The organism is Helicobacter muridarum (genome assembly GCF_000765805.2).
Lineage (GTDB): Bacteria > Campylobacterota > Campylobacteria > Campylobacterales > Helicobacteraceae > Helicobacter_A > Helicobacter_A muridarum.
Genome location: NZ_JRPD02000012.1, coordinates 1 through 57,615 on the forward strand (window position 1 = coordinate 1; position 57,615 = coordinate 57,615).

Below are 57,615 nucleotides of genomic sequence, written 5' to 3' on the forward strand. Positions count from 1 at the left end.
GTAGAGATTTTAGATAAGCTTGATTCACTTATTAATGACTTAAATCAAGGAATACCAGCAGAGATAAGCTTAAGACGCAAACAATATGAATATTATAGAGAAAAGCTACTAAGCTTTAAAGAAGCAAAATAAATAAAGATTCTTAATAATAAAGATATTCCCATTGTTATGTTGAAAGGGTATAGCAACTAAAACATTTCCTTTTTACTATGTAAAAACCTCTTGCAATCCTCAAGGATTTTACCCTTGACTACAAATATGACAAATTTGATTCTAATAATAAAGATATTTTAATCATTTCACTCCTTCAATATAACAAAGTAGATATTTAAGCTTTTGCTATGCAAAAGCATTAATCATAACAAGATAAATAAAGAATACCCATTAAACTAAATCATAACAAGGTAGATACTTTGTAGATGCTTTATATTATTTGAATACTAAGTATGACAAGAAAAAAGATTTAGAACAACAAATAAAAATAGAGGCTTAAATCATGACAAATAAGATACTAAGCAAGAATAAGTAAGATAGATATAACAATACAATTTATCATATCTTAGTTGTATTACTCATTTTATCATTATGAAGTATCTACTCCTATTATCACTCTAAACCTAGCCTAAAGCTAGATGAAGAATCTCTATTAATGAGATGCTTTTAGAGATGTTTCGCATTTTACGAATGCTTAATATGATAAGTTGAGAGGAGATATTTGTCCTTGCGGGAATCTGGTAGCTCAAAGCCTTAGCATAGCTTCGCTAAACGAATTGTTTTTGAAGCTTAATCAAAGTTTATAGTCTTGATTGCTGCTGACTTAATAAATCAAGCAAAAAATCCTTATAATAGGCTAAATCTTCCATTGAAGCGGCTTCGAAGCGCGTAACAATTACAGGACTAGTATTACTTGCCCTTATAAGACCCCAACCATTTGGAAATATAACTCGCACGCCATCAATGGTAATAATGTCCTTTATAAGCGGAATTTTCAAGTTATCTTGAGATTGATTTGATTTTAAGGATTGTAGGCATTCTTGTATATTCGAAATGATAAGGAACTTTTTGTCTTCAGTTGTGTTTATTTTCTCTTCGTCAGTGCTATAGCTTCGTGGTAAGGAAAATATCATATCCTCTAATGGCTTAATTGCATACTCACAGCTAGTTTCCTGATCTGCATTATAAATTAGCTCTAAGATTCTAAAACTTGCATAAATTGCATCATCATAACCAAAATATCTATCATTAAAGAATATATGTCCGCTCATCTCACATGCTAATGTGGCATTTAATTCTTTTAACTTAACTTTGAGATTGCTATGACCTGTTTTATACATTACCGCCTTGCCTATTTTATTGATGTAATCATACATAACTTGAGAGCATTTTACTTCACCTATAATAATAGGATTTGGGATTGTTTTAGATATGTCATTGGCAAACAATATTGCCAATTCATCACCCTTAAAAACATGCCTTTGAGAAACTAGCCCCACTCTATCAGCATCTCCATCATAAGCTATACCTATGTGCAAGTTATTCTGCTTCAATGTCTCCTTTATATCAGCTAGATTATTATCTTCACTTGGATCTGGATGATGATTTGGAAATGTCCCATCTGGCTTAAAATATAAATTAATAGAATCTATATTCAGATTCTGCAATATTCCCTCAAGAGCTAGACTTGCTACACCATTACCACAATCAAATACAACTCGTTCTTTCCAGTTCTTTAAACAAGAAAACTCATCGCTAATAAAGCGAATATAATTTTGCAATATATCAAATCTCTCAATAACTTTAGCCTGCTTGATTGGAAAGCTTACATCATTGAGTATTTTAGAAATATCTTGAATATCCTTGCCATAAAAAGGAGCTTGATTGATAGTAATCTTAAAACCATTATATTCAGGGGGATTATGTGAACCTGTAATCATCACAGAGCTTTTAATATCTGTAGTAAATGTGCAAAAATATGCAACAGGTGTAGGAATCATGCCAAGATTATAAACTTGCACATCAGCACTAGCAAAACCAGATGAAAGCCAATCAAATAATGTTGTGCTATGCGTTCTTGCATCATAACCAATAGCTACATTACTATCATATTTCTTTATAATATTGCCTAATATATAGCCTATCTTACAAACTATATCTTGGACTAAATCCTGATTAAAAATACCACGAATATCATATTCTCTAAATATTGACATTGTTATCACCTTGATAGTTTATAACCTATAGCTACATAATGGAAGACCATTGTAACATATTAATTTATAAATGATTCTAGTATTAGCCCTAAGAGCAAGGATTCTTATATTTTAAGAGATTTTTCTCAACGATACCATCAATACCAATTACTACATGTTGTAAATCTTGACAAAAATCCGAAACTATTGGTCTCCAAAAACCACAATTTTGTATATCTTTATAAGATTCTACAAGTGCTAGAATCTTAATATCTAATAAATAATGATTGACAAGACTTTGGGCAAATGGCAATAAGGAGAAATTTCTTTTGTCAATTAGACAAAAACTAGCACCCAATTGAGAAAATAAAAGTATGATGAGGTTAAGCGGTAGATATGACATTTGATTTGTGGGTAAATTCTGAACACTAGGATAGTTTTTATGAGTATAATGAGGATATTTTGAAGTGCTATTAAACTCATTAATAGCAAAATTTGCCTCCCTTCCTAGGAGCACAGCATACTCAATTTCTTGCTTTTTCAATTCTAAACCAAGCAAAAAATAAGATTCCAATTTCTCACAATTATCAATACAAATCAAAGCATAAGAATCAGCCATGATACTTTTAGAATCTTCATAATGAGTAATTTCAACAAAATATTTACATATACCTAAATTGCTAAATATCAACATAACCTTACCTTTATGATTTTATAATTAAGACATGATATATCATTTTGATTCTAGTATGGTTTCAACAATATAAACAATATAAATGCTAATCAACAATATTCATATTTTACAAAAAAAGCAAAAGTATTTGCTGTAAAAAGTCAACTAATAATAAAAATTATAAAATAAAGAATATACAATAATAGTTTTTTATCTTATAATTCTGCTTCTATATACAAAACGCTTAATTTATTTTATGGAGTTAGATTATGCAGCAAACATTACAATGCTATACATTGTTATTTTGTTTTAGTAGTATGGTTACTTATGGAAATATGATTCACTCTAATCAAGAAGATATAAATAACAAATATGCAGAAATAGATTCTGCTCTACAGAAGCAAACTATGACAAGCAACAAAGATGAAATACAAACAAGCTATAAAATAGAAAAAATAGTTACTACTGCTAAAGGCACAGAGCAATTAGCAAAAGATGCACCAGCATCTATTACTACAATCACGCAAAAAGATATAGAAAGTAAACCACATAAAGACTTAGCAGAGATTGTAGCAGGAATACCAGGCGTTGATATTGGGCAAAGTATGGGAAGAGGAGGTAATGTTGATATTTCTATTCGCGGTATGCCAAGCAACTATACTCTTATACTCATAGATGGTAAAAGACAAAGTGTTGGTGGCTCTATTAATACATTTAATAATGGATATAGTCAAGCTGATAATAACTTTTTCCCACCACTTAATGCCATTGAGCGCATAGAAGTAATACGTGGTCCATTAAGCACCCTTTATGGAAGCGATGCTATTGGTGGTGTTATAAATATCATTACTAAGAAAAGAATTGATAAATTCGCAATTAATGTAAATTTAGAAACAGTGCAAAATGAACATAGGTATTTTGGTTCAAATTACATAGCCAACATATTCACAACAATTCCAATTATTAAAAATACATTAGGTTTGCAGCTTAGAGGAAGATATTTTTATCACGAGCCTTCTTCTATAACTTTTAGCGGACCAATTCTAACAGAGACTGGTGACAACAAAAATAATATGACTGGGAATAATGGAGGTAAATTTACTTTAGGGCAAATTGTTAAAGGTGAGCCTGATGGCGGAATAGGGAATCCGACAGAAAATGATAATTTTGATTTAGGTGCAAGGCTTTTATGGAATCCAGATTCTAATAATAATCTTTATTTTGATGCTCAATTTGCAAGACAAGGGTTTGATAATAGTATGGAGCAATGGGGTCCTCATACAAGCGTAGCAAGAAAATATATTCTAATGCGCAATAACTTATTGCTTGCGCATAATGGAAACTACAATGGTTGGAATATACAAAACTCCTTGCAAATCAATCAAAGCTTCAATAATAGCAGATTTAATTCACTAGCAAAACCTCCAACAAATAGAGATATTTTAGGAAGAGACTTTATTGCTGAATCTAAAATATTTACTGATCTACCCTTTGATAATAGCTTAAGTGTTGGTGTTACATATTGGTATTCATTTATGCAAGACCTAATAGGCAATCCTAGCACCTTTGCGCAGCACAATATAGCAATATTTGCTGAAGATGAATGGGAAATATTTGATGACTTTCGTCTTACCTTGGCTATTAGAGAAGATTACTATTCTAGATTTGGATTCAATACTTCTCCAAAAGTTTATTTAGTATGGAATATTTTGCAAGATTGGCTTACAATTAAGGGAGGTATTACTTCAGGTTATAAAGCACCTTATTTAAATGAACTAGTAGATGGTCCAATAGGATTAGGTAATCAAGGAAACAGGGTAACAGTGGGTAATCCAAACCTTAAACCAGAAATAAGCCTTAGTGCTGAAGCAAGCATATTAAGTGATAATGATTATCTTGAAATAGGTGGGACATACTTTTATACACAATTTTATAACAAGATTGCCAACATGAACTTCAGAGCAACCGATCCAGAGTGCCAAAAAGCTTATGGACAACTTTGTGCTTTGCGTAGCAATATTGACAGAGCATTCATTCAAGGTATAGAATTTTTTGCTGGAATGAAACCTATCTTAGGAATATCATTTGATATAAGTTACACTTATATTTATAGTAAGCAGTTAACTGGTGCAATGAAAGGCTATCCTCTTGAAAATACTCTTTCACATCTTTTTTACTCAAAATTAAGTTGGGATTATAAAAATTTGAACTTATATTTAAGAGCAGAAGCACAAGGCAAAAGATTTCGAGGGTTAAATCCAAATAGATTTCCTATTCGTAACCAAATTCTAGGAAATTATTATAAACCGTTTTTTCTAGTGCATATAGGAGGTAGTTATAAAATATCTAGAAATTTTAAGGTTAATTTTGCAATTTATAATCTTTTTGATGTAAATTTTATTGATTTTGTCCATACAGATTTTTATTCTAAAGCTTCCTCAAAAAGCATGCAACCTTTTTTCTTCAATAGATATAATGTTATTCAAGAAGGTAGGAGATATGCAATAAGCCTAAGTATGGATTTTTAATTTAGAATATATAAATACCAATGTAGTATTTATTATAGTTGTTAAAGATTCCAGAATCAAAAATAAAATATTATGGTTTTATAATGAAACTCAACCAATACCAAGAGCAAAATATTGTAACACATACTATCCCAACTACACTAAGTAAGAATCCAAACTTAACCATATCCCAAGCCTTAATACCACCCTGTGCGAATACTATCGCATTTGGAGGTGTGCTAATTGGAATCATAAAGGAGAAGCTAGCGCAAATTGTTACTGTAAGCATAATTAATATCCTTTCTACATCACTCAAGAATCCAGATGTAGCAACATTAATAATAGGCAATAAGATAGCAATCAAAGCAGTTGTGGAAAGGAATCCAGTAGCAATAATCGCCCCTATACATGATAACAATATAATAACCACAAAACTTAAATTTGAAAAATTAGACAAAAAAGACTCAAATGCAAGACCTAATTCAGCTTGAGAAAAAGCCATTGCAATGCAGAATCCAGCACCAAACAAGAAGATAATCTCATAAGGTATAGATTTTGAATCTTCCCAATCCAAAAAACCTACCTTAGGCAAAAACATCATCAAACCAAATGTAAGTAGTATTATATTTTCATTCCAACCTAAACCATCATAAATAGGTCTAATAGGAGAATTTATAAGCAAAATAATAAGCAGTAAAATAATGAATCCAAGCAATCTTTTATGCTCTGATGTAATTGATATAGATTCAAATGCGGATAAATTTAATTCCCTCTGCTTAGTATTAAAGGATAGAATCTTAATCATTGCATAAAGCATAAGCAAAGTCAAAGGAGACATCATAAATATCCAAGTAGTAAAACTAACACCTTGCAATCCTTGAGATTCTAAAAAACCTAAGTAAATGAGATTTGGAGGACTACCAATTGGCGTTGTAATGCCGCTAATGCTAGCACCAAAGGCTACTGCCAATAAAAAGCGAGTTTGCAGAAATTTATCTTGAGTTATAGACATGGCAACAGGCAATAATAAAAGTGCCACTGTAGAATTGGAAAGAGCTGTGCCAAGCACAACTGCAGCAACACCCAATGCAGATATTACTCCTTGAGGTGTCTTAGGGAATTTCGATAAGAAAACCTTAGCAATTAGTCTATGTAATCCAATCTTTTCTGTCGCTGTAGCAATCATAAATCCACCTAAAAATAGGAATATGATAGGATTGCCATAATTTGAAGTTGTGCTCTTAGTATCGAGTATGCCAAAACTAGGAAATAGGATTATAGGCAACAGAGATACAACTCCCATAGGCAATGCCTTATTTGTCCACAGCACAACAAGCAAAGCTATAATTCCAATAAGCGATGATATTTTAAAAGAAGCCTCTAAATAGTAAAAAGCAAACAAATACACAATAATACCAACAATAATAGCCAAAGCTAATCCAAAAAATATTTTGTTCCATTTAATACTATTTTGTTTGGAAGTAGCAATGCTAGCTTGATCATTAGTGTCGTTAAAAGAGTCTTGTTTAGATACTATGGTCTCATTTTGTTGCATGAAAATCTCCAAGTAGCTTTAGTTTTGCAAGATTTAGGATTATACTAAAAAAATACAATAATTATTAGAAATAATCTATAACACTTGGCATTGGAGGTCTTAAGCTTATTGTTTATAAATCTTATTTTAGCTTATTTTTAGATAACACTTACGGAAGCATAGAGTCTAATTGTAAAATATGCTTATTAAGTGCTGTTACAAGTGATAAATCATAATATTTTAGGTTGCTACACATTTCTAAATGGAATATTTGGAATCATTTTTTCGTTTGCTTTGTAACCATTTACCAAAGCGGGCTATATAACTCCAAAATAACGGTATAAAAAATATCGCAATAAGTGTTGCAGCAAGCATTCCACCAATAACACCAGTTCCAATAGCATGCCTACTTGCACTACCAGCACCAGTACTTAAAGCTAATGGAAGCACTCCCATACTAAATGCAAGAGAAGTCATAACAATTGGTCTAAATCGAAGTTTTGCGGCTCCAATAGCCGATTCTGCAATGCCTTTGCCCTCTTTCTCATGTAATTGTTGAGCAAACTCAACAATTAATATAGCATTCTTAGCTGATAATGCAATAAGCATAACAAGCCCGATTTGGAAATATATATCATTATCTAAGCCCCTTATCGTAGTAGCAAGTAACGAGCCAAATACTGCAAATGGGACAGCTGTTAAAACAGATATAGGCATAAGCCATTTTTCATATTGTGCACACAGAATTAAAAACACAAATATCAGTCCAAATAAAAATGCAATAGTTCCTGTCCCGCTTGCATTCTTTTCTTGATAACTAGAACCTGAATAAGCTATAGTATATCCATCTGGAAGAACATCTCTTGCGACTTCCTCAATAGCACTCAAGGCATCGCCGCTAGAGTAACCCTCTCTTGGGTTGCCCATAATCTTTGCGCCTATAAAAAGGTTGAATCTATCAATAATATCTGCACCTGTTACACGCTCAAAATCTACCAATGTGCTAACTGGAATTAAATCTCCACTTTTAGATTTTACAAAGATTCTACTTAAATCATCTGGTGTTTTTCGAAACTCATCTTGTGCTTGAATATTGACTTGATAAGTCTTACCATACAAATTAAAGTCGTTTACATAATACTGCCCAAAAGTGCTTTGCAATGTAGTAAATACATCATTCACACTTACATTCATAGCCTTAGCTTTTTCTCTATCCAATGTAACAAAATACTGTGGGATATTGGGATCAAAAAGACTCCTAACACCTACTAATTCCTTTCTCTCGTTTGCCTTTGCTACAACAAGATTTGCATACTTTTCAAGCTCATCTAATGTTCCATTATTTCTATCCTGAATATATATTTCAAAACCGCCCGCAATGGATAATCCAGATATTGCTGGAGGATTAGTTACTAAGACATTTGCATCTAAATTTTTATTTAGCATTCCCATGAAACGTTTTGCAATGCTAAACGAACTTTCATTTCTCTCTCCCCAATTTTTTAGAGTGGTAAATATCACTGCACCACTTGATCTAGCAGCACCTGCTAACATATCAAAACCTGCAATCAAAAAAGCAAAATCAATATTTGAATCATTTTCTAATATATCAAGTGCCTTTTTACCCTCTACAATAGTCCTTGGTAGAGATGATGCTGGTGGCAGCTGAATAAATGAAAGCATTGAGCCTTTATCTTCACTTGGGACTAGACTTGTTGGTAATCTACTAAATAATCCCAAGCAAGTAACAATAATAGCAATAAAACAAAGTACAAGCACTAAGCCATATCTCAAAGCCTTAACAACTTGCTGCCCAAACTTAATTGTTAGCCAATCAAAAAAGTCATTAAATCTTTTTACAATGTAAAATGGCTTTGGTCTTGTATCTTTTAGAATCGATACACAAAGAGCTGGAGTTAAGGTAAGTGCAACAAATCCAGAAATAATGACTGATATAACAATAGTAATGGCAAATTGTTTATAAATTGCCCCGCTAAATCCGCCAATAAATGCTACAGGGATAAATACCGCACATAGAACAAGCACTATGGCTATAACTGGTCCTTGTATCTCATCCATTGCTTTTATGGTGGCTTCTTTTACACTTAACTTTTCACTATGTATAATACGCTCTACATTTTCTATAACGATAATAGCATCGTCAACAACAATACCAATGGCTAGAATAAGACCAAATAAAGTAAGCAAGTTAATTGAGAATCCAAGCACATACATACCCGCAAATGCGCCAATTATCGATACTGGAATAGCGATAACTGGGATTATTGTTGCACGGAGATTTTGCAAGAAGAAATACATAATAACAACCACTAGAACAATAGCTTCTATAAATGTTTTTATGACTTCTCTAATGGAAATTTTTACATAGTCTGTTGTATTATATACATTTTTATAATATATGCCAGTAGGAAATGATTTAGATAGTTCTTGCATTTTTCTCTCTACGTTATCTGCCACATTTAGCGCGTTTGCGCCGGGCTGTAATGATATTCCAAATGCAGAAGCACTTTTACCACTTAAGAGAGGGCTAACGCTATAATCCTTTGCCCCTAGCTCAATTCTAGCCACATCTCTAAGTCTAAGGGCAGAGCCATCATTATTTGAACGGATAATAATATTGCCAAATTCATCTGCATTTATGAATCTTCCCTGCGTTGTTACAGAATATGTAAAAGTTACATCATCTCGCATAGGCTGTGCACCAAATGAGCCTACAGCAAATTGAGAATTCTGCTCTGAAATTACACTCGCAACCTCTGATGGGGTTAGATTATTTTGAGAAAGCTTATCTATATCTAGCCAAATCCTCATAGAATAATCCCTAGAGCCAAATGATATTATATCTCCAACTCCTGGAACCCGTTTTAATTCATTAATCACATTTAATATTCCATAATTTGCAACATAGGTAGCATCATAAGCTGGATTATCTGAATACATAGCATATACGGCTAGCATTGTAGATGATCTTTTGCGCGTGGTAACTCCAACCCTTTGAACATCAGCTGGCAGTTGAGTTAGAGAGGCTTGAACTCTGTTACTAACATTTACAAGAGCCATATCAGCATTTACATCATTGCCAAAAAATACACTAATACTAAGAACACCGCTTGAAGATGAAGAAGATTTCATATACAGCATTCCTTCTACGCCATTAATACTATCCTCTATAATGCTAGCCACAGTATTAGCTACGACTTCAGCATTCGCACCACTATAAGATGCTTGCACTGTTATCTCATTTGGCACCACTTGAGGATACTCTTCAACAGGTAGGATAAAGATACTAATAATACCCACTAAAGTGATAATTACAGATAAAACTATCGAGAATACAGGTCGCTCAATGAAAAATCGAGAAATCATAATATCCCTTCAATTAAATTAATATTAGGACTGATTAGTAGTAGAAATGAAGATATGGCAGAGAGGAAGGGATTCGAACCCTCGAAAGCTTGCACTTTACACGCGTTCCAGGCGTGCTCCTTCAACCACTCGGACACCTCTCTAAAGGCTTAGGATTTTAGCATAAGATTCTAAAAATATCATATAATCACACCTAATTTTCTAAAGCAAATATTATGAAGTAATAGATGAAACATAACAATTTAAGTCAATTTAATGAACATAAACTCATAGAATGCAAAGATTTCTCTTTTAGTTTATATAACACATACTATAAGCAAAGCTATCATTCAAAAAGCCTAGGAGCATACAAAGAAACATTATACAAACATATAATCCCAGCTATAATATTTCAAGAGTGCCTAAAATCAAACACACTGCACGATTTTAATATTAAGCTTATAGAATCAATAAACAAACTAGCAGAACAAGAAAACAATAAAAATAGCACATTATTAAATACCAATGAAGACTTCTTAAACAAAAATATGCTAAGCAGTAAATCAAAAAATAGATCATTGCGCATTCTTGATATTTGCTTTGGACTAGGATTTAACGCATTTATATCATTACAAAGCTTTCCATATTGTGAAATATATTCTCCAGAAAAAGATAATTTCTTAGAAGAGCTAAAGAGCTTTCCTTATCCAAAGCAGATCTGTTTAAACACAAAGCAGATTCTAGAGCAATTGCAAACAAATAGAGTATATACATATATAAACATAAATAATGATCAGAAATTATATTTCTTACATGGTGATGCGCTTGGCTTTTTACACAAATTTCCAAACAATTTCTTTGATATTGTCTTTCAAGATGCATTTTCGCAAGCACAAAATGGAGAGTTATGGAGCAAGGAATACTTTGAGCAGCTTTTTAATATAACGTCTAATAAATCTATCATTACAACTTATGCCAAGGCTAGAAATATCCTAGAATCTGCAAACAATAGCGGATTTAGCGTAATTAAGCATAAATTAGGAAGCGTCTTTTATAAAGGCTAAATCAAATAACTAATATATATTTATAGCTATACACTAAATATATATGACTTAATTCATATAAAATTTTTATAAAATTAGCACTTCATTAGTAATATTGCTAAATATATGATATATTTTCATTTATATTTTGAACAAGGAGAATAAATGAATATATTTGAAAAGCTAACAAACCAAATGAGAGATGTTATAAATAATGCTGCGCAATTTAGCGTTCATCATAAGAATCCAGAAGTCAAGCCAATTCATACCTTGCTTGCTATGATTGCTGATTCTAACTTTATCCTACACCAAGCCCTGCAAAGAAACAATGAAAACATCAATGCAATGATTGATAAGCTGACAAAAGAAATCAAAAATCTTCCCACAGCTAGCAATGTAAATTCCCAAAATATACAAATATCATCAGAGTTAAATAATGCCCTAGAGCAAGCACTAGCACTTGCTACTAGTAGTGGAGATAGCTTTGTTGGTGTAGATAGCTTTGTGCGTGCAAATATAGATTCACATTTTAAGGAATACCTAAGAGGAATTGACAAATTAGAATTACTTAACACATTAAAAGATATGCGAAATGGCACTAAAATAGATAGTCAAAGCAGCGATGACTCATTACAAGCACTTGAAAAATATGGCATAAATCTTACAAAACTAGCAGCTCAAAATAAAATCTCACCAGTTATTGGAAGAAACGAAGAGATTGAGCGCATGATGCAAATTCTTATACGCAAGACCAAAAACAACCCAATACTACTAGGTGAGCCCGGTGTCGGGAAAACTGCAGTAGTAGAGGGATTAGCATTACATATTGTAAAAAGAGATGTCCCGATATCTTTACAGAGTAAGCAAGTAATCGCGCTTGATATGACTGCAATAATGGCAGGTGCTAAGTATAGAGGAGAATTTGAAGAAAGGATAAAATCCATAATAGATGAAGCGAAAAAAAATGAAGACATTATACTATTCATAGACGAGATTCACACTATTGTAGGAGCAGGCGCAAATGAAGGTGGTATGGACGCAGCCAATATATTAAAGCCGGCATTAGCAAGAGGGGAGTTACGCACCATAGGGGCAACTACGCTTAAAGAATATCGTAAATATTTTGAAAAAGATGCTGCACTTGCTAGAAGATTCCAGCCAATTAATATTAATGAGCCTACACAAAACGAAGCATTGCAAATTATGCGCGGAATCAAAGAAAGCCTAGAATCTCATCATAATGTAAGCATAACAGATGGGGCACTAGTAGAAAGCGTAAAGCTATCTAGTCGCTATATAACAAATCGTTATTTGCCTGATAAAGCAATAGATTTAATCGATGAGGCTGCAGCAGAAATCAAAATGCAAATAGAATCTGAACCAAAAGCTATATCAAAAGTAAAGCGTGAAATAGAAACTCTTGAGGTAGAAAAAGTAGCATTAAACTTGGATAAAACAGAAAATAATACAGAAAGATTACGAGAAATAGAAAATGAGCTTGCTAGCTCAAAAGAAAAGTTAGCAAGTTTGCAAGCTAAATTTGATAATGAAAAACATATAGTTGATGAAATGTCTAAGATAAAAAATGACATAGAATCTTTGCGCACACAAAGCGAATTGGCACTTAGGAATGGCAATTATTCAAGGGTTGGGGAGATCGAGCATGGAGAGATTCCAAAGCTGCAAAACATTCTTAAGGATAAAGAATTAAAATGGAATGAATTACAAAAAGATGATTCATTGCTAAAGTATGCAGTAACAAAAGAAAGCATAGCCGAAGTCGTATCAAAATGGACACAAATACCAGTTGGCAAAATGCTGCAATCTGAAAAGCAAAGGATTTTACATATTGAAGATGAGCTTAAAAAAAATGTAATAGGACAAGATGAAGCAATAGAAGCTATATCTCGTGCAATAAAGCGTAATAAAGCAGGGCTTAGCGATTCAAATCGTCCCATTGCTAGCTTTTTATTCCTTGGATTAAGCGGTGTAGGAAAAACACAGAGTGCTAAAGCCTTAGCAAAATTCTTATTTGATAGCGATAAGGAACTTATTAGACTTGATATGAGCGAGTATATGCAAGAACATGAAGCATCAAAGCTAATAGGAGCACCTCCTGGATATATTGGGCATGAAGATGGTGGTATACTAACAGAAGCAGTCCGAAAGAAACCCTATAGTGTTGTGCTATTTGATGAGGTAGAAAAAGCCCATCCAAAGGTTTTTAACACTCTCTTACAAGTCCTTGATGATGGTAGATTAACTGATAACAAGGGTATTGTAGTTGATTTTAAAAATACTGTAATCATTCTTACAAGTAATATTGGTAGCGAACTATTATATGATAATAGGGAATCTACAAATACTAATGATATAAAGGAATCCATTGACAAGGAATTAAAGAAATTCTTTCGTCCAGAATTTCTTAATCGATTAGATGATAGGATTATCTTCAATCCACTAAGCCAACAGAATATAAGGAGCATTATTGATATTTTGATAAATAATGTCCAAGAAAGGCTCAAAGATAAAGCCATTATATTGAAGCTCACAGATTCTATGAAAGACTATATTGCTAAAAGCGGTTTTGATTCTATGTATGGAGCAAGACCACTTAAAAGAGCTATACAAAGATATATTGAGGACAAATTGTCCTCAATGATTCTTAATGATTCATTACCAGAGAAAAGCATAATTACCTTTTCTATAAATGATGGAATCCCAAACATAAGCGTTACAAGGAATGAAACAGAAAATAGCAACTCTTAAGAAATAACTACAAGCTGAAACATATCATTATATTATTCATTATATTATAGATATTTTCGGCAGAATTAAAATCCTTAATACAAATACCAAAACTTAAGTAAAACAAATTAATAGCAAAGATTCTTTAGTAAAACGAAGTTTCTTTAGTAATAATAAATATTGCATTAGAAACACTTCTACTTTATATGACAAGTTATATGACTTATATAACAAGCATTAGGTTAAGAAACTCTAATGCAACAATAATAAATTGATTTTAAAATCAAGAACTGGAAATAAGATCAATTTCATTTCTCTACTATTATTCAAATAAGTAGATTAAATGCCCATAACCCTCTTCTTCCATATTTTCCTTAGGGATAAATCGCAATGACGCGCTATTGATACAATATCTCATGCCACCTTTATCCTTTGGTCCATCATTAAATAAATGCCCTAAGTGTGCATTGCCTACTTCACTTCTAACTTCTGTGCGCACCATACCATAACTCTTATCTAAATGCTCTTTAATATTTGTCCCTGCAATAGGTTTTGTAAAGCTAGGCCAACCTGAACCAGAATCAAACTTATCGCGCGATGAAAATAGAGGTTCTCCTGTTGTAATATCAACATAGATTCCATCTGCGTAATTGTTCCAATAAGCATTTCTAAAGGCTGGCTCGGTGGCATTTTTTTGTGTTACATTATATTGCATATCTGTTAGCCTATCACGCAGCTCATTATCACTTAATAACTTATAGCTTTTAGGTGTCGAACTAGCTTTCAAAATAGCATTTGATTTATTAGCACCTAATATTTTGGAGACGCTATTATCAACCGCATTGCTTGCTAATTCAAATTTATCCTCGCCAATATGACAATAGCCATTTGGATTCTTATCAAGATATTTTTGGTGATATTCTTCTGCCTTGTAATAGTTAGTAAGAGGAAGTAACTCAATAGCAATACTCCTACCTTTATATTCCTTTGATAGATTTAGCAATGAATCTCTAGCAATTTGTTCATCTTGAGCTTTGGTAAAGTAAATACCTGTGCGATATTGGGTTCCTCTATCATTACCTTGTTTATTAACAGAAGTAGGGTCTATGATCTTATAATACATGCTAAGCAAAAAAGGCAAACTAACTACATTTGGGTCATATACAATATGAACTGTTTCAGCATGGTTAGTATTACGATATACTACATCTTGATAGCTTGGATTTTGTGTTTTGCCGTTAGCATAACCTACATCTGTGCTAACAACCCCATTAATCTTAGCAAAGTATTTCTCCACACCCCAAAAGCAACCACCTGCAAGATAAATCTCCTCATATCCATTCATATTTTTCTCCAAGTCCTTTGTATTATTTGGCAATCCTATTAATTTTGATTTCGCATCTTGATTAAAATTTTGAGAATCCGAACCCATAATAGAATCCTTATTGCTAACAGCATACAACAAAGCCGCTAATCCAAGAGCTGTAACAACCATAATTACAATACGGTTCATAATTATCCTTTAAACTTACTTATGCTTATGCCTAAGATTACAAAGTCTATTGTATTTTTGCTAATTGACAACAATAATATAAACCATTTGTAGCCAAAATACAAACTATCGTTACAAACCTACGATTGCAAGCTATCCAACAAATAAAAATAGTGAATTTAGCAGTATAAAACATTGAGCTTATCAATTAAAGATTAAAAAGTAAAATATGACAACCCCAAATGCTTAAGCTACATTACGCCTTGCGCTTCCTTTTGCTTTGCTAGTTTCTCAACCTCATAAACAAATACATCTACAATATCCTCTTCTTTTAGCTTAGCTAGCACTTTACCATCTTTAATAATATGCCCTATTTTATTACCAAAGGCAATGGCAATATCAGCATGTTTTGCTTCACCTAGTGCATTTACAGCGCAACCCATTACGCTTACTTGCAATGGGGTTTTAATATGCGTTAGTCTTTGTTCTACTTGCTTTATAGCACTTACTAAATCTGCCTCTATCCTACCACATGTAGGACATGAGACAATAGTAATGCCCTCCTTTTGCCTACCACAATAACGCAAAATACTTTTTGCTAGCTTAATCTCTTCTTCTAACTCCCCTGTGATTGAGCAACGCATAGTATCACCAATACCTTGCATAAGTAGATTCCCTAATGCAATAGAGCTCTTAATCATAGAATGATATATTGTCCCAGCCTCTGTAACACCTAAGTGAAATGGATATGGCACTAGAGGGCGTAATAACTCATAGGCTTCTATTGTGCGCGGAGCATCGCTTGCTTTAAGAGAAATTTTGATATTAGTAAATCCAAAATCCTCTAAAAGCTTGATGTTATACAAAGCAGATTCTATCATGCCCTTAGGAGTTGCACCATATTTTTGCTCAAACTCCTTTTCGAGACTTCCACCATTTACACCAATACGAATGGGAATACCGCGCTCATTGCAAGCATGCGCCACTTCTTTTATCTTCTGCTTTGAGCCGATATTTCCCGGATTGATACGAATACAATCAACATATTCTGACGCAATAAGAGCTAATTTATATTTAAAATGAATATCTGCAACAAGCGGCAAAGAAGTCATTTGTTTTAATGTTTTTAAAGCTAGAGCATCCTCTTTGTTTAGGACTGCTAATCGAACAATATCAGCTCCTGCTAGCTGAAGTCTATCTAGCTGTGCTTTTGTCTCTATGATATTGTGGGTTTTGCTAAATGTCATACTCTGCACACTAATTGGAGCGTCTCCACCAACTGCTACATTCCCAACAAATATTTTTTTAGTTGGATGACGTGGTTTGATTTTTTTTGATTCCATGATTACCTCATAATTTAATTACCAAAGATTTGAAATCTTAGCACAATGCACAAGTTAACTCTAGGCTTAGACAAGCAATATACATCAAAAATTGTATTATTTTTGATAAAATTAGCCCTTATTTTATAAGGAGATATTATTATGAAGATTCTAGTAATACAAGGACCAAATTTAAATATGCTTGGACACAGAGACCCGCGTTTATATGGAACAATGACTCTAGAGCAAATTCACAGCAACATGAAAAGTTTTGCGCAATCTCAAAAAGCTCCAAATGGTGAAAGCATAGATATTGAGTTCTTTCAAACGAACTTTGAGGGAGAAATTATAGATAAATTGCAAGAGTGCATAGGAAGTGATTTTGATGGTATTATTATGAACCCGGGTGGATTATCGCATAACTCCATATCAATAGCAGATGCTATAGTGGCATCTGGGCTACCTGTTGTTGAAGCACATCTAAGTAATATACACGCAAGAGAAATAGAGAGACGCACTAGCGTTACAGGTGCTGTTAGTGTTGGCATGATAGCTGGATTTGGACCACTTAGCTATCATTTATCACTAATTGCCATAATTAATATAGCTGCTGAAATAAAGGAGCTCAAAAAAAATAATCCACAACAAAATGCCTAATTTATAATATAGAATTGTTTTGCCAAATAAATAAGATTCCATATTTTTGAATTGTGGAATCTAAAATATATCTATATCCTCACAATAAAATCAATATACCATCTAATTATAATCTAATATACAAATAATACCACATTTCAAGTCTGATTTGATGAGAATCTATCGTATATAAATAACAATCAAGATAAATGTAATAACTACATTAATATAAAATACATGGCGAACAACAAAGGCTAGCTATATACATGCTAACAGCGTGACTAGTTAATATATATGGCAATTGCAAACAGTATTGCGTCCTTTCTTGCAATATATCTATCTCTCCTTGTGTAAAGCCTCCCTCTGGCCCAATTATTATTCCATCTCTTGCCTGTTTGGCAAGACTTTTAGATGAAATTGATTCTAAAGTTTGTATCTCATGTTTATTGCATTGGTTTGAACTAGTGTGTATAAAGCTAATAGGAGCAAAATCAACAAAGCTTGCTTGCTTATATGATATTAAAACATCTTCTAGATTTTGATATACAGAAATATCCATAGGCTTTATGCGATTGCATTGCATACAAGAGTATTGCAAAATTTTAATAGCCTTTTGCATATTAATAATTCTATTTCTTTGTGAGAAACCAGCATAAAAAAGCACAAGAGATGAAACATTAAAGGCATTAAGGGTTGGCAATATATCATAAATATCTCTTAAATCAATAATGGCTAAAATAAGGCTTAATCCTAGCTTAGAATTTGTATATGTAGAGCATACTTCAGGCGATATAGTATCAATTAACATAAAAGATTCTTGTTTGCTGCGTTTATGGCTTGGCACATGCTGATATACATATAATATATTATCTTGTAAATTTCGCATATGTAAGATCGAACCACTATTAAACCTGCGAACAACAAAGATATAATGGGTATCTTCTGCGCTTAGAGTTATATTAAGATTCTTAGCATCTTTATGATAGAAAAATTGCATTTTTTACCATTTCATAATTATAGGGCTAATTTATACCACGCTATGCAAGCAATATGCAGCATCAAGAATGTAATATATATAATCTTGCATTGTTTAACATATTTCTGCATGCCTTGTCTGCTTGTCTTAGATTTCCTAAGTGTTCTAATACGATATATCTCTCCTGATATAAATATTATAAACAACATAATCATGCTAGCAATCTTAATATCAGACTCAAAGCCCCTCATTGCTAGCAAGAAGATTCCACTAGATAATGCCACACTTAACAATAATAATGTAATTGGCATGATTAAAAAAACTTTATGATTAAGTTGCAAGAAAGTTTTAGATAAAAATAAAACATATAAATAGGCAATATAGGGCAACAATAACAAGCAGGCAAATATTTCATGTATAAAGATTCCTTGCAAATATCCTTGTGTCCCAGAAATGACTATATCATCAATATCCATATTCACCTCAACTAACAGAATCTAAAAACAATCAAAGACAAAAGATTTGATTACTTTCGCATTCAAGTCGCACGCGCCCAGCATTACAAATCTTAGAAAACATCTCTTCCCCTACACCAATAGCAGATGGCAATAAAAGCTCTGAAGCTCGTATAGCCATATGAGAATTTGCCCCTCCATAGCAAGTAATTAACCCAGCGATATTTTTAGTAAATAAATAATCAAAACCCGGATCAGCAGATGGAATACAAACAATCTTGCCTTCAAGCGAAATATCATCATCACTAGATTCTACAATACTAACAATATCAGACATAACAGTTTTGTTAGTGATAAAATTAGGAATAGTGCTTGTTACATAGAAACCAAAAATATCTTTACCATGCAAAATCAAAGGCGGCAGTTTCAATGCCGTAGTTAGCTCGAATTCTTGCTTATGAGATTCTATCTCGCTTAAAAATCTCTCCTTTGGGCTATCTTTATATAACGAAGAATATAAGGACAAAATGCTCTTAATATCCAAATGCGACATATCGTTAGCACTTATACCAAGGTTATCTCCTAATTCTTTAATAAGACTTAGCACTTTTGAGAGAAGTTTAGAAAATTCAAATTTCACAGCTTCCCTACCCTCAATCACAATCTTAAAGAATCTAAATAAGCCCTCTGCATTAATATTAAGCCCGTTTTCACGAAGTATCCTATCTAACTCTTGTATTCTATCTTTAGATAGGCTAAATTGAGATTCAAATGGCGAAGCTAAATCTTTATTAGTAGATATTGAAGTTATATTATTGTTTTCAAAAGTGGTGTTCAATTTGATATTACCAAAATATCCCTCAAAATTTTCATCATAACGTGGAGACAATATATTATAGCTACCAGCTCGCAGATGTCCATATTTTTGTAAGAATAATTCTAATCCCATTTGATTGATATGTTGTATATCATAGGATAGCTCCTTGCTAATAGTCTTTAGAGAGGCTAAGAAATCTTGCTTTTCTTTATGGCTAAGAAAGTTTATCTCAACTAGAGAATTTAATATTTGCATAGCAACAAATGCAGCCCTTGCTACTCCAGCAAAAGGCAGAGTTCCAAACCTTTTACAATCCTCAATAAGCCAATAAATCTTATCATATAGAGGTAGATTTGAATTTATGATTCTCTCATATCTACTATTAAGCTCTTTTACTCGTGATAAATCCTTAACATAATAGCCATTATTAGGAACAATGATATTATTTGTAAGATCTAATAAACAAAACTCAATACGTTTTATTTCATTTTCATTAAAACCATGACAGAGGAGTTTGTTGAGCTTTGAAGAGATATTTAAATCATAGCAAGAAAGCACAATATCAAACTCAACTTTATCATGTAGCTGTGGCTTTTTGGCAAGCGAATCCAAATAATAATTTGCTAGTTTATTGGCAATTATAGAATCTAGATTCTTAGGTATAAAGGAATTAAAGGATACTCTAACATCGATATATGGAATGCCCAAGAATGAGTGCATAAGCGGATATGATCTAAGGTTACGATAGCCATAATTATCACGTTGATATGCCCAAATGCAATCTGTAACAAGCTCCTTGTAAAGGCTAAGGGCTAATCTTTTAGGCTTCAAGCCAATGATTTCTGCTGGATTCCAATCAGGCATAACGCCAAACATAGCTCTATCACCAAATATATGCGGATGTTTATCACTCATTGCATCAATTCGCTTTGATAGCCTCTCTAATGCTCTTAGCTTGATGTTGTCAAATAGATTTGGCTTATTATCCATGACAAGCGATCTAACCTGCAAACAATACAGCTTAAAATCACTCATACTAGATTCAATATTGGACATAGAATCTAGGCTATATTTTTGAGCATGTGTGCAATATGTGTCTTTAAAATTTTGCAATGAAGGTTGCATACTAGTAGAGCTATGCAAGTCTTTTGCGTTAGCTACAAAGGCAAACTCAACATCTAATGCCCTGCAATCAAATATTATTTCTAGCTCTCTCATCATAGAAATTACGCGTTGAAGCAATAATGGTGGATTTGGCGCAAGAGAGCTCTCTTTAGAATCCCTATAATAATAAAATGTTTGTATATTGCTAGAATTACCGCTTGTAACAGCTTCATTAGAACCACTACAATCATAGCTAATACAAAAATATGGCGCACCATTATCCTTATCAATACTAAAGGCAACCCCACACATCGCAATATTTTCTAGCATTGGTTGAATAAGAATCTCATCATCAACACTTGGCATGGAATGCCCAACTTCATATAAAGCCTCTTTAAGCTTATCTATTCTGTCTAAGCTAATATTGGGGATACTAAGAAATGCGCCTGCATTTGATTCCTTAGTGCTATCTTCACAGATAGAAGATGAACGAATAATAAGCTTTTTAGCCTCTAAATTTAATATTCGCTCATAAACCACCTCAAAATTAGAATCCAGCTCTCTTAAATTTGTAATACATAAAGGTAAAATTTTGGCTTGTTGTAATATCCCTGTAAGGTTTTTTAGATTCATAGCTTTGGTGCTAAATGTAAGCATTTGCATTCCTTATTCTAATCAAATGGATAATAAATTTATATTAGGCTATTGTTATGTCATTTATTATTTGTGAGTATGTCTTGGAATTGCTTATAATATTTCCATGAGCTAACAATATCTGGTCTTAGCTTGCAAACATCTTGAAACTCATAATCAAAAATTTCTTTTAACTTGATAGACAAATCCATATTTTCTTTAAGATATTCCAAAACTTGTTCCTCATTTACTAGATGACTTGATTCTATCTTTACTCTCTCATCTAATGCAAGTAAAAATTCCCTCATATACTCTTTGCAGGCATTTTGCAAACTTGCATTGCCCTGTAATATTGCATAATCTCCATAAGATATATATATATATATATATCAGATTGTGCAATGTCGCATAGTATTTCTTGTGTAATATCTTTAAGCAAATCTTTAGAATCTTTCATATCATTAAATATAGATTTTTTATTGTTAAGATTAGAATCTTTGCTTATTATTAATCTAATTCCACCTTCACCAGCCTCATCTATAATATGATCTCGCTTATATACTTGATAATACAAAATACTACATTCAGGGCTAAGCCTCCTACCAATATGTTTTGGATGTGCATATAGAGTAAGCGGAAGCATTTTTGAGCTAGAATCCCATATTGTGCTTTCAAAAAATGGCTTATCCTTTAGCTGTGGCTTAGGAAGGGATAATTTTTCACTTAAATCATTCATAGTATGCCAAACTCTATCTTTAGTAATTTCACTCATGTCCATATAAATAATTTCACTTGCATTTGGAAGTTTCTCTACAAGAGAAAAGCATAGAAAAATGTCATTGATAGTAAAAAAATGTTTAATAGATTCAGGGCTTGGGAATTTGCGTTGAGTTTCTATCTTATCTCCATGATATGAAACTCTATTTAAAATCTTGCTTGGATCATGCATTAGAGTAAATTCATTGCTTCTATGCTCCCACCAATCAACGCCATGATTCACATAGCCCTTTATGCGAGAAATTGGATCCCTTAATAAGATGATTACAGGCACTCTAGCATTAGTTAATGAGAAAAATTTACTTAACTCTTTATCAGTATAACAACCATGCCCCGGATTACCATATATAATTAGCTTGCTATGTGTCTTTTGTGCGGCGTTATAATATTGTGCTCCATAGTAATTTGATATATTTTTATGATATTGAGGTGACCATGGATTAGGAGTTAAAATATCTGCGCTTCGCTCTAGGAACAAGCTCAATGCCTGCCCGCCTGAAACTCCATTATAAAGTAGAATTCCATTATAATTGTTGGGTATCTTTTTATTGCAAATCCAAAGGATTTTATAATATTGCATCATAATCTTCCAACTTCGCTTAATATAAGCATACTTAAGCGATTTAAATATCCCCTTTTCTCTTAAGATTTTTATTGCTTTAGAGTTTTTTATACCCATATATACCTCATTGCTTTATCGCATTTGCTTAAATATCAATCAAAATACATCAAGACTTTGCAATCAACATTATAGCAAAAGTTGGCTATAATATTTGGTTAGGACAAATAAGGGGCTTAGATGTTTAGGGTTGTGCATATTGTTACAAGCGACAATGGCGGGGCTGGAAGGGCTTGTGTAAGGCTACATTCTGCACTGCTTAAAGCTGGCTTAGAATCATTTATCATTACCAAAAACAAATCAAGCAACTTAAATAACATACAAGAACTAAAGCAATCTAAATTCAATAAATCATTAACCAAATCTATACGCAATATATCATTATTGCCATTTAGATCATCTATCAAGAAAGCAAGTGATTATTTTTCTCCAAATATCAATATCCCATTTTTAAGCGATAACAATAAATCCTTGTTGCAACAAATAGATTCTATATCACCAGATATTATTCATTTGCATTGGATTGAGGGGGGATTTGTAAATATCCATAGCCTAGCCTCTATTACAAAGCCAATAATATGGAGTTTGCACGATGAGAATGCCTATACAGGTGGTTGCCATTATGTAGCTAATGGTTGCAATGAAAATATGTTTAAATGCAAACTATGCCCGCTATTACCAAAGCCTAGCAGAGTTAGCTATCTGACATTTATAAATAAGCAAGAAACCTATAAAAAAATAAACATAACAATCAATGGATTATCTAGTTGGATTGCCACAAGGGCTAAAGAATCTCTACTTTTACAAGACAAGTCAATAATAAACTTACCAAATCCAATTGACACAAATTTATATAAACCACTTAATAAAGCTTTTGCAAGAAAGGCTCTATGTATAGATAGCAATAAGATTCTATTAGCATTTGGTGCTATTGGCGGATCATCAATAAAACGTAAAGGATTTGCCCAATTAAAGGCTGCTTTAGAAATGCTAAATGATAAGAATAAATATGAGCTAGTTGTCTTTGGCGGACAAAGTCAAGATATAGATGGGATAAATGTGATAAACCTAGATGTATTGCATGATGATGCTACATTAGTGCTACTTTATAATGCTTGTGATATATTCATTCAGCCATCTCTAGCAGAGAATCTTAGCAATGCCATTATGGAATCTCTCTCTTGTGGCACGCCCGTTATAGCGTTTAATATCGGCGGAAATATGGATATGATCAATCATAAGATAAATGGCTATCTAGCAAAACCACTAGATGCAAAAGATTTAAGCAATGGCATAGAATGGTTTGCTAATCTTAATTTAGAACAAAAAGAAGATATATCAAATAATGCTAGAAATTCTATCTTAAGTAAATTTGACTATAAAGTAGTAGCCCCTATGTATATAGCCGTATATAAAGAAATGCTGGGGGGGGGGGGGGTAATCCCTCTATTATCCTTTAGTTTTACTAGTTTTAATGCTACTTACTCGCTATATTTAATATTAATTTTTAACTATCTATCCTTAAATAATCTGCTTCATATAATATCTCAATATATAAACAAAATAAATATACTGCATTCATATCAGCTAAATTTAGTGGATTCTTATGATTAGCATAAAAAGAATCCTAAAAATAATAGGCAAAGCTTTAAAAAACGCATTATTTATACTTTGTGTTAGACATGCTCCAAAGCAAATAAAAAAAGATTCAATAATTATTATAAAAACAGATTCTATTGGTGATTATTTACTTTTTCGCAACTTCATACCCGAAATTCGCCTAGCATATCCTAAATATTCAATTACCTTATTAGGAAATATCGCATGGAAAACCTTAAGCAAGAGTCTTGATAGCAATTATATAGATGAATTTATCTGGATTGATAAAGGAAGATTTCCTAAGAAATACTTGCATACAATAATCAAATTACACAAGATTCAATATAGTTGCTATGATATATTAATTAATCCTCTGCACTCTCGCGATGAAACAAGCGAGTTAATAGCAAAATATATATTTGCTAACTCAAAATATACATCTCAAGGAGATTGTATAAATCTGCAATCAGATGCAAAGCAAAAAGCAGATCTAATATATACTAAGCTTTTTCCAAGTAGTAAATCTATTTTGTTTGAATTTTATCGCAATCAAGAATTTTTTGAAAATTTTTTAAATAAAAAGCTATCAATAAAGCTTTGTATAGAATCTAAAATAAAAACACAAAACCATCATATAAAAAAGACAATAGAACAAGGAGAATATGCCACATTATTCATTGGAGCAAACGCAATATATCGCAAATGGAGTATGGATCACTTTGCTAAAGTGGCATGCTATCTTGCTAGACATAATATGAATATTATTATTTGTGGAGGTAAGGAAGATTTGGAAAATTCAAACTTATTAGTCTCAATAATAAGCAAAAGCATAAAAGATATGCCATTAGGAAATGATTCAAAACAGCCAAACAAAACAAATTTAAATATAACAAACCTAGTAGGACAAACAACGTTAAATGAGCTTGCACAGATAGTTCAAAATGCAAGCATGCTTATCTCAAATGAAACGGGTTGCGCACATTTAGGGGCAATTATTGGAATACCCACATTTGTAATATCAAATGGAAATCACTTAGGTAGATTTACCCCTTATCCTAAAGCCTTGCAAAAGATATATTATGCCATATATCCAAAATCCATTATGCAGGCCATAAATAACGAAAAAGCTTATATGGACTTATGCCAAAGCTTTGCATTTAGGAGTAATTTAGCAATTAATGAAATTAATGCAGATTGTGTAATTAGCACTATAGAATCATTTTTATGTAATCTAAAAACTAGCAAGCAAGCAATACTTAATTAATTGACATAAATATCCAAATCCAATAATCATAAGACTATAAGATTTTTGCTCTAATGCTACAACTAGAATCTACAATCTCTATAATGTCATCTGTAGCTAAGCTTGAAACTTTAGTTGGCTTATTATCTTTTAAGATTTGGGCGAATCCAAGCTTGAGATTCTTACTTGGATTTAAACTATCTAGTAAGGATTCTAAATGCTTTAGCTCCTCTTTCTTACGCAATAAAGACTGAAGAAGCAAACTTTCACATTGCTTTAGCATAGTTGGTGATAATTGCGAATTCTTTTTATAAAAAAAATGGCGATAAGATTGAGTAACACGATGTTGGATAAATCTTAGAATCATTGATTTATGTCTAATTAGCCCTTTGGTCTGATTTGGAAGAGCTATTTGGTAAAATTTAAGCTCATCTCTCATACTAGAGATTTTATTTGATGGAGACATTATGCTTAGCTGCTCATAACAATGCAATAGAGCTTGACGGCGAGCATACAAGAAAAATTTTAGACTGTCCTTTAGAATCTGCTTATGAGTAAGAATAGATTGCTTATATCTCATTATACTTCTAAGCGGGTGAAAAATATTTATCTTATCATAAATGACTTGCAAAGATTTAGCTTTTCTCTCTACTAGACTTTGCATACTATGCCTTAAATGATTTTCTAAGTCTAGCATTTGCATTAATAATGCGTTCTTGTCTGGAAGTATCATTTCCATAGCAGCACTAGGAGTAGGAGCACGCAAATCGGCTACATAATCGCTAAGCAAATAATCAATCTCATGTCCAATAGCAGACACAACAAGAGTCTTGCAAGCAAAGATAGCATCTAAAACCTCAATTTCATTAAAATTCCATAAATCCTCAATGCTGCCACCACCACGCGCTAAGACTATAATATCAGCCCTTAGGCTATCAGCATATTGTATATTCTTAGCAATACTAAACTTAGCTTTAGCTCCTTGTGTTAGCGTATCAATTAGAATAAACTCTAAAGCATTAAATCTATTCTTGGCTATTTTTATCATGTCTTGCAGTGCTGCAGAAGTGCGGCTAGTAAGCAATATAACTCTCTTTGGGAATCTAGGTAAAGGTTTATTTTTGGAAAAATAATTTTTCTTTTGTAGCTCATTTTTTAGAGCGTCATACTTAGCCTTTAATAATCCCTCTCCATCATAGTATATACTTTGAATATTTAGACTATATGTCCCTCTTGGCTCATAAACGCTAAGTTTGCCTTTAACAATAATCTTATCGCCATTTTTTAACTTATCTGCATAATTCCTAGCATTGCTACGAAATAAAGTACAAGCAATCACTGAAGAAGTATCCTTGAGGCTAAAATAAACATGCCCACTACTATGTTTAACTAAGCCACTAATCTCGCCAGTTACCGCAAGAAGACCAAAATCATTTTCTAACAAAGCCTTGATTTGAATAGTTAAATCACTGACTTCAAATATATGCTGACCATCTATACTTGATTTATACAAACCAACAAAACTATCATCAAAATTATTTGTAGATAAAGAATTCAAAATAATCTCCACAAAATAACTAAAATCATATCATTCATTACGTAATACCTGTAATACATCTATCTTGCTAGCCTTCATGGCTGGATAATAAGAAGATAAACATACTATAAATAATGCTCCAATCATAGTTCCTATAAAATCACTCATTAAAAGCTCAATAGGAAGCCTAGAAACTCCATACACGTCAACAGGCAATGAAATAATAGGAAATGTTTTTAGAATCCACATAACAACAAATGCCATAATGACGCCAAACAAAATGCCGCTACCACCAATAACAACACCCAATCTAAAAAATAGTTTTTTTATATCTTTATTGCTTGCTCCAAGACTAATAAGCAATGCGATTTCTTTGCGTCTATTCATAACAACCATAAGTAAGGAGCTTATAATATTTAAACTTGCCATAAGTATAATCAACATAAGCACTAAAAAAAGTGATTTTTTTTCTAATTCCATAGCTGAAAAGAAATTGCCATTTTGCTCCCACCAACCTTGTGCTTCAGCATATAGAGCTACCCCAGACATAGACTCATATTCCTTTAATGCCTGATTGATTAATACAATATCTTGCATAGAATCTTGAGAATATATATGAAAGCCATCATATATATTATCCTTTATGCCACGAATCAATCTTAAAGCCTCAAATGAAGTATAAGCTATAGAGTTGTCATAGTTCTTTAAACCACTTGAAAAGGTGGCATCTACAATGAATTTCTTTATCTTTGGAGTCAAGGCTAAACCTGTTGGAGCTAAGTCTGTGAATATAAATGTAGCTTTTTCACCTGATTGAATATTTAAAGCATGATAGAGATTCTCACCCAATAATACCGAAAAAGTATCGCTAAAGCTTGTGGCTTGGCTACTTTGTATTACCTGATTTGCCATCCTTTCTCGCTCTAGGTCTATGCCATATACAACTAATGGATATATCTCATTACCCTCTCTAACAATTGCTTGAGTTTGTATATAAGGGCTAAACTGCATATTTGGAAATTTGCGCTCTAAAAATATCAGTAAATCTTCTTTTAATCCACGATTAGAGGTAGAAAATATAGTAATTGGATAATTCATAATAAAGAGCTTGCGCTCAAACTCCTGTATCATTCCATTCATGATTCCCATTGTTACCAATAAAACCATAACTCCAACACCAACACCTAAAAATGCCAAAATAGCAGTTACAGAAATAAAAGGCTGTGTTTTATCAAATCGAAGATACCGATATAAGATAAAACTAATTAGCTTGTGATTTGACATAATACTACCTTTGATTATAAGCTAGATTCTATCATGTTATATTGATATATTGTGAATCGCACTCACTTAAGAAGTAAAGGCAGCAAAATAAAATTAAGTAATATTAGCTAACTCACAAGACTTTTTGTTTATGTCCTTAGTAAAATCCCTAACACAAAACAATTAAAGGGAAGTTTCTGGGCTCTAAAAAAGCTAGAAAACGATTTTATACAATTCTAAGATATTTATACTTGCATTAATCTTTGTGGATTGTATGCTCACATACTTTGTAAATGTATTCTCTACCTTTAAGAGTTAAATATTGCATTTCCACATATTGTAGGTTTTGATTGTGTATTATAGATTTACTTTTGCAAAAAACTTGCCATTATACTTTGCCTTATAAGGTATTGTATAAATTCATAGAATGGGGTATTAAACTAAACTTATGAGTGCCCTTACATTTTTAACTTTAGCCTATTTGTCCTATTTTAAGTTCTCAACTACTATCAAGTCAAATTCTTGTATTAATCTTTTTTGATATTGCTACTCCTTTCAATAGATTTTATTCAACCTCCTTTGTGTTTTAGTAAGGTTTTTTTTAAAAGCCTTGTTTTATCTTCCTTACTTTTTAAGATTCTCCTACTTTGCTTTCTTTGAAGCCTTTTAAAAATGTTGTAGTATTTTTAATATTAATGCTTTTATCAACTCTTTATTGCTTAGTGCAGTCATTAATGTTTATCAATTCTAATGCAAGATTTTACTTTTAAATCTATTTTTGTCTCTGTCTTTTTTGTCTAAGTCTGTGTTTTTATTCTCTTGCTAGAGATTTAGGCAAATATTATAATTGTAAATGAAGCATTGATAATAAAAGCTTTCTTTGTGCTTTGTTAGGGATAAATTCTATATAAAGCCTTTAGTTATTTGTATTTAATCTCTCTTGATTTGCTTTTTCTTTTTAGATGATTATCCTCTATACCTTAATTTTTTACATATTTCTTTAAAACTTCTAATTAATAGCTTGTGCTCTAAAAATATTCTTTCCATAGATATTTTCTAAGTTATGTAATTCTTTTTTTTAATAAGCTTACTGCTTAGCTATTTTGTAAGCATTAAACTCACATCCAATCAATAATTTTTGCCACCTCTAGAACTTTTGTGCATTTGATTTGTCCTTTATAGCCTGTAGGAATATTTGGCACTATTGCATGGCTAAATCCAAAATTTGCCAGTTCTTTTAAACGCGCATCAAGTCCACCCACCTCTCTAATATCTCCAATTAAACTTACTTCACCAATAAATGCTGTGCTAGATTTTAATGCTCTATTCTTGTAACTTGACAAAATACTAGCAATAAGAGCCAAATCAGCACTTGTTTCATTTATCTTGATTCCGCCCGTAACATTAATAAATACATCATATCTACCAAGATGAATGCCCATTTTTTTCTCAAGCAATGCTAATAGCATATTCAAACGATTGCTATCAAAGCCATTTGATAATCGCTTTGGAATCCCAAATTCATTTTCACAAGTAAGGGCTTGAATCTCTACAACTATACATCTACTTCCCTCCATTATCGCAGCTGCTGCACTGCCGGGCATATCTTTTTTTACATTAAAGAATTTCTTCATTGCCTCATTTGCGCTAACTAGCCCATGTTCTTTCATCTCAAAGATTCCAATCTCGCTTGTCGCACCAAAACGATTCTTAAATCCCCTTAAAATCTTTAGCTCATTGCTTCTCTCTCCCTCAAAATACAATACACAATCTACCATATGCTCAAGCACCCTAGGACCTGCTATTTGACCATCTTTTGTAATATGACCAATGATAAAAATGGTAATATTTCGACTTTTTGCAAGTCTCATAAGCTCAAAGGTAATCTCTCTAACTTGTGATACAGATCCAGGTGCAGCAGATAGATTTGGTGAAAATAATGTCTGTATGGAATCAATAATGCAAACCTCAAAATGGCTATTTGTTAAGGTTTCTTTAATCTCTAAGATACTTATTTCACTCAATAAATATAGGTTATCACTTAAAGCTTGGCAACGCTTAGCTCGATTATGAATCTGGCTTAGACTCTCTTCACCGCTAACATATAGCACCTTCTTTGAATTTTTGTAGTTGCTTATACCATTGCTATCCAAGCCATTTGCCAAACCCCCTGCTATCTTTAAAAGCAATGTAGACTTACCAACACCAGGACTACCTCCTACAAGATATAGCCCACCGCTAACAATACCACCACCAAGCACAATATCTAATTCGCTTTGTGTGGAACTAAATCTATCAATATTTTCCTCTTGTATTTGCGTTATAGGTAATGCCCTTACACTAGAATTCTTTACATAGCCACCTGATTGTAAAAGGGCATAATTGGTAGGATTTACTTGCTCCTTTAGCTCTGTAAAACTCTCCCAAGCATAACAATTTGGACATTTTCCAAGCCATTTGCTGCTTTGCCAACCACAATGTTGGCATTCATAGATGTTGGATTGTTTTTTTGATTTCACTACAAACCTCTTTTGGATTTATTAAGATTGATTGTAACATTCATAGCATAAAGTTTTGTTTATTCACTATTGCATATTGTCATTTAGTTAAAATTAACATATCTAAATAGTGGAGGACATTTATGAATTCTAACGCTAAACTTAGCAATAAGTCCAACAATATAAATACCACATCACAAACATTCCAACAAGCAACAACAAAAGATAGTCAAAATATATTATTTAAAGTCCCAAGTCTCAAAATCCAAACAACAAAAGACATAAAATCAGATAATGAAGAATCATTGCGACTTCGAATTGAAGGTATGAGCTGTGCTAGTTGTGCAGCCTCTATTGAACGCTCTTTACAAAAAATAAATGGAATTATAGAATCAAATATATTTATCCTCACTCATAGCGGAGTTGTGAGGTTTAATCCCTCCCAATGCAGCACTAATGATATTATACAAAGTATTGAGCAATTAGGATTCAAAGCGTTTGTAGATTCTAAACCCGCGTTTTCAGTAGGTAAAGCAAATTTAATAAAGACAAATATCTTACAGCCTCAACCAATATTAAAACCAAAATTATCTAGCATAACTTCAAATGAAAAACCCACTAACACAAATGGCACAACTAAAAATAAAATAAGCAATATTGCTAATTTTATTGAAAATAAACTACTAAACAATAAGAGGCGATTAGTGCTATCGCTAATACTATCAATCATAATACTATACATAAGTATGTTTTATGAGATGTTTGGATTGCCATTATTTGCTCCGCTTGATAAGCCACTCTATAATGCCTTAACACAACTTATTATTACTCTTGCTGTTATGCACTTTGGCAGAGCATTTTATTTTCGTGGATTAAAAGCACTTTTCGCGCTAAGACCAAATATGGATTCTCTAGTTAGCCTAGGAAGTTTAGCTGGATTCTTTTATAGCTTATATTCATTACTTCTTATAGCTTTAGGAGAGACTAGTTGGCATCTATATTTTGAGAGTGTATGTGTGATACTTAGCTTTGTTATGCTAGGTAAATATATAGAAGATAATGTTAAATCAAAGGCTATGGGAAATGCTACTAGCTTGCTTCAAACACAACAAACTATAGCCAGAAAGATTCTAAATATCAAAGAAATTAGTGATATATCACAAAATTTAAAAATAAAAGCCAATAAAGATAAAGTAAGAATCCAAGAAGTCCTAGTTGATGCATTACAAATAGGCGATTATATACAGATATTGCCACAAAGTATAATTCCACTAGACTGTAGTCTATATTCTATGAGTGCCAATATAGATGAAAGCTTATTAAGCGGTGAGAGCCTGCCTGTAATGAAAGAAAAAAATTCAATTCTTTTAGGCGGAAGCATGAATCTAGACAGCATGATTATTGCTAAGGTATGCGCTAGGCAAAAAGATTCTGCAATTAGTAAGATGCAAGCTCTAATTGCACAAACATATGAAAGCAAGGCAAATATAGCAAAGCTAGCAGATAAAATCTCATCTTTCTTTGTGCCTGCTGTAATAATGCTAGCTAGTCTTAGTGCTATATTTTGGCTAATAAAATCAGATATGCAAACCGCGATGCTATACTTTACTAGCACCCTACTTATATCATGTCCTTGTGCATTGGGGCTTGCTACACCTATGGCAATACTATTTGCAAATTCAAGGGCAAATAAAAATGGGGTATTTTTCAAAAACTCACAAAGCATAGAGAATCTAGCAAAAATAGATTACATTATATTTGATAAGACTGGCACATTAACGCACGGAGACTTTTTATTGCACTCTATTACTAGCAGGCTAGATTCCATAAATCAAGAAGAATTACTAAGGATTGCAGCCTCTATTGAGCAAGGCAGCAATCACATAATTGCAAAAGCTATTACAAAGGCTGCTAGAGATATGGAATTGTATAATAATGAAGCAACAAATACTATTAATAATATTGGATTGGAATCAAGACTAAGGATAGATTCTAAACAAAGGGAGTTTTTGATAGGCAATGCCAAAGTTTTGCAAGATAGAGGAAATATAACTTTAGAAGAATTGCAAAATATAGAGTCGCTACAAGACAATAGATATGAGAAGAGCGAAGAATATGGCTTGATTAACATTTATATAGCAGAGAAAAAGCAAGATGGCTATGAATTATTAGGATATATTTCACTACAAGAGAATCTAAGACAAGACGCAAAAGAGATGATACAAAGGCTAAAGAATAGAGGCTTTAATTGTGAGATTCTAAGTGGGGATAAAGATAGCAGTGTAGCCAATATTGCCAATATTCTAGATATACCATATCGTGCAAACTGCTTACCTCAAGACAAAATGCAACATATAAAATCTCTCCAAGATAATGGACATAAGGTTATGATGATAGGCGATGGGATAAATGACGCAATAGCAATTGCTAAGGCTGATGTATCTTTGGTCATGGCTAGCGGACATGAAATTAGTATCGAATATGGGGATATTATATATTTCCGCAAGGACTTACTAGGCATAGTAGATTCTTTATATTTGGGGCATGCAACGCTCAACAATATCAAGCAAAATCTAGGCTTCGCATTTATTTATAATGTAATTTGCATACCAATTGCTATGGGGGCATTTAGTGGGTTTGGAATCACTCTAAACCCTATGCTAGCAAGCATTGCTATGAGTCTTAGCTCTATAAGTGTAGTAGGAAATGCAAGCAGATTATATGGCATTAAAAGAGTGTGATTAAGATTCTATAAACATAGCGCAAGGATATAAGTTACACAATTTAAGCATGTTTTAATATTTTTTAGAATAGAATTTAGGTTTTACTTCATGGTAAAATAATTACAATATGGACAGGTGGGTGAGTTGGCTGAAACCACATCCCTGCTAAGGATGCGTAGTCGCAAGATTACCGAGGGTTCGAATCCCTCCCTGTCCGCCATATATTTTGACTACATCTATAATAAATCAAAATTCCGCAGATTCTAACTATTTATATCAACATATAAACATTACAATCATAATTTATATTGCTAATCCACAAAAAATCCACATCAAACAAAACCCAATAAATTAGTAGAATCAAAGCTTGAAAAAGCAAGTCAAGCAACAGCATAAACCAACTTTACATAAATTTTACAAATTAATACTTTCAGTTTTTACACACAACTCTTACACTTCTATAGACTTAAAAAAGGAGAAAATGATGAAAAAGTTTCTTAGTATTTTATTATTAGCTTTTGGAGTTACTTCTATGTTTGCTAATAACATACACCCCGTTTCTAGAGAGAGTGGCTCTGGCACAAGGGGAGCTTTTGTGGATATTTTTGATGTTAAAAAAGTAGTGAATGATAAAAATATTGATGCTATCACAAAAAAGGCGGAGGTTACAAATTCAACTGGCGTTATGCTAAGCACGATAGCAAATATAAAAGATTCTATTGGTTATATATCATTAGGCTCTTTAAATAATCAAGTTAAAGCACTCAAAATTGATGGAGTAGCTCCTAGCTCAAAAAATATAAAAAATAAGAGCTATCCCATCTATAGATCCTTTAACCTTGTATATAAACAAGAAAGCCCATTGCTCATAGACTTCTTAAACTATACTAAATCTAAACAAGCCCAAGAGGTGATACAAAAAGCAGGCTATATAGCTATTTCTAAAGATAGCTTCACAAGCAAAAAGCATAGCGGTAAATTAGTTATCTCTGGCTCAAGCTCAATCACGCCTCTTATGGAAAAACTCATAGAATCTTATAAGGAGATAAATCCTAGCGCAAGTATTGAATTACAACAATCTGATTCAACCACAGGAGTAAATTCGGTTGTCCAAGGCATTGCAGACATTGGAATGGTATCAAGAGACATAAAGAAAAGCGAAAAAGACAAGGGGTTAAGTGTTAAAACGCTTGCTAATGATGGATTAGCAATCATTGTAAATACACAAAACAAAATAGAAAATCTTTCAAAAGAGCAAGTTAAGAAAATATTTTTAGGACAAATAGTCTCTTGGAAAGATTTAAAGTAAAGTAAAAGAATAAAATAAAAGGCATTATAATGATAAAAGATTCCATAGCTAAGGGATTATTTTTATTATGTGCGCTTGTTTGCATTGCGGCTTTTTTAATGATTTGCGCTTTTCTTTTTGGCAACGCGTTTTCAACTATTTTGCAAATAGGTGCTTTTGATTATATCTTTGGATTAGATTGGTATCCTGAAGAAGAAATTTTTGGTATTTTTCCTATGATTATAGGAAGCTTATATACCACAGCTTTAGGGATTTTCCTAGGAGCCCCATTGGGAGTGTTTAGCGCGCTTTACCTAAGCTTCTTTTGTCCCAATTATCTTAAGAAATATATTATACCACCTATTGAACTTTTAGCAGCAATTCCATCAGTAGTTTATGGTTTTTTTGGATTAGTGCTTATAGTCCCATTCTTATCAAGTGTTTTTGATGGCATTTCTGGCAAAAGCGTGTTGGGTGCTGGAATAATCTTGTCAATTATGATTTTACCTACTATTGTTTTAGTATCAAAATCTGGCTTTGATTCTTTGCCTAGGAGCTATTTTGAAGCAGCTCTAGCACTTGGAGCAAGCAGAGAAAGAACTGCGTTTTTTGTGCTTATACCTGCGGCTAAATCAACAATTTTAGCTGCTATTATTTTAGGAGTTGGTAGGGCTATTGGCGAGGCTATGGCTATTATTATGGTAGCTGGCAATCAAGCACAGATTCCAAGTAGCATACTTGAAGGCACAAGGACACTTACTACTAGCATTGTATTAGAAATGGGCTATGCTACAGATTTACATAAAGAAGTATTAATTTTAAATGCAGTTACATTATTTATCTTTATCTTGCTAATTAATCTTTCTTTTAGATTATTTAAAAGGAAGCTTGATGCGAATTGATAGACTTTCTTTATTGCTTAATATTTCACTAAAGCTTTCTATTATCTTGGTTTTGGGCATTTTTGTGCTTTTGGTTGGATTTATATTTTTTAAGGGTATTGGTGCATTTTCTTTTAAATTCTTAGAATGGCAATATAATAGTAATAATATTTCTATGATGCCAGCAATCATTAATACCTTACAAATGATTATTTTTGCATTGCTTTTAAGTATACCTTTTGGCATTTTTGGAGCTATATTTTTAACAGAATACAGCCATAAAAAAAGCAAAATCATCTCATTTGTGCAAATTGTGTCTGAAACATTAGTAGGCATTCCATCAATTGTATATGGGCTCTTTGGCTATCTTGCGTTTGTAGTGTACTTTGGATTTAAAACAAGCATCATTGCCGGGGTTTTAACGCTAAGTATTATGATTTTACCACTTATACTAAGAAGCACTCAAGAGGCTTTATTAAACGTGCCTGAAAGCTATAAAGAGGCAAGCTTTGCTTTGGGCATTAGCAAATTAAGGACAATTTTTTATATTTTACTCCCAGCTGCAATTCCGGGGATTTTGGCTGGAATTATACTAAGCATTGGTAGGATAATTGGCGAAAGTGCAGCCTTGCTTTATACTTCAGGAAGCGTAGCACAAATGGCTGGGCTATTTGATTCTGGTAGGACTCTTAGCGTGCATTTATATGCTCTATCAAGTGAGGGATTATATATTAATGAGGCTTATAGTAGCGCGATGATTCTTATATTATTAGTTTTGCTTATTAATATTTGCTCAAATCTCATAGCTAAAAAATTTACAAGGAATTAAAATGAATAAAAATTGCTTCGTGATTAAAAATATGAATCTTTACTACGGGGATTTTCATACTTTAAAAAATATTAATTTAGAGATTCGTAAGAGCGAAGTGACTGCATTTATAGGACCTAGTGGTTGCGGCAAATCAACCTTTATCAAAAGTCTAAATAGAATGAATGATTTAGTTGAAAACTGTAAAATCACGGGTAAAATTCTATTTGAAAATAACAATATTTATAAAGAAAAAAATCTTAATCTTTTGAGAAAAAAAATTGGTATGGTATTTCAAAAGCCAAATCCATTTCCTATGAGCATTTACGACAATATAGCCTTTGGAGTAAAAAGCCATGGCGTCAAAAATAAGTCTAAAATAGATAGCATTGTAGAACAAGCTTTAAAAGATACAAGTCTTTGGGACGATCTAAAGGATAGACTTAATCAATCCGCACTAAGTCTAAGCGGAGGGCAACAGCAAAGGCTTTGTATTGCAAGAAGCATTGCAATTAAACCAGAAGTGATTTTAATGGACGAGCCAACAAGTGCTCTAGATCCAATCGCTACTAAAAAAATAGAATCCCTTATCAATAAGCTTAAAAAAGATTATACGATTATCATTGTTACACATAATATGCAGCAAGCCTTAAGAATTTCAGATAAAACCGCCTTTTTCTTAATGGGCGAAGTGATAGAATATAATGACACAAAGACTATTTTCAACGAAGCAAAAAATAAAAAAACACAAGATTATATTAATGGAAAGTTTGGATAATCTAAATAGAGTAATTATATGATTTATGTATTAGAAGATGATAATTCCATTCTTGAGTTGATACTTTACGCGCTAAAAACGCAAAATATTACGGCAAAAGGTTTTTGCCACCCGCATGATTTGTTCGAATCTTTGAAAGATGAACTCCCAGAAATTCTCATACTTGATATTATGTTGCCGCAAAGAAATGGCTTTGAGATTCTTAAGAATCTCAAAGAAAATGCAAGAACTAAACAAATCTCTGTCATTATCCTAAGCGCGCTAAACCAAGAATTCGATAAGGTAAAAGGATTAGAACTTGGAGCTGATGATTATGTAGCCAAGCCTTTTGGCATGATGGAGCTTATTGCTAGAATCAATGCAAATCTAAGACGACTAGGAACAAAAGATAAAGATGAGATTAGATTTAATGAACTTATTCTATCTTTTACTAAAAGACAGGTAAGCTATAAAAAAAATATATTAAATCTCACCTTTAAAGAATTTGAACTGCTTGGTTTTTTGCTTAGTAATCAAGAGCGAGCTTTTAGTCGAGATGAGCTTTTAGAAATTATTTGGGGTTATAGCTATGATACTCAAAGCCGCACCATAGATATTCATATTAAAACTCTGCGAAAAAAATTAGGTGATTTAGGCAAACATATTAAAACTATACGCAATATCGGCTATAAATTTTCAAAAGAACTCTAATGCAAAAAAAGATTTTTTATTCTATCTTTTTAAGTTGCATAGGATTATTGATTATCGGAAATATTTTCTTAGTTTTTGTTTTAGAATCATTTTTTACCAAGATTATTTTTAATGAGTTAAAAAAGGAAGCAATGCTACTCTCTGAACTTGATGACAAATTGCTTTCACTTAGCCAATCTCAATTATCGCATTATCTCTCTCATCGAATAAGCCTTATTGATGAAAAAGGAGAGGTGATTTATGATAATTTTGCTACATATCCTCTCGAAAATCACTCCAGTAGAGAAGAATTTAAACAAGCTATCAATGAAAATGAGGGGTTTTACTCAAGGTATTCAAATACATTAAAGCAAGATTATCTTTACTATGCACGCAAAATTTCTTTTCATAATCAAAACTATATACTTAGGCTTTCAACTGCAAAAAGTAGTGTTTTTTCTTTAATTTTTGCTATTTTGCCTTTTATTGCTATAGAGTTTACCCTATGTCTAATTATTTGCTTTATTCTTGCTAGATATTTAAGCAATTCCATTTTAAAGCCTATTTTAAAGGTAGATATAAAGAATTTGAAAAAAGATTCTTTATATCAAGAGCTGCATAGCTTTATAGATAAAATTAAAACTCAAAACAAAACTATTAAAAATCAATTTAAAAAGCTCAAACAAAAGCAGCGAGAAATGCTTCTTTTAACGCAAAATATTAGTGATGGGCTAATTTTGCTTGATAATTATGGCAAAATTTTATCTTTTAATAAAAGTGCTCAAGATATTTTTATACAATTAGAGCTTATTTTGAATATCACACAAATAAACCAAGAATTATTTAAACAAAAAATTGTATTTTTACTACAAGACTTTAAACAAAACAAATCATCAAGCCATCAAGAATTTTTTACCTTTGCTAAAAAGGAGTATGAGTTTGTTTTTTCTCCAATTTATTCTAACACTAAATTTAAAGGAATGCTTATCATCATCAGGAACTTAACTAAAGATAAGCAAATGCAAAAGCTAAGAAAAGAGTTCAGTGCCAATGTAAGCCATGAGCTAAAAACTCCACTCACCTCTATTTTAGCAAGTAGCGAGATGATAAAAAATAATCTTATCCCACAGCAAGACTTGCCATATTTCATTGATAAAATTCATACAGAATCAAAGCGACTTTTAAGCATGATTGAAGAGATTTTAATGCTTACTTTTTTTGATGAAAAAAATAGCGAAGTTCATATGAAAAGTAAAGTTTCCTTAAGTAAAATTGTGCAAATAAACCAAAAGCATTTTGAATTCTTAGCAAGGGAAAAAGACATCTCATTTATTTTAGAATGTGAGGAATGCTATGTCTTAGGTGTGGAGGAGTTTTTGCAAAATATGATTTATAATCTATGGGACAATGCTATCAAATACAATAATCATGGTGGCTATGTAAAAGTCTATCTAAAGAATACCCAAAATGGAGTTTTATTGAGCGTAGAAGATAATGGAGTTGGTATAGCTAAAAAACATCAAGAGCGCATTTTTGAGCGATTTTATTGCGTAGACAAAAGTCGCAGCAAAAAGCTGGGGGGCACAGGTCTTGGGTTATCTATTGTTAAGTCAATTGCAAATTATCATCAAGCAATCTTAGAGGTGCAAAGTAAGGAAAACGAAGGCAGTAAGTTTATGATTCTATTTCCTAGATAACATTTAAAAGTTTAACTCCATTAAACATAAATCCTAAATATCTAATAGTTACAATGAATGCCTAGTAAGCATAGATAGTTTGATAAACAATATAAATATATTGAGTAAGTTTATGATTCTAAATTATCTTTGATTCTATATTATAAGCTTTATGCTTTTAGGATTTACTTCATCTATTACTATAAGTAAGAATCCATTAGCTTAAATATTTTTAATCCAAAATATTTTTTAAACAGAGATTCAAATCTTTTATCTTTGCAAATACAAAAAAATTCATTTATCTTATTTTATCAATTAGCCTTTAAAAATTATTCAAATCATCTTTAGAAGTTTCCATCTATACTTAATAAATTTCTATGACATATAAATTTATTATTTGCAAACTAAAATAACTAGACAAATCTAGAGTAGGATTAATCAAAGTTATGTTTGTAAAGATAGCTACATTGTGGTGGGGTAATCAATATAATATCAAGATATAAAAACTAACTTGATATTATATCTATCGTTGAGACAAAAAGCAAGCTTTAAAGCAGTGGGTAGTTTACTTAAGTAAAAAACTCAAATCAATATTAGATTCCCAATCTAAAATTTATTTATTATGATTCCAAGAAATACAAAAAAATAATTAGAGTTACCCAAACTTGCAAAAAATGAGCAAAAACGCAACTATAAGCAATAATTATTGTATTTTACAAAATATATAGCAACTGCAAAACTCCCTAAAGCTTTATAATTTTTCTAAAGTACTCTATTGTTTTTACCAATCCATCTTTTAGCTCTATTGTAGGTTGCCAACCTAGCTCTTTTTGAGCCAAGCTAATATCTGGTTGTCTTTGTTTTGGGTCATCTTGCGGTAAAGGAAAGAAGTTAAGCTTAGATTCTGATTTAGTTAACTCTAGGATATTTTGCGCTAACTCTAGCATACTAAATTCCCTTGGATTTCCAATATTCACAGGTCCACAAAATCCATCTCTGCTGTCCATAAGCATAATCATGCCATCTATCAAATCATCTACATAACAAAAACTTCTTGTTTGTTTGCCTTCACCATAGATTGTAATATCTTCTCCTTTTAGTGCTTGAATAATAAAATTACTTACCACTCTCCCATCATTTGGGTGCATTCTTGGTCCATAAGTGTTAAAGATTCTCATTACTTTGATATTTAGATTATGTTGCCTTTTGTAATCAAAAAATAGCGTCTCTGCACATCGTTTGCCCTCATCATAGCATGCGCGAATGCCAATAGGATTGACACTACCCTTATAAGATTCTCTTTGTGGATGGATTTCAGGATCTCCATAGACCTCACTTGTGGAAGCTTGAAGAATCTTAGCCTTTGTGCGCTTAGCTAAACCCAACATATTGATTGCACCCATCACAGAGGTTTTGGTTGTTTGCACAGGGTCAAATTGATAATGGATAGGAGATGCAGGACAAGCAAGATTGTAAATTTCATCAACCTCTACATATAACGGAAATGTTACATCATGTCGCATAAACTCAAAATTCGGATTGGAAAGCAAATGAGAGATATTTTGCTTTGTGCCTGTAAACAGATTATCTACACATAATACCTCACAGCCATTATTTAGAAGCCTCTCGCATAAATGTGAGCCTAAAAAACCAGCACCACCTGTAATTAGAATCTTTTTGTTTAACACGAATTGTCCTTTGAAAATTGTAAAAATTAAGTCGTAATTATATCTAAAAGTAAAATATCACCTTGACAAAGTCTTAGAAACTAGGTTATGAATAATCCAGATCAGCTTAAATAATTAAGAAAGTTTTAACTAAATTAACTAATTTTTAATTTGACATCTTTTATTTAAAACTGACAAATATTTAGTTTAAAATTAAAAATTAATCTTATTTATGATATAATTAGATTTATAGTAAATAGTTTTATTTTTAAGGAAATACATTTGGAAAATTTTATGGAATTTCTAAAGATTTATCTTGACCCCTTGATATTTAGTATATTAGGCTTTATGGCATTGCTCGTTATCTATTTTAGTATAGAAAGGATAATATTTTATTCCCGTATTAAGCCAGACTCTTATAGTGATGTCAACGAATTAGAGGAAGATATAAGCAAAAATCTAACCTTACTATATATAATATATTCTAATGCTCCTTATGTCGGATTGTTAGGCACTGTAGTAGGAATCATGGTTGTATTTTACGATATGGGAGGAAGCGGTAATATTGATGTAAAAAGCATTACATTAGGCTTATCTATGGCACTTAAAGCTACAGCTTTGGGATTAGTTGTTGCAATTCCTACGCTCATGATTTATAATGCCTTTTTGCGTATAGCAGATAGAAAGATAAATCGTTATAAGATTTATAAATCTAAGAATAAAGAATAATTTTCAATTAAGGAAAATAATAACAATGAAAATTAAAAGAGGAGATGGACTAAATATTGTTCCTTTTATAGACGTAATGCTAGTATTGCTAGCCTTAGTTTTATCTATTTCAACATTTATATCACAAGGAAAGGTAAAGGTAGATATTCCTGTTGCAAGTAGCTCCAAACAAGAAAAAGATGAAGACAAACCGCTATCTATAGTTGTAGATAGCAATTATAGAATCTATATTGATGACGAGGAAATGACTAGAGAAGCATTAGAATCGTTTATAAAAAATGTTCCAAATGATAAAATGGTTAATTTCAGAGGGGATAAAGATTCTAATTTAGATACCTTAGTATTTGTCATCGACCAACTAACAAAAAAGGGGCATGATCATGATAAATTTAGAATTGATACGCAACGCAATTAAGGACTCTAGCACCTATGGAATGTTAATATCTGGAATAGGTGCTACTGGAATATTTTTATATACTATGTATAACCCTAGTGAAACAATAAGAGAAAAAGAAGATGGAAATAACTTTGTAACCATACAACTCTCTGCTTTTGCACCACCTAGCAAAGACCCAATAGCAGACCAAGTTCAAAAGCCTAAACACAAGCCTAAACACAAGAAACACAAAAAGCATAGAGAGATGATGGAAGCACCACCAAAACCAATCCCTACTCCACTTCAAGTTATGGAAAAACCACAAGAAGAGGTTAACGAACAAACAAATGATTTTGTAGAAGTAGAAAAGGTAAAAGAAGATATACCAGTAGCAGATATAGCCACAACAGTGCAATCAAATCCAGATTCTAATGCAGATCAAAATATTAAAACTTTGCGATTTTCAGATGGAATTGATAACGCATTTTTACGTGCAATAAGATTGGCTGTGCAAAAGCGACATCAATATCCAAACCTAGCACAACAACGAGGGTTTGAAGGAGAGGTGCTAGTTAGATTTTTAATTACTGCGACCGGACAAGTATCCAAGATACAAATTATAAGAGCATGTCCTCACCCAATATTAAATAAAGCAGCATTAAAAACAGTTCAAAAAGCATCTAAAGATTTCCCAAAGCCTAATGAATCAACATATATAGAGATTCCTGTTGCATATACTCTAAAACAGTAATATTTGTTTTAAAAACATTTGGGCAATAGTTAGGATTACCTCATTAAATCAAAATATTTATATAACCGCTATATAACCACCCTTGCAATTATCTTATATAGATATTTCAATATTGGCTATTAATCTAATCTTATGGACTATAGTCTAGCTTTATGGCTTGGAGATAAATAAATTAATAATCTTAAAAATAATCAAAGCTTAAAAAATAAGAATATTTTGGAAAGTAATAACATTTTGGAAAACACAAGCATTACAAACAATTAAATAATTGAATCTGCTAGAAATATATTTTGCAAACAAGCAAAATTATAACCGAACCGCTTCTTAAAGTTTATCCTTGCTATCTTGATAAAAATAGCCGATTAAACATAAATCACAATAATATCAACCTTTTAACTACAATTTAATTCAGCTATTTGACATGTCTACTATGCAATAAACCGCTTGAAATGCGATAATTATTAAATACTTCAAGTAAATCACTTGAATTATATCCATGGGAATATATATATGAATCTTGCAATTTCTTGATTATGCGTTGCAAAGCACGACTTGTCCCATACTTATTGCTTATAGATATTATGAGTTTATCAACATTAGAATCTACCTCAAATGTTTCTCTTACATTCATGGTTAACTTTAACAACGAATCTCTTGTTTTGTCATCTAAACTATCATTTGCATAAATACTACCAACAACTATTCCATATATATTTCCTAAGAATGTAGATATTGAATAATCTGACATACCGTAGTTGTAAAGTATTTTTTGAATATCATGCTTTTGCATAGCTAAAGATATTTCAGCCTTTTGAATATTAAAATCAGAATCTTGAAAGAAATCCAAGAAACTATACAATCTTGAATCAAAGTTGTCTACATTATTTACAGAACTAGCAAAGTTACCACCAAATACATTTAAAATCTTTTTACTAAATGTAAGTCTATCTACAGGAGAACTAAGAGTTGTATTAGTGTTTAACTTAAGATTTAATGCGTATATATGATTTGTAAAATTACATGTTAGATATTCATTTAATATATTCTTATTTTCTTTTAAAACAATAGTGCTTTTGCAATCAAACATTTTAGGGAAAAAATCTTGTGAATTGCCATCAAACATAGGAATACTAAATTCTCCACTCAAACGTTCAACTATTAATCTATCAGAATAATTAACATAGTAGCGAAAATTATCTAGCACAAGATCATCTACAATATCATCTAGACTATATGACTTAACATTGCAAATAGCATAATGACTATTTCCCTTACAATCAAACTTAGAATCATATATAAACGTATTTCTAATTTCTTGTTTAATATAATCCATAGCACCACCATTAGCATAACTAATGCAAAATAGCGCGCTAGCAACTATAAACGTTCCTACCAACTTATCTTTGAATGTCGATAAGAATTTCTTATTGTTATGCAACATAGCTCCCCCTTACATATCAAACTCAAGTGTTAAAATAAATTATACTTAAATATTAAGATAAATCTTATATTGATAAAACATTTTTTTTACACTTATCAAAAGGCATATATTTTGCTTGATAAATTAAAGAAAATATCTAACACAATAAAAATAAATGGACTAGTATGTTATGAAAACTCTATATTCTCTCAAATCAAGTATTCATAATAGTCATCGTACTATATGCCAAGACAACAGCAAAGTAGCAATAGAAAAAATAGATTCCGTATTTGCAAAGCTTTTTTATGTTGAATTTTCTCAATCAAGCTTAAACCAACTTGCAAAAAAACCAAGGCTAAATAGTTATGCAATGAGTTACAGCCACGATGAAGCAATACAAAAATATAACCAAAAGGCAAATGTTATCAATGCTAATCTAGGAAATAAGCTAACTAGCAGTTCCAACAAAAATACATCTACAAACGATAATTCAATGCCAAAGAATATTGGCAACGCACTGAAAGTTATAGAAGCACTAAAGCTTGGTTCATCTTTTATCGCAAACGAAAATAGCAATTCAAGCAGTGAGTTTATTATTACAGATTCAGAATCAAATAAAACAATACAACAAGAGAATATGACATTAGTACTTGTTAATCCATATAAGTTAAGAGATTATTCATTTACTATACCTGAGTATATCACCATGATTTTGCAAATCACGACAAAGAGTAAAATACTAGTATATTGTCCACTAGATTTAAATAGCCCTTTAGAATCATCAGAGATAAATTATCTTTTTCCTATAGTTTTTAATACTCAAGCTAAGCTAGCAGCCCAAATTCCATTATCTATTATGGACTACCCAGAGTTTACTAAACAAACACTACGTTTATATATGTGAGCTACATAACGATTGAAATTACCATGAGATTAATATATAGCACTATATTTATAAGATTGCTTGTGATTATGCTTCCTTGTATTGTTTTATTCCTAATTGCATGTGCCAATAAACAAACAAATGCGACAAAAGCATTCAAAAACTCCAATTTAGTCTCAAATAGCAATAACAAGTCTTTGAAAACTTCCACCATAGACAATGAGAAAGAATATAAAGAATTACATCTTATCCAAGAGCAATTTAGTAGGCAACTATTACTAAAACAAAATGAATACACAAAGCTATGTGATAGAAATGAAGCTGATTCTTGCGTCAAGCTAGCCTTAAGCCATCAATTAAACTATAGTGCAACTCAATACGAGATATATAACATATACAACAAAGCTAACAAAATCTATGATGAAGAATGTCGAAATGGCAATATGAGTGCTTGTTCCGGACTTGGCGCATTATATGAATCAGGAGATGGGGTAGAACAAGACATATATAAAAGCAAAGCACTTTATAAAAAAGCATGTGATGGAAAAGATGCTAGAGGTTGCCTTAACATTGGCTTAGAGATTAGAGGCTGCATTAGTTGTGAGAGCAATATGGAAAATATCAAAAGAGCATTGCCATATTTTGAAAAAGCCTGTAAATATGGTAGTAATAGCGCGTGCCATATGAAAACACAGAGTCAAAGGGATTTAGAAAATTTAATAAATTCGAATCTATAATGTCTCCACAAATACGCCACAATAACCAAAACTTATCTTAAAAGCGAATTAAGGATTCCTTAGATATAATAATAGGTTATGCAAGGAGAAGTTAGATATGAATATATTTGATAATACAATAATCAAGCAAGTAAACATTGATGATTCCATAAAAGAAAGTTATCTTGATTATTCCATGAGCGTTATTGTAGGCAGAGCATTGCCAAATGCCAGAGATGGATTAAAGCCTGTGCATCGTAGAATATTATATGCTATGAATGAGCTAAACCTTACACATCGTAATCCATACAAAAAAAGTGCTAGAATAGTTGGTGATGTAATCGGTAAATATCATCCACATGGAGATACGGCAGTATACGACGCGCTAGTTCGTATGGCACAAGATTTTTCTATGAGACTAGAACTTATTGATGGGCAAGGTAATTTTGGCTCTGTTGACGGGGATAAAGCAGCGGCTATGCGTTATACTGAAGCTAGAATGACACAAGCGGGCGAAGAAATGCTTCGTGATTTAGATAAGGATACAGTAGATTTTATCCCAAACTATGATGATAGCTTAAACGAGCCTAGCGTTTTGCCTACTAGAATCCCAAACTTACTTGTGAATGGTTCAAATGGCATAGCCGTTGGTATGGCTACATCAATTCCTCCGCACAGAATTGATGAAATTGCAGATGCCCTAATTTATCGCATTGATAACCCAGAATCAAAAATTCAAGATATATTACAATTTGTAGACGGTCCAGATTTTCCAACAGGTGGCATTATCTATGGTAGACAAGGCATTATAGAAGCTTATAAGACAGGTCGCGGCAGGATTCGCATTAGGGCAAAAATACATATCGAGCAAACAAAAACAAAGGAAATAATTGTTGTAGACGAGATTCCATATCAAGTAAATAAGGCAAGATTATTTGAGCAAATAGACTCTCTTGTAAAAGAAAAAGTAATAGATGGAATCTCTGAAGTCAGAGATGAATCTGATAAAGATGGTATGCGTCTAGTCATAGAATTAAAAAAAGATTCAATTAGTGAAGTGGTGCTAAATCATCTATACAAGTCAAGTGCTATGGAAACCACATTTGGAATCATACTCCTAGCAATCGAAGGCAAAGAACCAAAAATATTTAATCTATTAGAACTTTTGGATATTTTTATATCACATAGAAAGACTGTTATCATTCGCCGTATTATATTCGACTTAGAAAAAGCTAGGGCCAGAGCGCATATCTTAGAGGGCTTACGCGTGGCTCTTGAATTTATAGATTCTATAATTGCTATTATACGTAATAGTGAGAATGCCGAGATAGCAAAGAATTCCTTAATGCAAGAGTATAACTTAACAGAAATACAAAGTAAAGCCGTGCTTGATATGCGCTTGCAAAGGTTAACAGGACTAGAGCGAGATAAAATAGAAGAAGAGTATAACGGGCTTTTAAAACTCATTGAAGAACTAGACTTGATTTTAAAGAGCGAGAAAAGATTAAACAATGTCATAAAAGAGGAGTTACAGGAAACAAAGGAAATATTCTCTAGCTCGCGAAAAACAGCAATAGAAGATAATTATGATGCTATCGATATTGAAGATTTAATACCAAATGAGCCAGTAGTTGTAACAATGACACATAGAGGCTATGTAAAAAAAATGTTACTAAAAGCCTATGAAAAGCAAAATCGTGGCGGTAAGGGCAAGATGAGTGCCAATACTCACGATGATGATTTTATACAATCTTTCTTTGTGGCAAATACACACGATACTATCATGTTCATTACAAACTATGGACAGCTTTATTGGCTAAAGGTTTATAGAATCCCAGAAGCTAGCAGAACAGCTATTGGCAAGGCAGTAGTAAATCTAATCAACCTCCAAGATGGAGAAAAAATAATGACAACCATTACAACAAGTGATTTCAATGCTGACAAGTCTCTAGCTTTTTTTACAAAAAATGGTGTTGTGAAAAGGACAAATCTAAGTGAATATAAAAATATTCGCAATAATGGGATAAGAGCTATTAATCTTGATAGCGATGACTCTCTAATTAGCGCAAGCATTATTGACTCTAGTGTAAAAGAGTTATTCATTGCTACAAAAGAAGGACAGTGTATTCGTTTCCCCGCAGATTCTATAAGAGAGATTGGTCGCGTTGGTAGAGGAGTGATTGGGATAAAGTTTAAGGTAAAAAACGATAGCGTCATAGCTGCTACAACCATACAAACAGATGAAGATAAACTACTTAGCATTAGTGAGTTAGGCATTGGCAAGCAAACCATTGCAGGCAGCTATGGAATCATCAATAGAGGCGGTAAAGGTGTCATTGCTATGAAACTAACAAGTAAAACAGGAAAGCTTGTTAGTGTCCTAAGCATAAATGATTCTAATAAGGACTTAATGGTACTAACCACATCAGGAAAGATGATTCGCATTCCTCTAGATTCTATAAGGGAAGCAGGAAGAAACACAAGTGGAGTTAAGATTATAAGTCTTGGTGAGAAAGATAAAGTGGCTTTTGCAAGTATATGCAATAAGGAAGAACTAGAGCAAGATAACGAGCGGCTAGATAGCACAGAGGATACAATATAGCATTGATAGTTTCGAAACTTAGTATGCCTTATGAGAATGTACGATAAAACACAATTTCAATGGAATTCGAACGTTTTTTAATATAAGAGTTAAATATGATAGTAGAAATTAAGAGTTATATTTTATGATATTAATGGACACTACTTATAGATAATTGGATTACTTAATATAGAGGAATCTGAGAGATGTTTTGTGTTAAATGGATTTGAGTGCTCACCCCATTGTTATTCTCGCTCTACTTTGTCATGACTTAGGGCTACAAGCTCGAAGAATATCTAACGCCTTGTCATTCTGATTTACCTTATCATACTCAATCCTTACATTATGATTCTTCTTGTCATATATTGAGCGAAGTGAAGAATCTCATAAAGAATCTAAAAATAAATATTCTCAGGAATCTAAAGAGATTATAGGCAATAAAGAGATTCTTCGGCTTTTACTACGCAAAGCCTCAGAATGACAAGGCAGCAAAGTTAATACAGATTTAAAAACATGTTTCAAGATAACAAAATCTAGTCCAATATATTACAGAGTTTTTTCTTTAATTCTAATAGCGCATTATTACGATGTGAGATTTGATTCTTCTCTTCTAATGAAATGGTTGCAAATGACTCTTGTAATGATTGTAAAGCAATATCGCCATATATGTTTTTAGGAATGGCAAATGCCCTAAATTCTGTCTTACTATCTAAGTCTAACAACTCAACATTCCCAAAAGCCCCAAAGTCATATTTAGAATAAAACATGCTATCATAGCCAAAACCATTCTTCCCACACTCCTTAATTGCTACAACACCGCTACATATACCATTAACTTCACCTTTCAAAATCTCTTGAAAACCTCTATTAGAATCTATCTGCACTACAATGTAGGCAATACAACATCTAAATGCTGCTGTGCTAATGAGAAAACCTGTTTGCTCTAAAGCATGCTTTAAAGCCTCTCTATTTTCTTCATCACTTGGCGACACAGAAACCAGCATTTTATTAAGCAATCTTTTATTATGCTCATTTAAAGGAAGTAGATTATTTTTAAATAAAGTAGCATATCTAGCAGAATACACGCCCGGCATACCATCTAGCAAATCTACACATATACCGCTATCGTCAGCAATAATTAAAATCTTACTCTTAGATTCAAAATATGGTTTTTTATCATGATATAGATTATTAACAGCTTTAAGCAATGTATTTGCTTTTATCATTGCATTTTCTTCAAAGGTGTCCCCTGTTTCTATTGGGTTAAACTCATAAACACCAATATCTTTTGGAGATATGACATTTGTTTGCAGTATATCTCTTATTTCCTGAATCTTATACGCATTATTTGTTGCTATCATAGTTAATAAACAAGAATCTAACATCAATAACCTTATCAATAATCAATAAAAATATATGTGTAAATCTACTTCGCTCATAACAACTCAAATATTGTGAAGAATTTATACAAATTAACAAAGTGGAATATAGTTTATTTTTTAATAATATATCAAACTCTAATAAATAGTTATTTATTAGGTTTATATACCCGAAAACTATGTAATTATATTTATACAGCCTAATAGTTTACAGATTATTGCAAACAAGTTTTAGGATGCATTGGCTTTATAATATAAAAATAATGGCAAAAATCTGTTTTTTGTTTATAATGGTATGAATTGCAAACAACAATTTCAATTAAAAAGGATACAACATGAAACTCAAACTATTCATATCATCATTATTATTGGTTGGTTCTATAGCATTAGCAAAAGCACCAAATCGTCCAGAATGCATAGCCCCAGCTAAGCCTGGCGGAGGATTTGACCTTACTTGTAAACTTGCTACAGTAAGCTTAGCTCAAACTAAAATAATCCAAAAACCCATACGTACAACCTATATGCCAGGTGGAGTTGGCACAGTAGCTTATACAACCATGAATACATCAAAATCAAAGGATCCAAATGCTATAGTAGCTTTCTCGACTGGAACATTGTTAAACATCGCAACAGGGAAACATGGCAAATATGATGAAAATAATGTAAAGTGGCTTGCTTCTGTAGGCGTTGATTACGGTTCTATTGCTGTAAGAGAAGATTCTCCATATAAGACATTAGATGATTTACTCAAAGCCCTTAAGAAAGATCCTCAGTCTGTTAGTTTTGGTGCTGGTGGAACTATTGGTGGACAAGACTGGATGCAAACAGCCCTACTAGCAAAGTCAGCTGGAATCAGTATCTCACAGGCTAGATTTGTAGCATTTGAGGGAGGTGGTGAATCTATGACCTCTTTGCTTGGAGGACATATAGATGCTTCTATACAAGGACTTTCAGAAACTATTCCACATTTGGAAAATAATTCCATAAGAGTTTTAGCTGTATTTGCCCCAGAACGATTAAATATAGATGAGAATCTAGAAAAAATCCCAACCGCAAAAGAGCAAGGATATGACATAATTTGGCGCACAGTTCGTGGATTCTATATGGCTCCAAATACTCCCAAAGACGCGTATGAATGGTGGCTAAACGCATTTGAAAAATTGCAAAAGACAGATGAATTTAAACAACAAAGAGAATCTAGGGGATTATTTGAATTTAATAAAAACGGTAAAGAGCTAGAAGCCTATGTAAAAGAAGAAACAAATAGGTTGAGAGAGCTAGCTAGAGAAAATAATTTAATTAAGTAAAACCATGCTAAGTACTAGAATTTTTTCGATATTTTTATTTATTTTAAGTGCCTTTTTGATTTATCATGGTTTAGACATAAACCCAAAGTTTAGCTATGAGCCATTAGGTCCAAAACCATTCCCTATTTTTAGCCTGTCTCTAATCATGGTTTGCTGCGTGTTATTGCTATTCTTTGCAGAAGATACAAATGTGCAATGGGGAGACTTAGGACTATGGAAGAAGCTTATTGTATTAGTTGCATCTTTATTTATATTTGCGGAAATTTTTGAATACTTAGGATTCATTATATCTTCATTTTTACTAATGTCAGTTATGTCTTTATTATTTGGAGCCAAACCTGTGCAAGGATTGGTTTTTGCCGCTTTATCAAGCGTGATTTTATATTACGTTTTTGATGAATTACTCCAAATTACACTGCCTTGGGGAGAAATATTTGAAACATTGGATTCCAATTCAAATGAAGTTGTCTCAAATGAAAATATAGTTAGAGAGACTGCAGGCTATGCACTAGGGTTTAATGAAAATCTCGATACAAATAAAGCTAACCACGAAAGTATTAAGAAAGAAGGATAAATGGATATTTTATTACAACTAGCACAAGGATTTAGCATAGCCTTAACTCCGGAAAATATCATAATTGCGCTTATAGGATGTATTATTGGAACAGCAGTAGGCATGTTACCAGGACTTGGTCCAATAAATGGTGTTGCCATACTCACGCCGCTAGCTTTTGCCATGAATCTTCCTGTAGGATCAGCACTTATTTTGCTTGCTACCGTATATATGGGCTGTGAGTATGGTGGTAGGATTTCTTCTATCCTACTAGGCATTCCAGGCGATGTCTCTGCTATTATGACAACTTTAGATGGGCATCCCTTAACCAAACAAGGAAAAGCAGGAAAGGCTCTTTGCATTTCAGCTCTAAGCTCATTTGCTGGTTCATTTGTAGCAATTTGCGGAATCATACTATTTGCACCAATACTTGCTAAATGGGCTCTAAGTTTTGGACCATCTGAATATTTTGCTCTCATTATATTTGCAATTGCCACTTTGGGATCTATGATGGCTCAAAAACCCATTCGTTCATTCCTGGCAGCATTAATTGGACTTTTTTTAACTACAATAGGAGTTGATGGAAATACAGGCGAATATAGATTCACATTTGGCAATCATCATTTATATGATGGCATCTCATTTATAATTTTAGTCATAGGACTTTTTTCTATTAGTGAAATCTTATTGATCCTTGAGAACACACATACTAGTAAGGTTATGATTCAGAAAACAGGTAAAATTCTAGTAAGCTTAAAGGAACTAGTATCTTGTTTTTACACTATCATCAGATCTTCTTTTCTAGGTTTTTTTGTAGGAGTTTTACCTGGAGCTGGAGCAACTATTGCAAGTGCTATTGCCTATATGAGCGAAAAAAAATGGGCTGGAGAAAAAGGTAATTTTGGTAATGGTGATTTAAAAGGGGTAGCCGCTCCAGAAGCTGCAAATAATGCTTCTGCCTGTGGTTCTTTTATCCCTATGTTAACACTTGGTTTACCGGGCTCTGGAACTACAGCTATAATGATGGGTGCTTTAGCACTATATAACATTAACCCAGGACCAGCAATGTTTGATCAACAAGCTGATATAGTTTGGGGGCTGGTTGCAGCATTACTTGTTGCAAATATCTTTTTGTTAATACTAAATATCCCTCTAATTGGTATGTTTATCAAAGTATTAAGCATACCAATGTGGTCTCTAGCACCTATTATTGCTATAGTTTCAGCCATAGGAATCTATTCTGTAAATGCAACAAATTGGGATTTAATTATGATATTTTTTATTGGAATTGTAGGATTTGTATTACGCAAGCTTGAGCTACCTATGGCTCCTTTAGTTCTTGGATTCGTATTAGGAGAACATTTAGAAGTAAACCTTCGCAGAGCACTAAGTATCAGCGGGGGGGATTTCTCTATACTATATCAAGGCTACATTGCTCCAATATTGCTTATATCTGCTTTTTTAGTAATGTTCTTACCACCAATTGTAAAGATATTTCTCAAGAAAAAATAACATGTAATTACTCTTAATACTTATAAGTCCAAAATCTTGAGGTTGGATATAAGCAAAAACAAATCTTACATTTATAGGTTATGTTAGAAGAGTTAGATAAAAAGCATAAAAATGAAAATGACATCAAACTAAATTTGCTTAAGTCATATATCAATAAAAATATCCCATAAGGCTATAGTAACAAAATAAATAGTAATTACTTAATATTCGCTTTGAATATAATATCTACATTTGGCCAAGATATACCAGCATGCCCTGCTGCTGCATCACTTAATGCTTTAAGAGCTTTGGAGGCATTGCTAAAATTATGTAAGTCAAGCCTACCTTTTGCTGTTAGTTTATTATCACTAATTTCATACTCAAGTGGAATAATAGTAGATTCTTTACCTATCGAAACGCGAGCACTAATAACGCCTCTATTATCACCCTCTATAACCTTAACAAATGTTACTTGAATATTATTCTTACCAAGCAACGTAGGGAAGAAAACCTTATTCATGTTATTTGTAGCTGCTTCAATATCTGGAATCTCGCTACTTGTAGGAACTATAACGGCACTAGCACCCTGCAATGTGCCCATAAAAGTTTTAGCATCTTTGCCAAATGTATATTTAATATTTTTAAAAGTTCCAGCTAAATCAACCATATCAGGAGTTTTATATCCTATAAACCATACCTCTACGCTAGATTTGTCGATAGTTGCAGCATGTAAAAATGCACTTGCTGTTGCACTTAATAAGCTACCTACAACAATTTTACTAATAATATTTTTCATAACTAATCCTCAATTAATAATAAGATAATCTTAGTATTATAATGACCAATAATAAATAATAAAACATTATTTTAGTTAATATTTTAAAATCATAAAAGTATGGAGATGATAAATATTGAAAAAGATTTTAATTGCAGGTGGAAAATTCACAGATATTCCCACAATAAAAGCAGCAAAAAGACTTGGATTTTTTGTTATCACAAGTGGAAACAACAAGGACGATTTGGGACATTCTTACGCAGATAAAACAATCTTGTGTGATTATTCAGATAAAGAAGCAATGCTAGATATTGCAAAAAAGGAGAAAATTTGTGCCCTATTCTCTGCATGCGATGACTTTTCAGCTCTTACTTGCAGCTTTATATCAGAACATTTGAATATAGGTAACTTTGATAGCTTTGAAACTACAAAAACAATACATCATAAGGATTTATGGCGAGAATTCTTACAAAAAAATAATTTAGTAACACCAAAAGCAAAAGGATTTAGTAATATAGAATCTGCTCTACATGAAATTCCTCGTATATTTAAAGATAGCAAAGTTATTATCAAACCAGTTGACTTTGCAACAGGTAAAGGAATAAGTCAGATACAAATATCCAAAAACACAGATATAACACCAAATATAAAACAAGCCATGAATGCCTCAAGAAGTGGGCACATAGTAGTTGAAGAATTTCTAGAAGGAAGCAATCATGGATTTAGTACGTTAATAAAGGATCAAAAGGTCATATTTTACTTTTATGACAATGAATTGCATGATTATAATCCATTTGCTGTTTCGGGAACAACAACAAGCAATATATTTTCAAGCGAGATTATTCAAAACATAGTTCACCAAATTGAGAAAATTGCCAGAACTCTGCATCTAAAAGATGGAATATTTCATACTCAAATCATTCTTACAAATACAGCACAAGGAAAAAAGCCGTTTATCATAGAGGTATGCAGACGTGCTGGTGGAGACTTATATTCTGAGTTCATTGCAAAATCTTGCGGTATAGACTATATGCGTTTAGCAATTAGCTTGCACAATAATTTACAAATACATGCAATATATGCTAATGAACAAACAAAAATATTAGAATCCATTCCTCAATATGATTCTAATATCAAATTTATAATCAACAATAATTATAATATTAATAAACAAATGATGAAAAATTATATAAATACAGCAGATTGTGAAATAAATTTCCCCATATTAAACCTAAAGCCGACTATGCGCATATGCCTTATGACACATAAACAAGGAATCTACAATGGTATAAGACACTCATCTCTTGTAAAATCTCTAATAACAGATCAAGTAATTTGGGCTAAAAGAGGTGAAAAGATAGATGATAATACAAGATATAAAGCAGGAATTGTATTCCTAAAGTGTCAAGATTATACTCAAATTCAAGAGGTATTGTATGACTTGCGCGATAGCATACAAATTTATGAATAATAATTATTGATTATTTTGATATTTAACCATAAAGCCTATGCGAAAAATGAAAAAACGATAAATTAATAAATTCACACTGTGTTCTAGCAAAAAAAAATAAGCATATGAAACTAGAAATATAATAATACCTAATTTACCAAATTATCCTACGAAGCAATAATTAAATATCAACCTACTTAAATAACTCACATCAGCAAAATAAACTAAAATAAAAAATGAAATAAAGCTACAACAAATAATAGTCAATAGAGCACAAAATAAATTAGAACTTACTTAAAATCTTTTATATTAGATTCTAGAATTTTACAAGTATCTCAAGAATTCCAAACTTCTATGCAACATGCTTCTAGTACTATCTCTGTTGAGCTTTTGCCTATGGCATTTGCTCCGCTTTTCTACGGATATTTACTAGAGAACCACAAACAAAAAGTGATTTTAGGAATCACATTATTGATTGCTGGAATTTTTCAGATTCTGCTTATCTATTGTGATGATTTGAAGTTATTCCTATGCTTACGCTTTATACAATCGTTATTCTTTCCAGCTATTCTACGCACTTTGCTAACAATTCTAACTCGCTTGCAAAGCAGAAAATTACATTCAATATTAGCATCTATATAGCATCAACAATAGCAGGTGGCTTGATTGGTAGAATAGGAGGAGCATATTTGACACAGATTTTTTCATGGCAAATATCATTTATTATATTAGGAATCTCTTTGATTTTAGGAGCATTGATTGTATTTACATGTATCAATTCAATTCCTAGCCGTATATCTAAAATCAACTTATCTGAAATGATTTCATTCCTTAGTAATAAAACATCACTAATAATTTTGGATAGCGTATTTGTTGTATTTTTTTGGATTTCAAGCTGTATTAAATATGTTACCACTTCAAACTAAAAATACATTCCAAAATATAAATCAATATGAAATTGGCAGGCTATATATGGGTTATAGCATTGGTATTATAGCTTCCCTTATGGCTGGCAAAATTACTACACTATGTGGAAATAAACAAAAAAACTATACTATTTGGAATTAATCTATATGTACTTGGATTATGTATTTTCTAATAAACTCCATAGCTTGGATTTATATCGGCATGTTTATTGTGTGCTTTGGTGCATTTCTTACGCATTCTATATTAAACAATTTAAATAATTCATTAAACCAACAATATAAAGGTGTTTTAAGCGGCTTATACTTAAGCTTTTACTATACATGGGGTACTTTTGAATCATATTTACCATCATTTATTTTTGAGATATTTGGCTGGGAGATTTTGATAATACTCATAACAATACTATCAAGTTTCACTTCCATTGTTTTATATTTATATACAAGAAAAGATTAACACAACTATGCGCTCAAACATAAAAATAGATTCCAAAAACCTTAGATAGTAGCATAATTAATATCTATAATGATAAAAATTAAGCATTTCCATAAGATATACACATATATGTCTATCTTACATAATAGTAATATATAAACAGAATTTTCATCAACTAAAGTGCAATAAGAATAAAAATGGTATAGTTAGTATCTGATGAATACTTAAAAATCTTATTAAGATATGAGATAAAAGATTTAATGCCTATAGATATAGAAGATACTATGGTTGTAGCTATACATGAACTAGAAAAACACCGACAAG

Annotated in this window: 43 protein-coding genes, 2 tRNA genes and 3 pseudogenes; 28 read left to right on the top strand and 20 right to left on the bottom strand. The window is 32.1% G+C overall.

The window, feature by feature from the left end; all coding sequences use genetic code 11:
- Positions 1–132, top strand: a pseudogene (locus LS73_RS05980) (restriction endonuclease subunit S); the annotation flags it as partial.
- Between the two features lie 662 nt (positions 133–794).
- On the opposite strand, the gene LS73_RS05985 reads toward LS73_RS05980, so the two are convergent.
- Positions 795–2,210, bottom strand: coding sequence for a phosphomannomutase/phosphoglucomutase (locus LS73_RS05985; RefSeq protein WP_034557894.1), 1,416 nt, complete (start codon positions 2,208–2,210; stop codon positions 795–797).
- Between the two features lie 88 nt (positions 2,211–2,298).
- Positions 2,299–2,883: a hypothetical protein gene (locus tag LS73_RS05990; RefSeq protein WP_034557895.1), complete on the bottom strand. Its 585-nt coding sequence runs from the start codon at positions 2,881–2,883 to the stop codon at positions 2,299–2,301.
- 248 nt (positions 2,884–3,131) lie between these two features.
- Between LS73_RS05990 and LS73_RS05995 the strand changes: the two genes are divergently transcribed.
- A complete protein-coding gene (locus LS73_RS05995; RefSeq protein WP_034557896.1) occupies positions 3,132–5,390 on the top strand; it encodes a TonB-dependent receptor domain-containing protein in 2,259 nt (752 codons plus the stop codon).
- Between the two features lie 70 nt (positions 5,391–5,460).
- Here the strand turns inward: LS73_RS05995 and LS73_RS06000 are convergent, their stop codons facing one another.
- The 3 genes from LS73_RS06000 to LS73_RS06010 form a co-directional block, all read right to left on the bottom strand.
- Positions 5,461–6,924 (bottom strand): SLC13 family permease, encoded by a 1,464-nt coding sequence (locus tag LS73_RS06000; RefSeq protein ID WP_034557897.1) that lies wholly within the window; start codon positions 6,922–6,924, stop codon positions 5,461–5,463.
- A 237-nt stretch (positions 6,925–7,161) separates the two neighbouring features.
- Complete coding sequence (locus tag LS73_RS06005; RefSeq protein ID WP_172458484.1) at positions 7,162–10,290, bottom strand: efflux RND transporter permease subunit; 3,129 nt, start codon at positions 10,288–10,290, stop codon at positions 7,162–7,164.
- Between the two features lie 55 nt (positions 10,291–10,345).
- Positions 10,346–10,433: transfer RNA gene (locus LS73_RS06010), tRNA-Ser, on the bottom strand.
- An 84-nt stretch (positions 10,434–10,517) separates the two neighbouring features.
- On the opposite strand from LS73_RS06010, the gene LS73_RS06015 reads away from it, so the two are divergent.
- Both LS73_RS06015 and LS73_RS06020 read left to right on the top strand, forming a co-directional pair.
- The gene (locus tag LS73_RS06015) at positions 10,518–11,333 is read left to right on the top strand and encodes an MnmC family methyltransferase (protein ID WP_034557898.1); all 816 of its coding nucleotides are present in this window, start codon (positions 10,518–10,520) and stop codon (positions 11,331–11,333) included.
- A gap of 144 nt (positions 11,334–11,477) precedes the next feature.
- Positions 11,478–14,081 carry an ATP-dependent Clp protease ATP-binding subunit gene (locus LS73_RS06020; protein WP_052089593.1) on the top strand — a complete coding sequence of 868 codons (2,604 nt, stop codon included), beginning with the start codon at positions 11,478–11,480 and terminating at the stop codon, positions 14,079–14,081.
- Positions 14,082–14,382: 301 nt separating this feature from the next.
- Here the strand turns inward: LS73_RS06020 and msrB are convergent, their stop codons facing one another.
- On the bottom strand, positions 14,383–15,573 hold the full coding sequence (msrB, locus tag LS73_RS06025; protein WP_233708894.1) for a peptide-methionine (R)-S-oxide reductase MsrB: 1,191 nt from the start codon (positions 15,571–15,573) through the stop codon (positions 14,383–14,385).
- A 230-nt stretch (positions 15,574–15,803) separates the two neighbouring features.
- Positions 15,804–16,895: a flavodoxin-dependent (E)-4-hydroxy-3-methylbut-2-enyl-diphosphate synthase gene (gene ispG / locus LS73_RS06030; protein WP_034557899.1), complete on the bottom strand. Its 1,092-nt coding sequence runs from the start codon at positions 16,893–16,895 to the stop codon at positions 15,804–15,806.
- A gap of 141 nt (positions 16,896–17,036) precedes the next feature.
- Between ispG and aroQ the strand changes: the two genes are divergently transcribed.
- Positions 17,037–17,531, top strand: coding sequence for a type II 3-dehydroquinate dehydratase (gene aroQ, locus LS73_RS06035; protein ID WP_034557900.1), 495 nt, complete (start codon positions 17,037–17,039; stop codon positions 17,529–17,531).
- Positions 17,532–17,733: 202 nt separating this feature from the next.
- Here aroQ and LS73_RS06040 read toward each other — a convergent pair whose 3' ends face one another.
- From LS73_RS06040 to LS73_RS10440, 5 genes are read right to left on the bottom strand one after another with little or no spacing between them, the layout of a single operon-like run.
- Positions 17,734–18,507 (bottom strand): RsmE family RNA methyltransferase, encoded by a 774-nt coding sequence (locus LS73_RS06040; protein WP_034557901.1) that lies wholly within the window; start codon positions 18,505–18,507, stop codon positions 17,734–17,736.
- A gap of 17 nt (positions 18,508–18,524) precedes the next feature.
- On the bottom strand, positions 18,525–18,962 hold the full coding sequence (locus tag LS73_RS06045; RefSeq protein ID WP_052089594.1) for a hypothetical protein: 438 nt from the start codon (positions 18,960–18,962) through the stop codon (positions 18,525–18,527).
- Positions 18,963–18,993: 31 nt separating this feature from the next.
- Entirely contained in the window at positions 18,994–21,525 is a 2,532-nt protein-coding gene (locus LS73_RS06050) for a PEP-utilizing enzyme (RefSeq protein WP_034557902.1), read from the bottom strand.
- A 50-nt stretch (positions 21,526–21,575) separates the two neighbouring features.
- Positions 21,576–21,827, bottom strand: coding sequence for a DUF2972 domain-containing protein (locus LS73_RS10435; RefSeq protein ID WP_267891703.1), 252 nt, complete (start codon positions 21,825–21,827; stop codon positions 21,576–21,578).
- Positions 21,800–22,951 carry a DUF2972 domain-containing protein gene (locus LS73_RS10440; RefSeq protein ID WP_034557904.1) on the bottom strand — a complete coding sequence of 384 codons (1,152 nt, stop codon included), beginning with the start codon at positions 22,949–22,951 and terminating at the stop codon, positions 21,800–21,802. The genes LS73_RS10435 and LS73_RS10440 overlap by 28 nt, the downstream gene beginning before the upstream one ends.
- A gap of 120 nt (positions 22,952–23,071) precedes the next feature.
- Between LS73_RS10440 and LS73_RS06065 the strand changes: the two genes are divergently transcribed.
- Both LS73_RS06065 and LS73_RS06070 read left to right on the top strand, forming a co-directional pair.
- Positions 23,072–24,505: a glycosyltransferase gene (locus LS73_RS06065; protein ID WP_138070000.1), complete on the top strand. Its 1,434-nt coding sequence runs from the start codon at positions 23,072–23,074 to the stop codon at positions 24,503–24,505.
- The gene (locus LS73_RS06070) at positions 24,498–25,754 is read left to right on the top strand and encodes a glycosyltransferase family 9 protein (RefSeq protein ID WP_052089576.1); all 1,257 of its coding nucleotides are present in this window, start codon (positions 24,498–24,500) and stop codon (positions 25,752–25,754) included. Before LS73_RS06065 ends, LS73_RS06070 begins: the two co-directional genes overlap by 8 nt.
- Positions 25,755–25,788: 34 nt before the next feature.
- Here the strand turns inward: LS73_RS06070 and xseA are convergent, their stop codons facing one another.
- From xseA to radA, 4 genes and pseudogenes are all read right to left on the bottom strand, one after another.
- Positions 25,789–27,291: an exodeoxyribonuclease VII large subunit gene (gene xseA / locus LS73_RS06075; protein ID WP_233708895.1), complete on the bottom strand. Its 1,503-nt coding sequence runs from the start codon at positions 27,289–27,291 to the stop codon at positions 25,789–25,791.
- Between the two features lie 30 nt (positions 27,292–27,321).
- On the bottom strand, positions 27,322–28,554 hold the full coding sequence (locus tag LS73_RS06080) for an ABC transporter permease (RefSeq protein WP_034557779.1): 1,233 nt from the start codon (positions 28,552–28,554) through the stop codon (positions 27,322–27,324).
- Positions 28,555–29,091: 537 nt separating this feature from the next.
- Positions 29,092–29,219 (bottom strand): annotated as a pseudogene (locus LS73_RS10625) (RNA-guided endonuclease InsQ/TnpB family protein); the annotation flags it as partial.
- Positions 29,220–29,651: 432 nt separating this feature from the next.
- The gene (radA, locus tag LS73_RS06085) at positions 29,652–31,052 is read right to left on the bottom strand and encodes a DNA repair protein RadA (RefSeq protein ID WP_034557777.1); all 1,401 of its coding nucleotides are present in this window, start codon (positions 31,050–31,052) and stop codon (positions 29,652–29,654) included.
- Positions 31,053–31,174: 122 nt separating this feature from the next.
- Here radA and LS73_RS06090 point away from each other — a divergent pair, with 122 nt between their 5' ends.
- The 8 genes from LS73_RS06090 to LS73_RS06125 all read left to right on the top strand — a co-directional run bounded on the left by LS73_RS06090 (position 31,175) and on the right by LS73_RS06125 (position 39,875).
- Complete coding sequence (locus LS73_RS06090) at positions 31,175–33,772, top strand: heavy metal translocating P-type ATPase (protein ID WP_052089575.1); 2,598 nt, start codon at positions 31,175–31,177, stop codon at positions 33,770–33,772.
- 111 nt (positions 33,773–33,883) lie between these two features.
- Positions 33,884–33,974: transfer RNA gene (locus tag LS73_RS06095), tRNA-Ser, on the top strand.
- Between the two features lie 264 nt (positions 33,975–34,238).
- Positions 34,239–35,063 (top strand): substrate-binding domain-containing protein, encoded by an 825-nt coding sequence (locus tag LS73_RS06100; RefSeq protein WP_034557774.1) that lies wholly within the window; start codon positions 34,239–34,241, stop codon positions 35,061–35,063.
- Between the two features lie 29 nt (positions 35,064–35,092).
- Positions 35,093–35,944, top strand: coding sequence for a phosphate ABC transporter permease subunit PstC (gene pstC, locus LS73_RS06105; protein ID WP_034557772.1), 852 nt, complete (start codon positions 35,093–35,095; stop codon positions 35,942–35,944).
- A complete protein-coding gene (pstA, locus tag LS73_RS06110; RefSeq protein WP_034557770.1) occupies positions 35,934–36,752 on the top strand; it encodes a phosphate ABC transporter permease PstA in 819 nt (272 codons plus the stop codon). The genes pstC and pstA overlap by 11 nt, the downstream gene beginning before the upstream one ends.
- A 1-nt stretch (position 36,753) precedes the next feature.
- On the top strand, positions 36,754–37,509 hold the full coding sequence (gene pstB, locus LS73_RS06115; protein WP_034557769.1) for a phosphate ABC transporter ATP-binding protein PstB: 756 nt from the start codon (positions 36,754–36,756) through the stop codon (positions 37,507–37,509).
- A gap of 18 nt (positions 37,510–37,527) precedes the next feature.
- Positions 37,528–38,199, top strand: a complete 672-nt coding sequence (locus tag LS73_RS06120; RefSeq protein ID WP_034557767.1) for a response regulator transcription factor — start codon at positions 37,528–37,530, stop codon at positions 38,197–38,199.
- Positions 38,199–39,875, top strand: coding sequence for a sensor histidine kinase (locus LS73_RS06125; protein WP_104692222.1), 1,677 nt, complete (start codon positions 38,199–38,201; stop codon positions 39,873–39,875). Before LS73_RS06120 ends, LS73_RS06125 begins: the two co-directional genes overlap by 1 nt.
- Positions 39,876–40,597: 722 nt before the next feature.
- Here the strand turns inward: LS73_RS06125 and LS73_RS06130 are convergent.
- Positions 40,598–41,542, bottom strand: coding sequence for a UDP-glucuronic acid decarboxylase family protein (locus tag LS73_RS06130; protein ID WP_034557765.1), 945 nt, complete (start codon positions 41,540–41,542; stop codon positions 40,598–40,600).
- Between the two features lie 273 nt (positions 41,543–41,815).
- Here LS73_RS06130 and exbB point away from each other — a divergent pair, with 273 nt between their 5' ends.
- From exbB to LS73_RS06145, 3 genes are read left to right on the top strand one after another with little or no spacing between them, the layout of a single operon-like run.
- Positions 41,816–42,250 (top strand): TonB-system energizer ExbB, encoded by a 435-nt coding sequence (gene exbB / locus LS73_RS06135; RefSeq protein ID WP_034558130.1) that lies wholly within the window; start codon positions 41,816–41,818, stop codon positions 42,248–42,250.
- 25 nt (positions 42,251–42,275) lie between these two features.
- On the top strand, positions 42,276–42,665 hold the full coding sequence (locus LS73_RS06140) for a biopolymer transporter ExbD (protein ID WP_034557763.1): 390 nt from the start codon (positions 42,276–42,278) through the stop codon (positions 42,663–42,665).
- The gene (locus LS73_RS06145) at positions 42,631–43,377 is read left to right on the top strand and encodes a TonB family protein (RefSeq protein WP_034557760.1); all 747 of its coding nucleotides are present in this window, start codon (positions 42,631–42,633) and stop codon (positions 43,375–43,377) included. The genes LS73_RS06140 and LS73_RS06145 overlap by 35 nt, the downstream gene beginning before the upstream one ends.
- A gap of 412 nt (positions 43,378–43,789) precedes the next feature.
- Here LS73_RS06145 and LS73_RS06150 read toward each other — a convergent pair whose 3' ends face one another.
- Complete coding sequence (locus LS73_RS06150) at positions 43,790–44,818, bottom strand: hypothetical protein (RefSeq protein WP_034557757.1); 1,029 nt, start codon at positions 44,816–44,818, stop codon at positions 43,790–43,792.
- 169 nt (positions 44,819–44,987) lie between these two features.
- Between LS73_RS06150 and fliW the strand changes: the two genes are divergently transcribed.
- The 4 genes from fliW to LS73_RS10445 all read left to right on the top strand — a co-directional run bounded on the left by fliW (position 44,988) and on the right by LS73_RS10445 (position 49,458).
- Complete coding sequence (gene fliW, locus LS73_RS06155) at positions 44,988–45,701, top strand: flagellar assembly protein FliW (RefSeq protein WP_052089574.1); 714 nt, start codon at positions 44,988–44,990, stop codon at positions 45,699–45,701.
- Positions 45,702–45,724: 23 nt separating this feature from the next.
- Positions 45,725–46,417 (top strand): tetratricopeptide repeat protein, encoded by a 693-nt coding sequence (locus LS73_RS06160; RefSeq protein WP_052089573.1) that lies wholly within the window; start codon positions 45,725–45,727, stop codon positions 46,415–46,417.
- A gap of 97 nt (positions 46,418–46,514) precedes the next feature.
- A complete protein-coding gene (gyrA, locus tag LS73_RS06165) occupies positions 46,515–48,998 on the top strand; it encodes a DNA gyrase subunit A (protein WP_034557754.1) in 2,484 nt (827 codons plus the stop codon).
- Positions 48,999–49,332: 334 nt separating this feature from the next.
- Positions 49,333–49,458, top strand: a complete 126-nt coding sequence (locus LS73_RS10445; protein WP_267891683.1) for a hypothetical protein — start codon at positions 49,333–49,335, stop codon at positions 49,456–49,458.
- A 52-nt stretch (positions 49,459–49,510) separates the two neighbouring features.
- On the opposite strand, the gene LS73_RS06170 is transcribed toward LS73_RS10445, so the two are convergent.
- Positions 49,511–50,362: a non-canonical purine NTP pyrophosphatase gene (locus LS73_RS06170; RefSeq protein WP_034557751.1), complete on the bottom strand. Its 852-nt coding sequence runs from the start codon at positions 50,360–50,362 to the stop codon at positions 49,511–49,513.
- A 329-nt stretch (positions 50,363–50,691) separates the two neighbouring features.
- Here LS73_RS06170 and LS73_RS06175 point away from each other — a divergent pair, with 329 nt between their 5' ends.
- The 3 genes from LS73_RS06175 to LS73_RS06185 are packed head-to-tail and all read left to right on the top strand — an operon-like array spanning position 50,692 to position 53,728.
- Positions 50,692–51,663 carry a Bug family tripartite tricarboxylate transporter substrate binding protein gene (locus LS73_RS06175; RefSeq protein ID WP_034557749.1) on the top strand — a complete coding sequence of 324 codons (972 nt, stop codon included), beginning with the start codon at positions 50,692–50,694 and terminating at the stop codon, positions 51,661–51,663.
- Between the two features lie 4 nt (positions 51,664–51,667).
- Positions 51,668–52,237, top strand: coding sequence for a tripartite tricarboxylate transporter TctB family protein (locus tag LS73_RS06180; RefSeq protein ID WP_081955545.1), 570 nt, complete (start codon positions 51,668–51,670; stop codon positions 52,235–52,237).
- Positions 52,238–53,728, top strand: coding sequence for a tripartite tricarboxylate transporter permease (locus tag LS73_RS06185; protein ID WP_034557747.1), 1,491 nt, complete (start codon positions 52,238–52,240; stop codon positions 53,726–53,728).
- A 196-nt stretch (positions 53,729–53,924) separates the two neighbouring features.
- Here the strand turns inward: LS73_RS06185 and LS73_RS06190 are convergent, their stop codons facing one another.
- Positions 53,925–54,491: a hypothetical protein gene (locus LS73_RS06190; RefSeq protein WP_034558125.1), complete on the bottom strand. Its 567-nt coding sequence runs from the start codon at positions 54,489–54,491 to the stop codon at positions 53,925–53,927.
- Positions 54,492–54,618: 127 nt separating this feature from the next.
- Here LS73_RS06190 and LS73_RS06195 point away from each other — a divergent pair, with 127 nt between their 5' ends.
- The 3 genes and pseudogenes from LS73_RS06195 (at position 54,619) to LS73_RS06205 (ending at position 57,000) form a co-directional block, all read left to right on the top strand.
- Positions 54,619–55,953 (top strand): ATP-grasp domain-containing protein, encoded by a 1,335-nt coding sequence (locus LS73_RS06195; RefSeq protein ID WP_034557744.1) that lies wholly within the window; start codon positions 54,619–54,621, stop codon positions 55,951–55,953.
- A 333-nt stretch (positions 55,954–56,286) separates the two neighbouring features.
- Positions 56,287–56,858: pseudogene (locus LS73_RS10630) on the top strand (MFS transporter).
- Positions 56,803–57,000: a hypothetical protein gene (locus LS73_RS06205; protein ID WP_104717591.1), complete on the top strand. Its 198-nt coding sequence runs from the start codon at positions 56,803–56,805 to the stop codon at positions 56,998–57,000. The pseudogene LS73_RS10630 and the gene LS73_RS06205 overlap by 56 nt, the downstream one beginning before the upstream one ends.
- The last annotated feature ends 615 nt before the right edge of the window (positions 57,001–57,615 follow it).

Bases quoted from the DNA above. Each gene is read 5' to 3' on its own strand.
- LS73_RS05985 (WP_034557894.1), bottom strand. From the start codon at position 2,210: ATGTCAATATTTAGAGAATATGATATTCGTGGTATTTTTAATCAGGAT.
- LS73_RS05990 (WP_034557895.1), bottom strand. From the start codon at position 2,883: ATGTTGATATTTAGCAATTTAGGTATATGTAAATATTTTGTTGAAATT.
- LS73_RS05995 (WP_034557896.1), top strand. From the start codon at position 3,132: ATGCAGCAAACATTACAATGCTATACATTGTTATTTTGTTTTAGTAGT.
- LS73_RS06000 (WP_034557897.1), bottom strand. From the start codon at position 6,924: ATGCAACAAAATGAGACCATAGTATCTAAACAAGACTCTTTTAACGAC.
- LS73_RS06005 (WP_172458484.1), bottom strand. From the start codon at position 10,290: ATGATTTCTCGATTTTTCATTGAGCGACCTGTATTCTCGATAGTTTTA.
- LS73_RS06015 (WP_034557898.1), top strand. From the start codon at position 10,518: ATGAAACATAACAATTTAAGTCAATTTAATGAACATAAACTCATAGAA.
- LS73_RS06020 (WP_052089593.1), top strand. From the start codon at position 11,478: ATGAATATATTTGAAAAGCTAACAAACCAAATGAGAGATGTTATAAAT.
- msrB (WP_233708894.1), bottom strand. From the start codon at position 15,573: ATGAACCGTATTGTAATTATGGTTGTTACAGCTCTTGGATTAGCGGCT.
- ispG (WP_034557899.1), bottom strand. From the start codon at position 16,895: ATGGAATCAAAAAAAATCAAACCACGTCATCCAACTAAAAAAATATTT.
- aroQ (WP_034557900.1), top strand. From the start codon at position 17,037: ATGAAGATTCTAGTAATACAAGGACCAAATTTAAATATGCTTGGACAC.
- LS73_RS06040 (WP_034557901.1), bottom strand. From the start codon at position 18,507: ATGCAATTTTTCTATCATAAAGATGCTAAGAATCTTAATATAACTCTA.
- LS73_RS06045 (WP_052089594.1), bottom strand. From the start codon at position 18,962: ATGGATATTGATGATATAGTCATTTCTGGGACACAAGGATATTTGCAA.
- LS73_RS06050 (WP_034557902.1), bottom strand. From the start codon at position 21,525: ATGCAAATGCTTACATTTAGCACCAAAGCTATGAATCTAAAAAACCTT.
- LS73_RS10440 (WP_034557904.1), bottom strand. From the start codon at position 22,951: ATGGGTATAAAAAACTCTAAAGCAATAAAAATCTTAAGAGAAAAGGGG.
- LS73_RS06065 (WP_138070000.1), top strand. From the start codon at position 23,072: ATGTTTAGGGTTGTGCATATTGTTACAAGCGACAATGGCGGGGCTGGA.
- LS73_RS06070 (WP_052089576.1), top strand. From the start codon at position 24,498: ATGATTAGCATAAAAAGAATCCTAAAAATAATAGGCAAAGCTTTAAAA.
- LS73_RS06080 (WP_034557779.1), bottom strand. From the start codon at position 28,554: ATGTCAAATCACAAGCTAATTAGTTTTATCTTATATCGGTATCTTCGA.
- LS73_RS06090 (WP_052089575.1), top strand. From the start codon at position 31,175: ATGAATTCTAACGCTAAACTTAGCAATAAGTCCAACAATATAAATACC.
- LS73_RS06100 (WP_034557774.1), top strand. From the start codon at position 34,239: ATGAAAAAGTTTCTTAGTATTTTATTATTAGCTTTTGGAGTTACTTCT.
- pstC (WP_034557772.1), top strand. From the start codon at position 35,093: ATGATAAAAGATTCCATAGCTAAGGGATTATTTTTATTATGTGCGCTT.
- pstA (WP_034557770.1), top strand. From the start codon at position 35,934: ATGCGAATTGATAGACTTTCTTTATTGCTTAATATTTCACTAAAGCTT.
- pstB (WP_034557769.1), top strand. From the start codon at position 36,754: ATGAATAAAAATTGCTTCGTGATTAAAAATATGAATCTTTACTACGGG.
- LS73_RS06120 (WP_034557767.1), top strand. From the start codon at position 37,528: ATGATTTATGTATTAGAAGATGATAATTCCATTCTTGAGTTGATACTT.
- LS73_RS06125 (WP_104692222.1), top strand. From the start codon at position 38,199: ATGCAAAAAAAGATTTTTTATTCTATCTTTTTAAGTTGCATAGGATTA.
- exbB (WP_034558130.1), top strand. From the start codon at position 41,816: ATGGAATTTCTAAAGATTTATCTTGACCCCTTGATATTTAGTATATTA.
- LS73_RS06140 (WP_034557763.1), top strand. From the start codon at position 42,276: ATGAAAATTAAAAGAGGAGATGGACTAAATATTGTTCCTTTTATAGAC.
- LS73_RS06145 (WP_034557760.1), top strand. From the start codon at position 42,631: ATGATAAATTTAGAATTGATACGCAACGCAATTAAGGACTCTAGCACC.
- LS73_RS06150 (WP_034557757.1), bottom strand. From the start codon at position 44,818: ATGTTGCATAACAATAAGAAATTCTTATCGACATTCAAAGATAAGTTG.
- fliW (WP_052089574.1), top strand. From the start codon at position 44,988: ATGAAAACTCTATATTCTCTCAAATCAAGTATTCATAATAGTCATCGT.
- LS73_RS06160 (WP_052089573.1), top strand. From the start codon at position 45,725: ATGAGATTAATATATAGCACTATATTTATAAGATTGCTTGTGATTATG.
- gyrA (WP_034557754.1), top strand. From the start codon at position 46,515: ATGAATATATTTGATAATACAATAATCAAGCAAGTAAACATTGATGAT.
- LS73_RS06170 (WP_034557751.1), bottom strand. From the start codon at position 50,362: ATGTTAGATTCTTGTTTATTAACTATGATAGCAACAAATAATGCGTAT.
- LS73_RS06175 (WP_034557749.1), top strand. From the start codon at position 50,692: ATGAAACTCAAACTATTCATATCATCATTATTATTGGTTGGTTCTATA.
- LS73_RS06180 (WP_081955545.1), top strand. From the start codon at position 51,668: ATGCTAAGTACTAGAATTTTTTCGATATTTTTATTTATTTTAAGTGCC.
- LS73_RS06185 (WP_034557747.1), top strand. From the start codon at position 52,238: ATGGATATTTTATTACAACTAGCACAAGGATTTAGCATAGCCTTAACT.